The sequence below is a fragment of the Actinomycetospora corticicola genome, from assembly GCF_013409505.1.
GTDB classification, from domain to species: Bacteria; Actinomycetota; Actinomycetes; order Mycobacteriales; family Pseudonocardiaceae; genus Actinomycetospora; species Actinomycetospora corticicola.
Genome location: NZ_JACCBN010000001.1, coordinates 4,078,539 through 4,133,888 on the forward strand (window position 1 = coordinate 4,078,539; position 55,350 = coordinate 4,133,888).

Annotated in this window: 59 protein-coding genes (2 of these 59 running past the window's edge); 19 read left to right on the forward strand and 40 right to left on the reverse strand. The window is 72.4% G+C overall.

Annotated features, from left to right (window positions below):
* From BJ983_RS19840 to BJ983_RS19885, 10 genes are all read right to left on the reverse strand, one after another.
* On the reverse strand, window positions 1-584 hold the 5' portion of the coding sequence (locus tag BJ983_RS19840; protein ID WP_179795395.1) for an NAD-dependent epimerase/dehydratase family protein. Its footprint begins 529 nt before the window's first position; 584 of the gene's 1,113 nt are visible here — the first part of the coding sequence; the start codon lies at window positions 582-584; its stop codon lies beyond the left edge, outside the window.
* 66 nt (window positions 585-650) lie between these two features.
* Window positions 651-752: a 30S ribosomal protein bS22 gene (locus tag BJ983_RS19845; protein ID WP_010241351.1), complete on the reverse strand. Its 102-nt coding sequence runs from the start codon at window positions 750-752 to the stop codon at window positions 651-653.
* A gap of 118 nt (window positions 753-870) precedes the next feature.
* Window positions 871-1,095, reverse strand: a complete 225-nt coding sequence (locus BJ983_RS19850; protein ID WP_026204239.1) for a helix-turn-helix domain-containing protein — start codon at window positions 1,093-1,095, stop codon at window positions 871-873.
* A 227-nt stretch (window positions 1,096-1,322) separates the two neighbouring features.
* The gene (proC, locus tag BJ983_RS19855) at window positions 1,323-2,126 is read right to left on the reverse strand and encodes a pyrroline-5-carboxylate reductase (RefSeq protein WP_179795396.1); all 804 of its coding nucleotides are present in this window, start codon (window positions 2,124-2,126) and stop codon (window positions 1,323-1,325) included.
* A 122-nt stretch (window positions 2,127-2,248) separates the two neighbouring features.
* Window positions 2,249-3,067, reverse strand: coding sequence for a sugar phosphate isomerase/epimerase family protein (locus tag BJ983_RS19860; protein WP_179795397.1), 819 nt, complete (start codon window positions 3,065-3,067; stop codon window positions 2,249-2,251).
* Window positions 3,064-4,482 carry a hypothetical protein gene (locus BJ983_RS19865; RefSeq protein ID WP_179795398.1) on the reverse strand — a complete coding sequence of 473 codons (1,419 nt, stop codon included), beginning with the start codon at window positions 4,480-4,482 and terminating at the stop codon, window positions 3,064-3,066. Before BJ983_RS19865 ends, BJ983_RS19860 begins: the two co-directional genes overlap by 4 nt.
* Window positions 4,479-5,498: a Ppx/GppA phosphatase family protein gene (locus BJ983_RS19870; protein ID WP_179795399.1), complete on the reverse strand. Its 1,020-nt coding sequence runs from the start codon at window positions 5,496-5,498 to the stop codon at window positions 4,479-4,481. Before BJ983_RS19870 ends, BJ983_RS19865 begins: the two co-directional genes overlap by 4 nt.
* A 35-nt stretch (window positions 5,499-5,533) precedes the next feature.
* A complete protein-coding gene (locus tag BJ983_RS19875) occupies window positions 5,534-6,250 on the reverse strand; it encodes a response regulator transcription factor (RefSeq protein ID WP_179795400.1) in 717 nt (238 codons plus the stop codon).
* Window positions 6,247-7,470: an ATP-binding protein gene (locus BJ983_RS19880; RefSeq protein ID WP_179795401.1), complete on the reverse strand. Its 1,224-nt coding sequence runs from the start codon at window positions 7,468-7,470 to the stop codon at window positions 6,247-6,249. Before BJ983_RS19880 ends, BJ983_RS19875 begins: the two co-directional genes overlap by 4 nt.
* A gap of 135 nt (window positions 7,471-7,605) precedes the next feature.
* Window positions 7,606-8,361, reverse strand: coding sequence for a phosphoglyceromutase (locus BJ983_RS19885; RefSeq protein ID WP_179795402.1), 756 nt, complete (start codon window positions 8,359-8,361; stop codon window positions 7,606-7,608).
* 155 nt (window positions 8,362-8,516) lie between these two features.
* Here BJ983_RS19885 and BJ983_RS19890 point away from each other — a divergent pair, with 155 nt between their 5' ends.
* From BJ983_RS19890 to BJ983_RS32445, 3 genes are all read left to right on the forward strand, one after another.
* Window positions 8,517-8,888 carry a hypothetical protein gene (locus BJ983_RS19890; RefSeq protein WP_179795403.1) on the forward strand — a complete coding sequence of 124 codons (372 nt, stop codon included), beginning with the start codon at window positions 8,517-8,519 and terminating at the stop codon, window positions 8,886-8,888.
* 76 nt (window positions 8,889-8,964) lie between these two features.
* Window positions 8,965-10,257: a cupin domain-containing protein gene (locus tag BJ983_RS19895; protein ID WP_179795404.1), complete on the forward strand. Its 1,293-nt coding sequence runs from the start codon at window positions 8,965-8,967 to the stop codon at window positions 10,255-10,257.
* A complete protein-coding gene (locus BJ983_RS32445) occupies window positions 10,254-11,195 on the forward strand; it encodes a sucrase ferredoxin (protein ID WP_179795405.1) in 942 nt (313 codons plus the stop codon). Before BJ983_RS19895 ends, BJ983_RS32445 begins: the two co-directional genes overlap by 4 nt.
* On the opposite strand, the gene BJ983_RS19905 is transcribed toward BJ983_RS32445, so the two are convergent.
* Window positions 11,159-12,349, reverse strand: coding sequence for an acyltransferase family protein (locus BJ983_RS19905; RefSeq protein WP_343054262.1), 1,191 nt, complete (start codon window positions 12,347-12,349; stop codon window positions 11,159-11,161). The two genes, BJ983_RS32445 and BJ983_RS19905, sit on opposite strands and share 37 nt — an antisense overlap.
* 35 nt (window positions 12,350-12,384) lie before the next feature.
* Window positions 12,385-12,684, reverse strand: a complete 300-nt coding sequence (tatA, locus tag BJ983_RS19910; RefSeq protein WP_179795406.1) for a Sec-independent protein translocase subunit TatA — start codon at window positions 12,682-12,684, stop codon at window positions 12,385-12,387.
* A 175-nt stretch (window positions 12,685-12,859) separates the two neighbouring features.
* Here tatA and BJ983_RS19915 point away from each other — a divergent pair, with 175 nt between their 5' ends.
* Complete coding sequence (locus BJ983_RS19915; protein WP_179795407.1) at window positions 12,860-13,138, forward strand: GlsB/YeaQ/YmgE family stress response membrane protein; 279 nt, start codon at window positions 12,860-12,862, stop codon at window positions 13,136-13,138.
* Between the two features lie 97 nt (window positions 13,139-13,235).
* Window positions 13,236-13,673 (forward strand): OsmC family peroxiredoxin, encoded by a 438-nt coding sequence (locus BJ983_RS19920; RefSeq protein ID WP_179795408.1) that lies wholly within the window; start codon window positions 13,236-13,238, stop codon window positions 13,671-13,673.
* Between the two features lie 27 nt (window positions 13,674-13,700).
* Here the strand turns inward: BJ983_RS19920 and BJ983_RS19925 are convergent, their stop codons facing one another.
* The gene (locus BJ983_RS19925; protein WP_343054263.1) at window positions 13,701-14,783 is read right to left on the reverse strand and encodes a MerR family transcriptional regulator; all 1,083 of its coding nucleotides are present in this window, start codon (window positions 14,781-14,783) and stop codon (window positions 13,701-13,703) included.
* A gap of 90 nt (window positions 14,784-14,873) precedes the next feature.
* On the opposite strand from BJ983_RS19925, the gene BJ983_RS19930 reads away from it, so the two are divergent.
* Entirely contained in the window at window positions 14,874-15,704 is an 831-nt protein-coding gene (locus BJ983_RS19930; protein ID WP_218890366.1) for a hypothetical protein, read from the forward strand.
* Window positions 15,705-15,843: 139 nt separating this feature from the next.
* On the opposite strand, the gene BJ983_RS19935 is transcribed toward BJ983_RS19930, so the two are convergent.
* From BJ983_RS19935 to BJ983_RS19945, 3 genes are all read right to left on the reverse strand, one after another.
* Window positions 15,844-16,587, reverse strand: coding sequence for a pentapeptide repeat-containing protein (locus BJ983_RS19935; RefSeq protein WP_343054264.1), 744 nt, complete (start codon window positions 16,585-16,587; stop codon window positions 15,844-15,846).
* Window positions 16,588-16,673: 86 nt separating this feature from the next.
* The gene (locus BJ983_RS19940) at window positions 16,674-17,213 is read right to left on the reverse strand and encodes a 2'-5' RNA ligase family protein (protein WP_179795411.1); all 540 of its coding nucleotides are present in this window, start codon (window positions 17,211-17,213) and stop codon (window positions 16,674-16,676) included.
* 66 nt (window positions 17,214-17,279) lie between these two features.
* The gene (locus BJ983_RS19945) at window positions 17,280-18,146 is read right to left on the reverse strand and encodes a TIGR03564 family F420-dependent LLM class oxidoreductase (protein ID WP_179795412.1); all 867 of its coding nucleotides are present in this window, start codon (window positions 18,144-18,146) and stop codon (window positions 17,280-17,282) included.
* A gap of 89 nt (window positions 18,147-18,235) precedes the next feature.
* On the opposite strand from BJ983_RS19945, the gene BJ983_RS19950 reads away from it, so the two are divergent.
* Complete coding sequence (locus BJ983_RS19950) at window positions 18,236-19,102, forward strand: LysR family transcriptional regulator (RefSeq protein WP_179795413.1); 867 nt, start codon at window positions 18,236-18,238, stop codon at window positions 19,100-19,102.
* Here the strand turns inward: BJ983_RS19950 and aac(3) are convergent, their stop codons facing one another.
* Window positions 19,103-19,900, reverse strand: a complete 798-nt coding sequence (gene aac(3), locus BJ983_RS19955; RefSeq protein ID WP_179795414.1) for an aminoglycoside 3-N-acetyltransferase — start codon at window positions 19,898-19,900, stop codon at window positions 19,103-19,105. It abuts the gene before it with no gap.
* Between the two features lie 59 nt (window positions 19,901-19,959).
* Between aac(3) and BJ983_RS19960 the strand changes: the two genes are divergently transcribed.
* Together BJ983_RS19960 and BJ983_RS19965 are read left to right on the forward strand one after the other, a co-directional pair.
* Complete coding sequence (locus tag BJ983_RS19960) at window positions 19,960-20,232, forward strand: metalloregulator ArsR/SmtB family transcription factor (protein WP_179795415.1); 273 nt, start codon at window positions 19,960-19,962, stop codon at window positions 20,230-20,232.
* A gap of 3 nt (window positions 20,233-20,235) precedes the next feature.
* Complete coding sequence (locus tag BJ983_RS19965; RefSeq protein ID WP_343054265.1) at window positions 20,236-20,619, forward strand: VOC family protein; 384 nt, start codon at window positions 20,236-20,238, stop codon at window positions 20,617-20,619.
* 3 nt (window positions 20,620-20,622) lie between these two features.
* Here BJ983_RS19965 and BJ983_RS19970 read toward each other — a convergent pair whose 3' ends face one another.
* The 7 genes from BJ983_RS19970 to mshA form a co-directional block, all read right to left on the reverse strand.
* Entirely contained in the window at window positions 20,623-20,910 is a 288-nt protein-coding gene (locus BJ983_RS19970; RefSeq protein WP_179795416.1) for a DUF1330 domain-containing protein, read from the reverse strand.
* A gap of 4 nt (window positions 20,911-20,914) precedes the next feature.
* Entirely contained in the window at window positions 20,915-21,223 is a 309-nt protein-coding gene (locus BJ983_RS19975) for a hypothetical protein (protein WP_179795417.1), read from the reverse strand.
* Window positions 21,224-21,643: 420 nt separating this feature from the next.
* The gene (locus BJ983_RS19980; RefSeq protein ID WP_179795418.1) at window positions 21,644-21,934 is read right to left on the reverse strand and encodes a putative quinol monooxygenase; all 291 of its coding nucleotides are present in this window, start codon (window positions 21,932-21,934) and stop codon (window positions 21,644-21,646) included.
* A 70-nt stretch (window positions 21,935-22,004) separates the two neighbouring features.
* Window positions 22,005-22,541, reverse strand: a complete 537-nt coding sequence (locus tag BJ983_RS19985; RefSeq protein WP_179795419.1) for an ester cyclase — start codon at window positions 22,539-22,541, stop codon at window positions 22,005-22,007.
* A gap of 319 nt (window positions 22,542-22,860) precedes the next feature.
* Window positions 22,861-24,438: an AMP-binding protein gene (locus BJ983_RS19990; RefSeq protein ID WP_179795420.1), complete on the reverse strand. Its 1,578-nt coding sequence runs from the start codon at window positions 24,436-24,438 to the stop codon at window positions 22,861-22,863.
* 111 nt (window positions 24,439-24,549) lie between these two features.
* On the reverse strand, window positions 24,550-25,032 hold the full coding sequence (locus tag BJ983_RS19995) for a YbjN domain-containing protein (RefSeq protein ID WP_179795421.1): 483 nt from the start codon (window positions 25,030-25,032) through the stop codon (window positions 24,550-24,552).
* Window positions 25,029-26,330 carry a D-inositol-3-phosphate glycosyltransferase gene (gene mshA, locus BJ983_RS20000; protein ID WP_179795422.1) on the reverse strand — a complete coding sequence of 434 codons (1,302 nt, stop codon included), beginning with the start codon at window positions 26,328-26,330 and terminating at the stop codon, window positions 25,029-25,031. The genes BJ983_RS19995 and mshA overlap by 4 nt, the downstream gene beginning before the upstream one ends.
* Before the next feature lie 127 nt (window positions 26,331-26,457).
* Between mshA and BJ983_RS20005 the strand changes: the two genes are divergently transcribed.
* Together BJ983_RS20005 and BJ983_RS20010 are read left to right on the forward strand one after the other, a co-directional pair.
* Window positions 26,458-27,210, forward strand: coding sequence for an SDR family NAD(P)-dependent oxidoreductase (locus BJ983_RS20005; protein ID WP_343054266.1), 753 nt, complete (start codon window positions 26,458-26,460; stop codon window positions 27,208-27,210).
* A gap of 17 nt (window positions 27,211-27,227) precedes the next feature.
* Window positions 27,228-29,552 carry a CHAT domain-containing protein gene (locus BJ983_RS20010; protein WP_179795424.1) on the forward strand — a complete coding sequence of 775 codons (2,325 nt, stop codon included), beginning with the start codon at window positions 27,228-27,230 and terminating at the stop codon, window positions 29,550-29,552.
* A gap of 31 nt (window positions 29,553-29,583) precedes the next feature.
* On the opposite strand, the gene BJ983_RS20015 is transcribed toward BJ983_RS20010, so the two are convergent.
* From BJ983_RS20015 to BJ983_RS20025, 3 genes are all read right to left on the reverse strand, one after another.
* Window positions 29,584-30,933: a hypothetical protein gene (locus BJ983_RS20015; RefSeq protein ID WP_179795425.1), complete on the reverse strand. Its 1,350-nt coding sequence runs from the start codon at window positions 30,931-30,933 to the stop codon at window positions 29,584-29,586.
* Window positions 30,930-32,237, reverse strand: a complete 1,308-nt coding sequence (locus tag BJ983_RS20020; protein WP_246326397.1) for a lipase family alpha/beta hydrolase — start codon at window positions 32,235-32,237, stop codon at window positions 30,930-30,932. The genes BJ983_RS20015 and BJ983_RS20020 overlap by 4 nt, the downstream gene beginning before the upstream one ends.
* A 344-nt stretch (window positions 32,238-32,581) precedes the next feature.
* Window positions 32,582-33,613: a UDP-N-acetylmuramate dehydrogenase gene (locus BJ983_RS20025; protein WP_179795427.1), complete on the reverse strand. Its 1,032-nt coding sequence runs from the start codon at window positions 33,611-33,613 to the stop codon at window positions 32,582-32,584.
* Window positions 33,614-34,086: 473 nt separating this feature from the next.
* Here BJ983_RS20025 and BJ983_RS20030 point away from each other — a divergent pair, with 473 nt between their 5' ends.
* Window positions 34,087-36,291: a hypothetical protein gene (locus tag BJ983_RS20030; protein ID WP_179795428.1), complete on the forward strand. Its 2,205-nt coding sequence runs from the start codon at window positions 34,087-34,089 to the stop codon at window positions 36,289-36,291.
* A 38-nt stretch (window positions 36,292-36,329) separates the two neighbouring features.
* Window positions 36,330-37,016 (forward strand): NAD-dependent epimerase/dehydratase family protein, encoded by a 687-nt coding sequence (locus BJ983_RS20035; protein ID WP_179795429.1) that lies wholly within the window; start codon window positions 36,330-36,332, stop codon window positions 37,014-37,016.
* A 1-nt stretch (window position 37,017) separates the two neighbouring features.
* On the opposite strand, the gene BJ983_RS20040 is transcribed toward BJ983_RS20035, so the two are convergent.
* A complete protein-coding gene (locus BJ983_RS20040) occupies window positions 37,018-38,040 on the reverse strand; it encodes a hypothetical protein (protein ID WP_179795430.1) in 1,023 nt (340 codons plus the stop codon).
* A 106-nt stretch (window positions 38,041-38,146) separates the two neighbouring features.
* Between BJ983_RS20040 and BJ983_RS20045 the strand changes: the two genes are divergently transcribed.
* A complete protein-coding gene (locus BJ983_RS20045) occupies window positions 38,147-38,617 on the forward strand; it encodes a DUF2505 family protein (RefSeq protein ID WP_179795431.1) in 471 nt (156 codons plus the stop codon).
* On the opposite strand, the gene BJ983_RS20050 is transcribed toward BJ983_RS20045, so the two are convergent.
* From BJ983_RS20050 to BJ983_RS20070, 5 genes are all read right to left on the reverse strand, one after another.
* Window positions 38,614-39,588: a pirin family protein gene (locus BJ983_RS20050; protein WP_218890370.1), complete on the reverse strand. Its 975-nt coding sequence runs from the start codon at window positions 39,586-39,588 to the stop codon at window positions 38,614-38,616. The two genes, BJ983_RS20045 and BJ983_RS20050, sit on opposite strands and share 4 nt — an antisense overlap.
* 107 nt (window positions 39,589-39,695) lie before the next feature.
* Window positions 39,696-40,253, reverse strand: coding sequence for a YbaK/EbsC family protein (locus BJ983_RS20055; RefSeq protein WP_179795432.1), 558 nt, complete (start codon window positions 40,251-40,253; stop codon window positions 39,696-39,698).
* A complete protein-coding gene (locus BJ983_RS20060; RefSeq protein WP_425484777.1) occupies window positions 40,247-40,570 on the reverse strand; it encodes a DUF2516 family protein in 324 nt (107 codons plus the stop codon). Before BJ983_RS20060 ends, BJ983_RS20055 begins: the two co-directional genes overlap by 7 nt.
* Before the next feature lie 139 nt (window positions 40,571-40,709).
* Window positions 40,710-41,438: a hypothetical protein gene (locus BJ983_RS20065; protein WP_179795433.1), complete on the reverse strand. Its 729-nt coding sequence runs from the start codon at window positions 41,436-41,438 to the stop codon at window positions 40,710-40,712.
* Between the two features lie 5 nt (window positions 41,439-41,443).
* Window positions 41,444-41,926, reverse strand: coding sequence for a helix-turn-helix domain-containing protein (locus BJ983_RS20070; RefSeq protein WP_179798037.1), 483 nt, complete (start codon window positions 41,924-41,926; stop codon window positions 41,444-41,446).
* A gap of 244 nt (window positions 41,927-42,170) precedes the next feature.
* On the opposite strand from BJ983_RS20070, the gene crcB reads away from it, so the two are divergent.
* Complete coding sequence (gene crcB, locus BJ983_RS20075; protein WP_179795434.1) at window positions 42,171-42,629, forward strand: fluoride efflux transporter CrcB; 459 nt, start codon at window positions 42,171-42,173, stop codon at window positions 42,627-42,629.
* Complete coding sequence (locus BJ983_RS20080) at window positions 42,626-43,000, forward strand: fluoride efflux transporter FluC (protein ID WP_179795435.1); 375 nt, start codon at window positions 42,626-42,628, stop codon at window positions 42,998-43,000. Before crcB ends, BJ983_RS20080 begins: the two co-directional genes overlap by 4 nt.
* 51 nt (window positions 43,001-43,051) lie before the next feature.
* On the opposite strand, the gene BJ983_RS20085 is transcribed toward BJ983_RS20080, so the two are convergent.
* From BJ983_RS20085 to BJ983_RS20110, 6 genes are all read right to left on the reverse strand, one after another.
* Window positions 43,052-44,263: a DUF445 domain-containing protein gene (locus BJ983_RS20085; RefSeq protein WP_246326400.1), complete on the reverse strand. Its 1,212-nt coding sequence runs from the start codon at window positions 44,261-44,263 to the stop codon at window positions 43,052-43,054.
* 518 nt (window positions 44,264-44,781) lie between these two features.
* Window positions 44,782-46,653 (reverse strand): asparagine synthase (glutamine-hydrolyzing), encoded by a 1,872-nt coding sequence (gene asnB, locus BJ983_RS20090; protein WP_179795436.1) that lies wholly within the window; start codon window positions 46,651-46,653, stop codon window positions 44,782-44,784.
* A 91-nt stretch (window positions 46,654-46,744) separates the two neighbouring features.
* The gene (locus BJ983_RS20095) at window positions 46,745-48,157 is read right to left on the reverse strand and encodes an ATP-binding protein (protein WP_179795437.1); all 1,413 of its coding nucleotides are present in this window, start codon (window positions 48,155-48,157) and stop codon (window positions 46,745-46,747) included.
* Window positions 48,154-49,812, reverse strand: coding sequence for an FAD-dependent oxidoreductase (locus BJ983_RS20100; protein WP_179795438.1), 1,659 nt, complete (start codon window positions 49,810-49,812; stop codon window positions 48,154-48,156). The genes BJ983_RS20095 and BJ983_RS20100 overlap by 4 nt, the downstream gene beginning before the upstream one ends.
* Before the next feature lie 10 nt (window positions 49,813-49,822).
* On the reverse strand, window positions 49,823-50,671 hold the full coding sequence (locus tag BJ983_RS20105) for a hypothetical protein (protein ID WP_179795439.1): 849 nt from the start codon (window positions 50,669-50,671) through the stop codon (window positions 49,823-49,825).
* Between the two features lie 59 nt (window positions 50,672-50,730).
* A complete protein-coding gene (locus BJ983_RS20110; protein ID WP_179795440.1) occupies window positions 50,731-51,411 on the reverse strand; it encodes a GIDE domain-containing protein in 681 nt (226 codons plus the stop codon).
* 138 nt (window positions 51,412-51,549) lie between these two features.
* On the opposite strand from BJ983_RS20110, the gene BJ983_RS20115 reads away from it, so the two are divergent.
* On the forward strand, window positions 51,550-52,323 hold the full coding sequence (locus tag BJ983_RS20115; protein ID WP_179795441.1) for a coniferyl-alcohol dehydrogenase: 774 nt from the start codon (window positions 51,550-51,552) through the stop codon (window positions 52,321-52,323).
* A 75-nt stretch (window positions 52,324-52,398) separates the two neighbouring features.
* Complete coding sequence (locus BJ983_RS20120; RefSeq protein ID WP_343054267.1) at window positions 52,399-53,298, forward strand: serine protease; 900 nt, start codon at window positions 52,399-52,401, stop codon at window positions 53,296-53,298.
* Between the two features lie 90 nt (window positions 53,299-53,388).
* On the opposite strand, the gene BJ983_RS20125 is transcribed toward BJ983_RS20120, so the two are convergent.
* Complete coding sequence (locus BJ983_RS20125) at window positions 53,389-54,438, reverse strand: alcohol dehydrogenase catalytic domain-containing protein (protein ID WP_179795442.1); 1,050 nt, start codon at window positions 54,436-54,438, stop codon at window positions 53,389-53,391.
* Window positions 54,439-54,692: 254 nt separating this feature from the next.
* Between BJ983_RS20125 and BJ983_RS20130 the strand changes: the two genes are divergently transcribed.
* Window positions 54,693-55,350: the 5' end (the start) of a glycoside hydrolase family 88 protein gene (locus BJ983_RS20130; RefSeq protein WP_246326402.1), read on the forward strand. Its footprint extends 953 nt past the window's final position; 658 of the gene's 1,611 nt are visible here — the first part of the coding sequence; its start codon is at window positions 54,693-54,695; its stop codon lies off the right edge, out of view.

Here is a 55,350-nt window from a genome sequence, read left to right on the forward strand (position 1 = left end):
GAGAAGTAGTTCGCGAACGCCGTGTCGGCGCGCGGGCCGATGAAGTTGACGAACCGCAGCGTGGTGACGGGGATGTCGGGGCGGCGCCGCGAGAAGCTGCGCACGTAGCCCTCGATCTCGACCGCGTCCTTCGAGTACCCACCGGGCGGCAGGGCCTTCGGCTCGGTGGTCTCGGTGAAGGTCGCCGGATCCCGCGGGCTGGCGCCGTACACGCTCGTCGTGGAGCGCACGACCAGCCGGCCCACGGTGTCCGACTTCTGGCACGCCGCGAGGAGCTGCATCGTGCCGATGACGTTCATCTCCATCATCATCGAGCGCCCGCCGGAGGAGGCCGGGTGCCCGGACAACGAGGCGTGCACCACCGTGTCGACCTTCGCGGTGCTGATGACCTTGCCGATCAGCGGGTTGCGGATGTCGACGCGGACGAACTCCGCGCGACCCATCCGACGTCGCATGTCACGGCTGGGCGGGGTGGTGTCCACCCCGAGCACGCGGTCGATCGTCGGGTCCGCCGCCAGCCGTGCCGCCAGGTCGCCACCGAGCTGACGACTCACGCCGGTGACGAGGACGACGGACGGCGGCATGGCTCTCCCGGGCGGGGCTGGCGGGTGTCGGATGCGACCCCTCGGCTCAGCCCCGACCGGGACCGATCACTTGCCGAGCTTGCGACGCTGCACGCGGGTCTTACGGAGCAGCTTACGGTGCTTCTTCTTCGACATCCGCTTGCGACGCTTCTTGATGACCGAGCCCATACGGGTTCCCTTTCGCTACTACCTGTCGTGGAGAGCCGGAGCGCCGGGCTCCGGAGCACAAGGGTCCACCGTACCGGTGACCCGGGCGGCGACGATGCACCGCCCGGGTCCCGGGGTCCTAGCCGGCGTCGATGTACGAGCCCCGGAGGTACTCGTGGACGGCCTCCTCCGGCACACGGAAGCTGCGGCCGACGCGGACCGCCGGCAGCTCGCCGTTGTGCACCAGTCGGTACACCGTCATCTTCGACACCCGCATGGTGGCGGCGACCTCGGCCACGGTCAGGAACTGCACCCGTGAGAGATCGCCGTCTTCCCTCCGCCCTGCGGCGGCGTTCTGCGGCATGGTGAACCGCCTTCCGAGCACCCGTCGTGCCGCCGGTCTTCCCCTCCGGCGGTTCGACACGCACGTGCTGATCGGAGAGTAGCGAGACGCGTGTGACGGATGAATCGCTCGACGTGATGGTGCGGTGGCCGTGAGGCCCTGCGCGTCAAGCGCACACGCCGCACGCCGGGCGCAGCGTCCGCCCACGACGAGCGGTCGGTGACCGGGGCGAGCGGAACGCCCGGAGGTCAACCGCCGAACGTGGCACCCAGCGCCTGCGACCGGTCCCGGCAGGCCTCGACCGCGTCCGCGAACGCCGCCCGCAGCCCGTGCGCCTCGAGGACCCGCAGCGCCTGCGCCGTGGTGCCGCCGGGCGAGGTCACGGCCTCGCGGAGCAGCGACGGGTGGTTCCCGGGGGCGGTGAGCAGACCGCCGGCGCCGTCGACGGTGGCGGCGACGAGCTCGGTCGCCGTCGGTCGCGGCAGCCCGAGCGCGACGCCCGCCTCGATCATCGCCTCGGCCACCAGGAACAGGTAGGCCGGACCGGAGCCGGACAGCGCGGTCGCGACGTCCTGCTGGGCCTCGGGCACGCGCACGGTCCGCCCGACGCTGCGCAGCAGGTTCTCCGCCGCGTCCAGTGCCGCGTCGTCGGCGTGCGCGCCGGGCGAGAGCACACACATCGCGCGCCCCACGAGCATCGGCGTGTTCGGCATGACCCGCACCACCGGGGTGCCCGGCGGCAGCCAGCCCTCGAGCGCGGAGGTCGGGATGCCCGCGGCGAGCGACACGACGAGGCGGTCCCGCCCGCCGTCCACGGCCCCGAGCGCGCCCTGCACGTCCTGCGGCTTGACCGCGACGACGAGCACGTCGGCCCGCGCGGCGGCGTCCGCGGTGTCGGTCACGGTGACACCGAGACGCTGCGTCAGGTCGTCGGCCCGGGCGGTGTCGCGCTCCACGACCAGGAGCGACCCGGCGTCGTACCCCGCGGCCACCAGCCCGCCCAGCAGGGCCTCACCGATTCGTCCCCCACCCAGTACCGCCACGGTCGTCATGGCTGCGCAGTCTTCCCGACGACAGGTGTGGTCCCGTCGGGCGGCGTCGGCCGGGGCCGTCGTCGTGGCGATCTGCTGACGTCGGACGTCAGCGGTGTGCCACCGCTGACGTGCGGGAGCGTTCAGGCCTGCGAGCGGGAGCTGCGGGAGCCCAGGTGCAGCCGGGCGAACAGCAGCGACTCGGCGAGCGCGTCGAGGCGCTCGTTGCGGGTCCGGGCGCGGCGGGTGGAGATCTCGACCACCACCGTCCCGGCGAAACCGGTGAGGGCGAGCCGGCGGAGGACGTCCGCGCACGGCTGCGTGCCGCGACCGGGCACCAGGTGCTCGTCGTGGGTCTCGCCGGTGCCGTCGGCCAGGTGCAGGTGGACCAGCCGGTCGCCCATGCGTTCGAGCAGGGCGAAGGCGTCGTCGCCCGCGACCGCGGTGTGCGAGAGGTCGAGGGTGTAGTTCCGGGCGCCGGGCACCGTGGGGTCGTGCCCCGGGGTGTAGCTGGAGACCCGCACGCGGCCGCGGCGCAGCGGGAACATGTTCTCCATCGCCACGAGCACCCCGTGGGCGCGCTCCAGCTCGTCGATCTGTCGGGCCAGGCCCGCCGCGTAGCGCCGCTGCCAGCGGAAGGGCGGGTGCAGGACGACGACGGGGGCACCGAGCCCCGCCGCGAGCACCACGCTGCGGCGCAGCCGCTCCGCCGGGTCGGCGCCCCACACCCGCTGCGTGATGGCGAGGCACGGCGCGTGCACCGCGAGGACCGGCATGCCGGTGCGCTCGGCGTTCCGGGCGACGGTGCGCAGCTGCCGGGACTCCGGCTCGTTCCACACCATCAGCTCGACGCCGTCGTACCCCAGCTCCGCGGCCGCGTCGAACGCGGCCGACATCGGCTCGGGGTAGACCGACGCGGTCGAGAGCGCGACGGGGACCTGGGGAGCGGCCGGGAGGCTCAACGAGCGAGCAGGACGAATGCGGCCGGCGACACGGTGACCACGAGACCGACGACGATCGCGAGCGCCATCGTCTGCAGGTCGTCGGAGCGCCGCATCGCCCGGACCCCGAAGACCAGGCCACCGGTCGCCGCGGCCGCGAGGACCAGGGCGATCACGGGCTGGGTCTGCCACAGGTAGGAGAAGCCGATCCAGAGCAGCGCGCCGAGGACGGCGCCGACCACGAGCTGCGCCGCGATCACCGCCCACTCCTTGGCGTTCGGCCGCTCGGCGGGCTCGTCGTCGTACTCGTCGTCCCAGTCGTCGTCCACGTCGTCGTGGTCGTCGAGGTCGCGCTCGCGGCCGAGACCGGCGGGCGCGTCGGTGCGGGTGGCGTCCGGCCGGGCCGCGGGCGACGCGGCGGTGGGCGGGCCGCCGTCGGCGTCGGGCCGCGGGGTCGCCGTGGTGGGGGCGGAGGCCGCCCGCGCCGCGGCGGGCTGCACCTGCGTGGGGACGGCCGAGGTCGCCGCCGGCTGCGCCGTGGTGGGCGCCTCGGGCGGGGCTGGCCGCGCGGGCGGGGCGGCGGGGGTCACCGCGGTGGGCGCGGAGGGCGCCCAGGCCGGGGGCGCGCTCGTCGGCTGCGGGCCGGACCCGGACGGCGGGCCCGACTGCCGCGGCACCGCCGCCGGCGGCTGCCCGTAGGCGGGGGGCGCCGGGGAGGCCGGGGCGTAGCCGTACGACGACGGGCTGCCGTAGCCGCCGTAGGGGTCGGGCTCCGAGGCGTAGGACGGGGACCCGTAGGAGGACCCGGACGACGGGTAGGGCTCCGGCGCGGGGTCCGACCCGTAGCCGGACGCGTAGCCGTTCGACGGGTAACCGGTCGAGCCGTACCCCGCGGACCCGTAACCGGACGACCCGTACCCGGACGAGCCGTAGCCGGACGACCCGTACCCGGACGAGCCGTAGCCCGACGAGCCGTGGTCGTTCGGGCCGTACCCGGTGGTCCCGTAGCCCGACGACCCGGACCCCGACGAGCCGTAGCCGCCCGACGCGTAGCCCGAGGAGTACCCGTCGTCGTACGAGGAGCCGTAGGACGGGCCCTGGGACGAGCCGTAACCCCCCGAGGAGTAGCCGGAGGACGAGTACCCGGCCGAGCCGTACCCGCCGTCGTAGCCCGAGGGCCCGGCGGTGCCGTACCCGTCGTCGTAGGAGGAGCTGCGCCCGTACCCGGAGGAGCCGTAGGACGACCCGGGGTCCGGGTCGTAGCCGTAGGACCCGCCGCGGTCGGACGGGGCGTAGCCGGCGTCGCCGTAGGGGTCGCGGGGTTCGGGCTCGGGGGCCGGGGTGGGGGACGCCGAGCGCGACTCGGCGCCGTAGGCGGCGAGCAGCTCCGCCACACTGCGCTGAGCGCCCCGCGGGGGGGATCCGTCGGTCGTCATCCGTTCCACCGTGCCGTGGTCGGGGTCGGTCGTCCAGTCGCAGCAGGACGACCGGTGGTGTACGTCCCGTCAGCGGCGAAGGGACCGCCCTCGAGGGGCACCTGGTCCAGTCGGCCGAGGATCACGCCTTCACGCAGGGCCCACGGGCAGACCTCGACCTCCTCGAGGCCGAGGGCGTCCATCGCGCCGCGCGCCACGATCGCGCCGGCCACGAGCTGGTGCGCCCGGGAGGCGCTCACGCCCTCGAGCTCGGCGAGGTCCGCGGAGTCCATCCGGCTGATGAAGGCGACGACCTGACGCAACCCGGCCGCGGTGAGCCGGCGGTGCACCCGCGGCCCGGCCGAGCGCGGGGCGGCGCCGGTGAGCCGGGCCAGCGAGCGGAACGTCTTCGAGGTGACGACCGCGCGGTCGGGGGACCCGCCGTCGAGCAGGGCCGCCGCCGCGGGCGCCACGGTGTCGTGGACGTACTCGGCGAGGGCGCGGGTCTCCTTGCGGTCGGGCGGGTCCGCGGCGAACCAGTCGCGCGTGAGCCGTCCGGCGCCGAGCGGGAGGGAGAGGGCCACGTCGGGGCGCTCGTCGCGCCCGACCGCCATCTCCAGCGAGCCGCCGCCGATGTCGAGGGAGAGCAGCCGTCCGGCCGACCACCCGAACCAGCGGCGGACGGCGAGGAAGGTCAGCGCGGCCTCGTCGGGCCCGGTGAGGACCTGCAGGTCGACGCCGGTCTCCTCCCGCACCCGCGCGAGGACCGCGTCGGAGTTGTCGGCGTCGCGCACCGCGGAGGTGGCGAACGCCAGGAGGTCGTCGCACCCGAGCGCCCTCGCCTCGCGGCGCGCCTCGGCGACGGCGGACACGAGGGCGTCCGCGCCCTTGCGCGCGAGCTGCCCGCCGACGACGTGCTCGGCGAGGCGCAGCGCGGTCTTCGTGGAGGACTGCGGGGTCGGGTGCGCACCGCGATGCGCGTCGACCACGAGGAGGTGAACCGTGTTCGACCCCACGTCGAGAACCCCGAGACGCACGATGACCAGCCTAGACGGTGTTCCGGGTCACCCGATCAGGCGTCCAGCTTGTACCCGAGTCCGCGCACCGTGAGCAGGTGCCGCGGCTGCGAGGGCTCCGGCTCCAGCTTGGCTCGCAGGCGCTTGATGTGGACGTCGAGGGTCTTGGTGTCGCCGACGTAGTCCGCGCCCCACACCCGGTCGATGAGCTGGGCGCGGGTGAGCACCCGGCCGACGTTGCGCATCAGGTACTCGAGCAGGTCGAACTCCTTGAGCGGCAGCGCGACCTCGGTGGCCGTCCCGCCGGCGTCGACCGTCACCACGTGCCGGCCCACGTCCATCCGCACCGGCCCCGCCTCGAGGACCTGGCGGTCCGAGCCCGTCGACCCGCCGTCGGGAACGCCCTCGCCGCCCTCGCCGCGCCGCAGCACCGCGCGGACCCGGGCGATCAGCTCGCGGGCCGAGTAGGGCTTGGTGACGTAGTCGTCGGCGCCGAGCTCGAGGCCGACGACCTTGTCGATCTCCGCGTCCCGCGCGGTCACCATGATCACCGGCACCGAGGACCGCTGGCGCAGCGCCTTGCAGACGTCGGTGCCGCTCATGCCGGGCAGCATCAGGTCGAGCAGCACGATGTCGGCGCCGTGCCGCTCGAAGTCCTCGAGGGCGGCCGCGCCGGTCCCGGCGACGCTCGCCTCGAAGCCCTCCTTGCGCAGGAGGTAGGCCAGCGGGTCGGCGAAGGACTCCTCGTCCTCCACGATCAGCACCCTGGTCATCGGTCACCTCTGGTCGTCGGTTCCAGCACGGGGGTTCCGTTCCGGTGGTGGGTCTCGTTCCCGACGACCGGTGGGGTCGGGTCGGAGGGGTCGGCGGGCTCGGGCGGCGGCGCGGGCAGGCGCAGCGTGAAGGTGGAGCCGACGCCGGGTTCGCTCCACAGCGCGACCTCGCCGCCGTGGTTCGCCGCGACGTGCTTGACGATCGCCAGCCCGAGGCCGGTGCCGCCGGTGGCGCGGGAGCGGGCCGGGTCGACGCGGAAGAACCGCTCGAAGACCCGTTCCTGGTGCTCCGGGGGGATCCCGATCCCGCGGTCGGTCACCGAGATCTCCACCCGGTCGGCCACCGCGCGGCGCCGGACCGACACCGTCGAGCCGGGCGAGGAGTAGGCGATCGCGTTCTCCAGCAGGTTCGCCAGCGCCGTGACGAGCAGCGTCGAGCTTCCCGCGACCTCGAGGCCCTGCGGCGCGTCGAGGGTGAGGTCGGTCCCGGCGGCCTCCGCGGAGCTCCGGACGCGGGCGACGGCCTCGCGGACCACGTCGTCGACCTCGACCGGGTCCAGCTCGGGCAGCGGGTCGCCGCCCTGCAGCCGGGACAGCTCGATCAGCTCGGTCACCAGCGACCCCAGCCGGCGCGACTCGTGCAGGATCTTCGAGGTGAAGCGGGTGACCTCGGCCGGGTCGTCGGCGTCGAGCGCGGCCTCGGCCAGCACCGCCATCGCGCCGACCGGGGTCTTGAGCTCGTGGCCGACGTTCGCCACGAAGTCGCGCCGGACCGCCTCGAGGCGCACCGCCGCGGAGGTGTCGGAGGCCTCGACCACCACGAACCCGTCGCCGAGGGGCCCGAGCCGGGCGATCACCGACTGCGGGGCGCGCCGCGCGGCCACGGGCGGCGACAGGTCGATCTCGGCCGTGCCGCCCCGCTCCGCGATCCGGCCGGCGGCGGCCGCGATCCGGCTGTCCGGGCGGGCGTCGACGACCGCGCCGAGGAGTTCGGCGCGGTCGTTGGACAGCACGACGTCCCCGAACCGGTTGATCACCGCGAGGCCGGTGTGCGAGCGGCGGACGATCCGGGCCAGCAGCTCCGCGACGGTCGGGCCGGCCGCGACCACGGCCGCCCGCGCGCTCCGCGCCTTCCAGCGGACCCCGGCGACGCCGACGACGACGCCCAGGACCGCCGCGAGCACGACGGCCAGGACGGTCACGTACGCCGGGACGGCCACGACGCGATGGTAGGGCCGTCATCGGGATTTCCACCCCTGTCGGACCGCCGTTGGTGACCCGTCCAACCCCCGGCCGGGTGACTGTTGGCAGCCCGTTCAGGTGGTGTTCACCGCTGCGGGATCACCCCGCCCGGATCACCGGCCCTGGTTCGCCACCGCCGCGATCGCGTCCTTCGCCGCGTCCGGGTCCAGGTAGGTCCCGCCGGGGTTGGTGGGCCGCAGGTCGTCGCCGTCGGCCTCGAGGTCGTAGCGCAGCGGGATCCCCGTGGGGATGTTCAGCCCGGCGATGGTCTCGTCGTCGACGCCGTCCAGGTGCTTGACCACCGCCCGCAGCGAGTTCCCGTGCGCGGCGACGAGGACGGTGCGCCCGGCCCGCAGGTCGGGGACGACGGCCTCGGTCCAGTAGGGCAGCAGCCGCTCGAGCACGTCCTTCAGGCACTCGGTGCGCGGCAGCGCGTCGCCGAGGTCGGCGTAGCGGGGGTCACCGGTCTGGGCGTACTCGTCGTCGGGGTCGATCGGCGGCGGCGGCGTGTCGTAGGAGCGACGCCAGATCTGGAACTGCTCCTCCCCGTACTCCTCCATCGTCTGCTTCTTGTCCTTGCCCTGGAGCGCCCCGTAGTGGCGCTCGTTGAGCCGCCAGTCACGGCGCACCGGGATCCAGTGCCGGTCGCAGACGTCCAGCGCGATCTGGGCGGTGGCGATCGCCCGGCGCAGCAACGACGTGTGCAGCACGTCGGGGAGCAGCCCGGCCTCACCGAGGAGCTGGCCGCCCCGTCGGGCCTCCTGCTCACCGGTCGCGGAGAGCGGGACGTCGACCCACCCGGTGAAGAGGTTCTTCTCGTTCCACTCGCTCTGCCCGTGCCGCAGCAGTACCAGCGTCCCAACCGTCATGGGCCCGGACCCTAACGGGCGAGGCCGGGGGCGTAGGAGCGATCGGCCGGGGGTAGCCGTCCCGCGACCGGGCGGGATGTCCGAGGAACGGTGCACCACGCTGCCGTCGGTCCGAGGGCGGACCGCCCCCATCCCCCCATCGAGAAGGAGCAGCGATGAACGACGACGACATCACCACCTCCGGGTCGAACCCGGGCCACGGGCCCTCCGACGGCGGCGCCGCGGGTGGCGGCTCGGACGGCGGCGCCGACGGCGGTGCCGGTCACGGCCCGGCCGACGGCGGCGCGGCGGGCAACGGCTCCGACGGCGGTGCCGACGGCGGTGCGGGCCACGGCCCCGCTGACGGCGGTGCGTCCGGCGGCGGGTCCGACGGCGGCGCCGACGGCGGCGCGGGCCACGGCCCGGCCGACGGCGGCGCGTCCGGCAACGGGTCCGACGGTGGCGCCGACGGCGGAGCGGGCCACGGGCCGGCCGACGGTGGCGCCAAGGGCGGCGGCTCCGACGGCGGGGCCGACGGCGGCGCGTAGGTGCTTCGCAGGTGAGCACTAAGAGGGGCTATAGGCCCACTTAGTGCTCACCTGGCGCAGCCACATTGGAGGACACATGACCCACCGCCCCTTCCTGCGCCGCTGTGTCGCCGGCGACCTCGACGCCTTCGCCGACGAGGCGTGGGGCCGACAGGCGGTGCTCTCGCGCGCCGACGACCTCGCGAAGGACGGCGACCCCGACGCCGAGCGCGGCTTCGGCGACCTGTTCTCCCTCGACGCCGTCGACGAGCTGCTCTCCCGACGCGGCCTGCGCACGCCGTTCCTGCGCGTCGCGAAGCAGGGCACGGTCGTCGACTCGAAGCACTTCACCGGCGACGGCGGCGTCGGCGCCGAGGTCACCGACCAGGTCCGCGACGACCGGATCGCCGGGCTCTTCGCCGACGGCCACACCGTGGTGCTGCAGGGCGTGCACCGCACGTGGGACCCGGTGGCCCACCTCGCCACCGGCCTGAACGCCGACCTCGGCCACCCCGTGCAGGTCAACGCCTACATCACCCCGCCGTCGTCCACCGGCTTCTCCGCGCACTACGACGTGCACGACGTCTTCGTCCTGCAGATCGCGGGCACCAAGCGCTGGCACGTCCACGCGCCGGTACACCCCGACCCGTTGCGCAACCAGCCCTGGAACGACCACGCGGCCGCCGTGCGCGAGCAGGCTGCAGGCGAACCCCTGCTCGACGAGGTCCTCCACCCCGGCGACGCGCTCTACCTGCCCCGCGGCTTCCTGCACTCCGCGACCGCGCAGGGCGAGGTCTCCGCCCACCTCACGGTCGGCATCCACGTCCTCACCCGCCACGCCGTGCTCGAGACCCTCCTCGCCGGCCTCGCCGACGACCCCGAGCTGCGGGCCTCCCTGCCGCTCGGCGTGGACGTCGCCGACCCGGCCGCGCTCGCCCCGCACGTCGAGGCCGTCGCCCGGAAGGCCGCCGAGTACTTCGGCCGGCCCCTCGACGCCGGACGGACCTCGCGGCGTCTGCGCGGGCGCGTCTGGAACGGCAACCGGCCCGAGTCGCTGCTGCCGCTGCGCCAGGCCGCGGCGATCGCCGCCCTCGACGCGGAGTCCGTCGTCCGGCCGCGCCTCGGGCTCCGTCATCGGACTCTTCCCGACGCCGGGTCGGGGAAGGTCGTGCTCGACCTCCCCGACCGCTCGCTGGAGTTCCCCGCGGCGGCGGCGACCCCGCTCGCGACGCTGCTCGCGGGCGGTCCGGTGCGCCTCGGGGACGTGCCCGAGGACGAGGCCGGCGACGCGACGGTGGTCGCGCGACGGCTGTTGAAGGAAGGTGTCCTGGTGACGCCCGATGCGGTCACTGGCGCCGATCAGCGTGATGGAGGTACGACGGACACGTGACGGCGGAATCACTGACCCGGCAGGACCCGGCGGACGACCCGACGCAGTTCCGCTGTTCGGCCGCCGCCCGCGAACGGGACGACCCGCTGTTCGCCTCCGCCCCGCCCGCCCGGCGCTGGCTCCTCGTGGAGCACCCCGGGCCGTGGGGCTTCCAGGCGCTCGGCGGCGCGGGCTTCTCCGCCCCCGTCGTCGAGGCGATCGACGAGTTCTGCCGCACCCACGAGGCACGCTTCCAGCTGATCCGCCGCACCGCCGCGCGCGGTGCTCCCACGGAGGCCGGCGGCCGCTTCGCCGTCGTCGACTCCCGGATCGGCCACGAGTCGGTGCGCTGGGGCCGGGTGGACTCGCCCGAGGCGCTGCCGAACGCCCTCGCCGACCTCGAGGCGTCCACGACGCCGTCGGACGATCCCGTCTACCTGGTGTGCGCCCACGGCCGGCACGACGCGTGCTGCGCCATGCGCGGTCGCCCGGTGGCGGCGGTACTGGCGACCGAGTTCGCCGACCGCACCTGGGAGACCACGCACACCGGCGGGGACCGCTTCGCGGCCAACGTCGTACTGCTCCCCCACGGCCTCATCCTGGGACGGGTCCCCGCCACGGACGCGGTCCGCGTCGCCGAACGCTACGACGCCGGCGAGGTCGACCCGACGATGGTCCGCGGCCGCGCGGGGCTCGCGCCGGCCGTGCAGGGCGCCCAGCACCACGCCCGGCTCGCGCTCTCCGAGCACCGGGTGGCGGCACTCGCGCCGCTCGAGGTCACGCCCGACCCGACCGAGCCCGCCGTCGTGACCGTGCGGCTGGCCGGGCCCGAGGGACCGCTCGACGTCACCGTGCGGGAGCGGTGGATCCCTTCCGCGACCCCGCTGACCTGCAACGCGGGCCGTAACGCCTCGATGCGGACCTACGACCTGGTGTCGCTCGGCCCGACCCGCCCGTAGCGGCCGGGTCCGGCGTCCCACCAGGCCATCAGGCGGCGGTGGACCGGGCGTTCCACGGACTTCGTCAGGAGCCACCCGCACAGGACCCCGGTGACGATCATGAGGCCGGTCTGCAGCGTGGGGCCGACCCCGAGCTGCTGGGCCCGGCGCATCACCACGTAGCCGACGGTCTGGTGGGTGAGGAAGACGCCGTAGGAGATGCCCGCGAGCCAGGTGACGGCGCGGTTGACTCGGTCGGGCAGCCGGTCACCCCAGTCGGGGCCGACGGCGGCCAGGGTCATCGCGACGATCCCGCACCCGATGAGGACGACGGCGGTCCAGTCGGTGTCCCACCCGGTGGTGGGGTCCAGCGCCGACGTCTGCAGCGCGTGCTCACCGATCGCGGCGATCTCGAGCGCGAGGAAGTGCGGCAGGCGCAGGCGGCCGGTCGAGTACATCCAGACCGCCACGCCGGCGACGAAGAGGTGCCAGCGGAAGATGCCGAGGCCGTCGACGACGTACCCGTACATCGTCCCGACGGGGAGCGTGGCCCGGTAGTACCACTGTGCGGCGGGCACGAGGACCGCGAGCCACAGCACCACCCGGAGTCCGACGCCGCGGCCGAGCGGGCCGCGCCACATCACCGCGGCCAGGCAGAACGCCATCAGCTGCAGCGGGATCGTCCAGTACGAGCCGTCGACGAAGCCCCAGCTGGGGTCCCAGTGCCAGAGCATCACCAGGTTGGCCAGCAGGTCCCGCTTCCCCGGCAGGTACCAGCCGTCGGGAGCGAGGTAGCGCAGGAAGAGCCAGGCGTTCACCGTCGCGACGAAGAACGCGGGCAGCAGCCGGGCGAGCTTGCCCCACCACCAGCGGGCGGTCCCGCCGCGTCGGGCGCCGCCCCGCCGCACGGTCGCCGCCACGAAGTAGGCGGACAGGACCAGCAGCAGGCTCGCCCCGACCTGGTGCGGGAACGTGTAGTTCTTCGGCAGGATGTCGTGGTAGACGAGCGGGCCGATGAACGTCGAGTGGTAGAGCATCACCAGCAGGACGAACCCGCAGCGCAGGACGTCCCAGCTCACCCGTCGCGACGACCCGCCGGGGGTCTTCTTCGGCGCGCCCGCCGTGCTCGGGACGTGCGTCGCCGGCGAGGCCGGTTGCTGCACGATGTCGGTCACCGCGGGCACGCTAGCAACGCACCGCGATCGTCAGCTCACGAGGCGTGGCGCTCCGCGCTCGGCGGGTCGTCCTGCGCCGCGGCCGGTCGGGTCGAACCGTTCGTGCTCACGCCGCCTTCACCGGACGTGCGGGTGGGCTCGGAGGAGCGGACCGACTCGGGCGCACGGGTCGGCTCGGAGGGACGCCCGTCCTCGGACATCGCCCGGCTCTCGGCCTTGAGGATGCGCATCGACTGGCCGAGACCGCGGGCCATGTCCGGCAGCTTCCGCGAGCCGAAGAGCAGCAGCACCACGACGATCACGATCGCCCAGTGCACCGGGCTCAGTGATCCCATCGTTCCCACCTCGCATCGTCCTCGGCCGCGTGCGCGGCCGTTCGGCCGAAGGGTAGACCCGAGATGGTGAGCATGAGGCAAAGACCGGTGGAAACCCACGGACGGGAGGTTTGGTGACGGTCCGTCCGGGGCGACGTAGGGACTGCATCGTCACCTCGTCCGGAAAGGCGCCATCATGATTCTGACCATCCTCGGTTGGATCGTCTTCGGTCTCATCGTCGGCTTCATCGCCCGTGCCCTGGTCCCCGGCAAGGACAACATCGGCATCCTGCGCACGATTCTGCTCGGCATCCTGGGTTCGGTCGTCGGCGGCCTGATCGTCGCCCTGTTCACCGGTGGTCTGCGCAGCGGCGCCGCCTTCAGCCCCGTGAGCTGGATCGGCTCGATCGTCGTCGCGATCATCCTGCTGGTGATCTACAACAAGGTGACCGGTCGCAAGGGCGTCCGTCGCTGACCCCTCCGAACGGAGGGTTCCCCACCGGCCCCGGAATCGGACCATGGGGCCGTTCGGTTGTGTACGACCGAACGATCCCCGAGTACAGGAGGCAAGGATGCCGAGCCGCGACGCCACCACCCACTGGGAAGGTGGACTCCAGGACGGGAAGGGCAGCGTCACGCTGGACTCGTCCAACGCCGGACAGTTCAACGTCTCCTTCCCGACGCGCGCCGAGAGCCCCAACGGGCAGACCAGCCCCGAGGAGCTCATCGCCGCGGCGCACTCGTCGTGCCTCGCGATGAACCTCTCCGGCGTCCTGGGCAGCGAGAACCTGACCGCGAAGTCGATCGACGTCAGCGCCGAGGTGACGCTGTCGCCGGCGAAGGGCGGCGGGTTCGAGATCAGCGGCATCGCCATCACGCTCCGCGGCAAGGTCGACGGAGTCGACGACGCCAAGTTCAAGGAGCTGGCCAAGACCGCCGAGGAGACCTGCCCGGTCTCGAAGGCGCTCGCCGGCACCACGATCACCCTGGACGCGGCGCTCGAGAGCTGAGCAGCCCCTCCACGAACGGGCCGTCCGTCACCGTCTCCGGTGATGAACGGCCCGTTCGTCGTTTCCGGGCGCGACCAGATCCACGACGGCGCACGCCGCGTTGTCCGGCGCCCCGGCCTCCCGCACCTGCTCCAGGAGCTTCCCGACGACGGGTGCGGGCTCGGCGTCCGCGGTAAGCGTGCGGGCCAGCACCGCGTCGTCGAGCAGTGCCCAGACGCCGTCGGTGCAGAGCAGATAACGGTCGCCGACCCGGGCGGTACGCCGGTGCAGATCCGGCTCGTCCGTCCCCAGTGCCCGGGTCAACCGCGGCCGGTCGGGGTGGTCGATCGCCTCCTCCGGGGTCAGGCGTCCCTCGTCGATCAGGGACTGCACGTGGGTGTGATCGACCGTGAGCCGGGTGAGGACGCCGTCGCGCAGCAGGTAGGCCCGCGAGTCCCCCACGTGCGCGACGCCGACCCGGCTCCCGTCGCACCACAGCGCGGTGACGGTGGTGCCCCCGTCGCCCGTGGGCCCGATCCGCGCTGCAGCGGCCGCGAGGGCGTCGACCACGCGCGACCCGTCGGCCGCGATCACGGCCTCGACCGCGATCCGACTGGCGGTCGCCCCGCCGCCGTGGAACCCGTCGGCCACCACGGCCCGGTCACCCACCCAGGCCGCGCCGTCCTGCTGTTCCTCGCGACCGCCCCGCTCGAGGCCGCTCGCACCCACACACCGCACCGCACCCGTCGTCATGATCGTCTCCCTCCGCCACCGCGCGAGGAGGTCGGCGACGAGGTGCCGGCGTGCGGTCGTGTCGTGCTCGACCTGCCGCCACCAGGCCGCGAGGTCCGCGGCCGCCTCGTCGTCGGGCAGATCCACCAACACACCGATCCGGGCCAGTGGCATCCCGAGCCGCCGCAGCTCCGCGACCAGACGGGCTCGGCCCACCTGGTCGGCGTCGTAGCAGCGGTAGCCGGACGACGGGTCGACCGCTGCCGGCGTGACGAGACCGAGCTCGTCGTAGAGCCGCAGCGCCTTCGGCGTCAGCCCGGACGCGACCGCGAACGCCCCGATCGTCATCCGGTCCACGTCGCCACCCTCCTCGATCCGGGTCGATCCCGGACCGGTCACCACGCTCGACGTTGACCCGAGGGCAAGGTCAAGCCCGCCGCCCATCCCGTGCCCAGGGCACGCACATCTCCGGTGACGATCCTCGTGACCATGGGGATCACGTGGGTGCTGCTCGCCGCCGTCCTGTTCGGCGTCGGATCGGTGGCGCAGGCGGCGGTCCTGGCGGCGCCCGGTGTCACCTGGATGGCGATGCTGCGCCACCCCGCGTTCGTCGCGGGCACGCTCGCCGAGGCGCTGGGCGCGCTCGCGCACGTGATGGCGCTGCAGACGGTGTCGATGGCGGTCGCCCAGTGCGCCGTCAGCGGGAGCCTCGCCGTGACCGCCCTGGCCGCCCGGTGGTGGTTCGGCGCGCGCCTCGGCCTGCGCGGGATCGCCGCGGTCGGCGCCCTGTCCTCGTCGCTGGTGGTGCTGGCGTCGGTCGCCGGTCAGTCCGGGACCGCGACGGACACGGCCGTGCTCGAGGTCGGACTGTTCGTGACGGCGGCCGTGGTCGGGCTGGCAGGACTCGCCGGGGCCGTGGCGGGCCGGGCCTGGTCGGTCGCCGCCTGCTCCGGACTGGGGTTCGCGGCCTGCTCGACGGCGGTCAAGCTCGTCGACCTCACCCACCCGCTGTCCGCGCTCACCTCGGGCCCCGCGCTCGCCGCCGCCGTGACCGGTGTCCTGGGCTGCCTGTGGTGGACGGTCGCGCTGCGGCTCGGGACGGTCACCACGGTGACGGCCGTCGTGGTGGTCTCCGAGGTCGTCCCGCCGTCCCTGCTCGGTCCGCTGCTCGGGGACGAGGTGTCGTCGGCGTTCTACCTCGTCGCCCCGCTCGTGCTCGCGGTCGCCGCTCTCGCGTGCACGGTGCTCGCCCGGAGCGGGGCCGCGCAGGCCCCCGCACCCGTCGTCGGGAAGAGCGTGCCGGAGCCGGTCCCGGCGTAGCCCGGCTCCTGTGGCAGCGAAGCGTCGTTACTGTCATCCAGTGGCAGGTTCTCCACATCGTGAGCACCGGCTGATCTGACAGATGTCGCGGATCCGGACGCTCAGGCATCGGATCCGCTACATCTGCGCGCCGCCCTCGTCAGCGCCAGGCCGACGGCCGGTGCACCCGGGAGGGCAGCGTCGTCGCGGCGTCTCCCCGGGCGGAGGTGACTTGCGGGTTCGTCAGGAAGAGCACGCCGGACAGCGTCGCCCCGCGCAGATCGGCACCCCGCAGGTCCGCACCCAGCAGGTCGGCACGGCCGAGGTCCACGCCGCGGAGGTCGGCGCCCATGAGCAGCGCGCCGCGCAGCGACACGTCGACCATCCGCCGTCGCCGCAGGTCCTTTCCGACGAGGTCCGCCCGCGCCATCGACGCCGCGTCCGGTCCACGGACCGCCTCGCTCACCCGCCCCAGCAGCTCCCCCGCCTCACCGCGCACTGCCCCCACGTCCGCCTCCGGACCGAGGGCCGCCACCCGGTCGGCGAGCGCGGATCGCTCCGCGGCGAGCACGTCGAGCGGCTCCGCGAGGTACCAGAGCACCTCGTGCAGGGCGCGCATCGCGTCGAACGCCCCGAACGCCGCCTCCGGCGAGACCCGCCAGTCCGCCCGCGCCGTGACCCGCTGGCCGGCGCCGAAGCAGTCGAACGTCACGCACCCGGGGAAGCCACGCTCCGGCAGCTCGGCGTGGATCGTGCACGGCGCCGGCTCGCCGGAGACACCGACGGAGAGGTTCGGGCACGGGGTTCGGGCCGGCTTCGAGATCGCGAAGTCCGCCGAGCGTGTGAACGCGGGCGCCACGCAGCACAGCCCGGCACAGCGACCGCAGTCCGCCTCCAGCTCCACGGTCACCATCCTCCGCCCGGTCGACGATGTGGCTTTCCTGCCACTGGACGACAGCAACGACGCTTTCCTGCCACGACGGCTAGTACTCAGCGCTCCCCGGTGAGCGGCAGCTCCGCCAGCACCCGCCACGAGTCCGGCTCCCGCGAGCCGACCAGCAGGTGCAGCGACAGGATGCGCGCGTCGAACGGCAACTGCCCGACCACCCGGGCCTCGGCCGCCTGCAGGGTCGCCACCGAGGCCACGGACCCGTACCCGACCGTCAGGTGCGGGAGCGGTTCGTGCTCCCCGCGGTACGGCGGGCAGGAGGGGAACGCCTCCCACACGCAGGCCGTCAGGTCGGCGAACGGCGCCGACGGACGCGGAGCGAGCCAGAGGTAGTCCTCGCCGAACCACCCCGTCGTCGGGAAGGAGCAGTCGATCGCACCGGCGCCGGCGACGGCGTGGCGCAGCCGCGCGATCACGGCGTCGTCGATCTCGGCGGGCGGCAGGAACGGGTAGAGCACGGTGACGTGCGCGGGCACGCCGGTCGCCGTCGTCAGGTCGAGCTCCCGGCGCTCCTTCCCGACGACGGGTTCGGCCTCCGGGACCAGCGCGAGGACGGCGGACTCGGTCGGTGTGCTGCTCACCGGACCATCCTGCCGTGACGAGGACCCCGAAACGGCCACCGCGGTCGATCTCGTCAGGACCCGACCTCAGGCCGCCACGGCGCGCGCCACGTCGAGCACCCGCTGCGGTTCCTCGAGCGGCGCCACCAGGAGATCGGTGGTCCCCGCGTCCGCGAACCGGGCGAACTCGCGGGCGAGCTCCTCCTCGGTCCCGACGACGAGCGTGTCCGCCGGCCCCTGCAGGCCCGCCCGGTCGAGCACCGCGCGGTACGCCGGCATCGACTCCACCGCCGCGTAGTCCCGCGCGATGCGCTCCCGCAGCCCGTCCGGGTCGGTCGTCACGGCGGCGAGGACCTGCACCACGACCCGCTGGTCGTCGCGCAGCGCCGGGCGCAGGACCTCGCCCACGAGCTCCGGACGCACCCAGACCGCGACCGTGCCGTCGGTGAGGTCGCGGGCGACCTCGAGCATCCGCGGCCCGAGCGCGGAGAGCAGCAACGACACCGGGGCGGCGGGCACGGACAGCTCCGTGTCGACCGTGAAGAACCGCCCGCGGTGCTGCACGTGCTCGCCGCGCACCAGCCCGCCGACGATCTCCAGGTACTCGCGGCTGTGCGCCGCCGGGGAGGCGTAGGGCAGCCCGAGCTGGTCGGTGATCGACCACGCGTGGCTGGGCCCGAGCCCGAGGGTCAGGGGCGCGCCGGTCGCGGCCGCCACCGTGAGCGCCTCGGTCGCCGCGACGACCGGGTGCCGCGGGTAGGTGGGGACGATGGCGGTGCCCAGCTCGACGGTCGGGCCCACCCGCCCCGCGGCGGCGAGCAGCACGAGCGGGTCCCACAGGCCGGGCATCTGGTTCGTCCAGACGGAGTCGAGGCCGTCCCGGATCGCCGCCGCGACCTCGTCGGCGACGCGATCCGGGGTGGTGGCAAGGGTGATGTTCCGGCCGATGCGCATGCCTCCACCTCACGCGAGCCGTCGTCCCCGAACCAGATCGGCCTACGCTGTGCAGCGATCACGGGAACTGATCGACGGAGGTCGCAGGCGTGGAGCTACGGGCGCTGCGGTACTTCGTCGCCGTCGCCGAGGAGCTGCACTTCGGGCGGGCGGCGGAGCGCCTGCACATCGTGCAGCCCGCCGTGAGTCAGCAGGTCGCGCGCCTGGAGCGGGAGCTCGGGGTCGCCCTGCTCGACCGGTCGTCGCGGCACGTGCGGCTCACCGGCCCCGGGGAACGCGTGCTCGCCGCGGCCCGTGAGGCGCTCCTCGCGGCGGACCGGGTGCAGGCGGCGGCGGGCGATCCGGGGACGACGCTGCGGATCGGCACCGCGCCGGCGCTGACCGACCGGTTGGAGCGGGCCGTCGAGGTCCTGCGGCGGGACCGCCCGGGCATGGAGACCGTCCTGCTCGACCTCCCGGCCGCCGACCGTCTCGAGGCCGTGCGCGACGGGCGGCTCGACGTGGCGCTGATGCGCGGGACGCAGTCGGTCGCCGGGCTCACCGTGGTGCCGGTCTGGCACGAGCCGCTGCACGCCGTCCTCGCCGTCGAGCACGCCCTCGCCGACCGGGACGCCGTGTCGCTCGCCGAGGTCGCCGCCGGTCCGTTGTTCGATCTCGACGGCGGGTCGGACCCGGCGTTGCGCGACGCGGCGGTGCGGGCCCTCGGCGACGCCGGGGTCTGCCAGCCGCGGCGCCGTTCGGTCGGCTCCGTGCAGGACCTCGTGGTGGGCGTGGGCGCCGATCCACGGGCGTGGTCGTTGCTGCCCGCGGCCGTGCTCGTCGGCGCCGGATCCCGCCGCGTGCGCGGGGTGCCGCTCGATCCCCCCGTGGACCTGGTCGGCAGCATCGTGGCACCGCCGACGACGCCGGCGGGGTGCGTCCGGGCCCTCGCCGCGGCCTTCGGCGACGCGGCCTGATCAGCGACCGGCCCGCTCCTCCATCCACGCCACGGCGAACGCGCACAGCGGCGCGGCGTCCACGACGAGGCTCGGGGCGTTCCCGACCCGCCCCTCCCGCCCGCCCCCGGCCGCGACGAAGTCGCCCACGACCGTCGCGAAGTAGTCCTCGGCGAACGCGTCGACGACGGGGTGAGCCGTGTCGAACTCCTCGATCCAGCGCCAGGTGACCCCACCCGCCGTCCGGAAGGGGACCTCGTGGCGGACGACGCGCTTGTCGGGCAGGTCGGCGAGGTGCTCCGCGTGGTGGAGCAGCGTGACCGAGTCCCACGGCGCGCCGATCAGCACCACCTTGCCCTCCCGCGCGACGAGCTTCGCCAACGGCGAGCCGGGGCCGTAGCCGTAGTCGAGGGGCTGGTCGGCGGTGAACCACGCGGCCTCGGCCCCGAGTGCGGCGAAGGACGCGCCGGCCGCGGCGCTGCGACAGGCACCCGGCGTCGTCCGGAGGAACTCGGGCAGCACGCCGTTCTCGCGCAGCGCGCGGGAGGACCCGGGGTCGAACGGCGGGACGTGCGGCCGCAGCGCCTCGGGCACCCGCCCGGCGCCGTCGAGCTGGTCGACGTAGGGCGCGTTCCAGTCGGTGTAGGCCAGCACCGTGCCGCCCGGGGAGACGGCGTCGAGGAGGCCGCCGATCACGGTGTCCGGGCCGTCGATCGTCGGGTCGAGTGCGCCCAGAGCCCCGTGGGCGAGCACCGCGTCGCCGGGCGCGAGACCGAGTCCGCGCAGGTCGGCGGCCAGGTCGGCCCGGGTGATCAGCACTCTCGCGACGATAACGACATCCTGGACAGGCAAGTGACTACTTGCCTATCGTGGGCAGCGTGGGGGACGTCTACCGCGCGCTCGCCGACCCCACACGGCGGGCGCTGCTCGACGCGCTCACCGCGACCGACGGCCAGACGTTGTTCGCGCTGTGCGCCGCGCTGCTCGAGCGCGGCCTGTCACCGACCCGGCAGGCCGTGTCCCAGCACCTCACGGTCCTCGAGGAGGCCGGGCTCGTCCGGGTCCGCCGCGAGGGCCGCTACAAGTTCCACGACCTCGACACCCGTCCGCTGCGCGAGATCGCACGACGGTGGCCCGTCCCGGAGGAGTGACCCGTGCCGAAGGTGTCCTACTGCAGCGTGTTCGTCGACGACCAGGATCGCGCGCTGCAGTTCTACCGCGACCTGCTCGGCTTCGAGCTCAAGCACGACGTACCGCTCGGCGAGCACCGCTGGCTCACGCTCACCGCGCCCGGCGACCCCGAGGGCACGCAGCTCCTCCTCGAGCCTGCCGAGCACCCGGCGGTCAAGCCCTTCCGGGCCGCCCTGGTCGAGGACGGCATCCCGGCGACGGCGTTCGGGGTCGACGACGTGACCGCCGAGGTGGAGCGCCTGGCCGGACGCGGCGTGACCGTCGTGATGCCGCCGACGCCCACCGGTCCGGTCACCATGGCCGTCGTCGACGACTCCTGCGGGAACCTGATCCAGCTGTTCTCCTAGGGCTCACACCCCCTCGACGATGCGGATGTCGCGGACCGCGCCGTCTCCGAGGGCCGCGAGGGCCTCCTGGTAGGCCGGGCTCTCGTAGGCGGCGACGGCCTGCTCCACGCTGTCGAACAGGATCAGCGTCGTCCGCTCCCGGGTGCCCTGCTCGAACGCGGCCGCCGCGACGCCGCGCGCCAGGAAGGTCCCGCCGCCGGCGCGCATCGCCGGCCCGGCGAGCGCGACGTACGCGTCGAGCTTCTCCTGGTCACGGATCTCGCGGAAGGTGTTCACCCAGTAGGCACTCATGCGGTCAGCCTGCCCGGTGCGTCCAGCTCCGCGTCCCGACGACGGGTGCGGGCACCCGGGCGAGCGCGACGTTGCGGTGTGCGTTGATCGTGGTCGCGAGAATGTGGGCGTTGCGGGCCACCACCGGGTTGTGCCGCCCGGAGAGGCGCTCCACGGCGCCGTCGAGCAGTTCGACGGCGTGCGCGAGCTCGGCGAGGACGTCCCGGGACCACTGCGTGCGGTCGACGCCCGCCGGACAGAGCCCCGCGCCCTGCTCCGTGAGCTCCAGCAGGTACTCCACGACCTCGTCGACCGACCCGACCTCGTTGCGCATGCCCCTGTCGTACGCCCCGCTCCGCGACGGGCGGACGACGTTGACGAGGTCGAGACGATCGGCCGTGACGCGTTGCTGCGCCCTGCACGCTCGGCAAGATCCGAACGAGCCGCGCGAAGTGATCGATGAGCGAGCACTTCGCGCAGCGGAACAGGATCTTGCACGCGGGCTGGGGGAGTCGGACCCGCTCCACGTCCGCTCCCCAGCGACGTGGAGCGGGTCCGACCATTCGACCAGGGTCCGTGACGTTCCCCGAACATCGCCGGGCCCTGTGCGGTGGGTATGACCCGATCGATGTCGTCGCAATCGTGCGCGATCGGTGTTCTCGATCAAGATCGGCCGGTCGCCGCACGATCGGGGCGAACGAACCGTTCGCGACCCCGCCAGATGTACGAACGACCCGCTCGTCCCCCGAGGCTCTCAGCCGGTCAGCGACCGGACGCCGGCGACCTCGTACTCCGCCACGGACGCCCCGAGGATCTGCGCCGCCTGCTCGTCCCCGGTCCCGTCCCCGCGGAACGACTCGACGTCGGCCTGCGACGCCCACCGCTCGAGGATGTTGATCCGCCCGGCGTCGAGCAGGTCGGCCGACAGGGAGAAGTCGAGGCACCCCGGAGCCGCCCGCGCCTGCTCGACGACCATCACGCACCCGGCGAGGTACTCGTCCCGCTGTTCCGGAGCGACCAGCAGGTGTCCCGCCACGATGACCATGTAGCGATCCTACGGTCGATACGTCCGGTATCGAAAGAGGACTTCCGGACGACGGGGTCGCGCGGCGCCGTCAGTGCGCCGACGCCGGGCGCCGGGCCCGACGTCGGGCCAGCAGCATCCGGGCGAGGTAGACCGGCGTCGGTGGGGTCCAGCCGAGCTGCTGTCCCAGGGACAGGTCGTCGCGGTTGGCCCAGTGCTCGACGATCCGGCCGTCCTGCATCCGGAACCAGTGGGTCTGGGTGACCGCGAACGCCCGCCCTCCGCGCGGCGGGAACACCATCTCCACCGAGGCGTCGTCGGCGTAGGCGGTGAAGGGGCCGGTCTGCCGCCCGCTCATGGTGGTGTGCAGGACCACGAGGTCGCCGTCCCGGACCGCGTCGTGGACCTCCCAGTGCAGGTCGGAGTAGGCCTCGCGCAGCCACCGAGCCGTGGCGTGGAGGGCCTCGGGCCCCCGCCCACGGGCGGCCGACGGCTCGTCCTTCGCCTCCCGATTCGTCGCCTCCGGCCCGTAGACCTCGGCGAGCTCCTCGACGCTCCCGGTGGCCATCAGCTCCAGGGATCGGATGCACGTGGCCTTGTCCGGGTCGGTATTCGTCGTGGTGTCCATCGTCGCCCCCTCCCGGGCCGAGCGTGCACCCGACGTCACGACCGGGGAAGCCTCCGGCCGGACGTACTCCCGACCGTCCCGCTCCGGTCACGCTGCGGAACCGGGGCAGGCCGCCCGGAGCTGCTCTCGGTGGACGATCTACCCCCACCGGGAGCACGACGACGGGCGGCGACCCCGTGAGAGCGTCACTCGAGACCTCCGGGGCCGGCGCGCCACCGCCCGTCCATGATCACCGGGACGTCGCGGATCTGCGTACCAAGCCTCCGGATCCGCGACATCTCGGTGATCTTGTGCCCGCCGCCCGTCGTCGGGCAGGCCCCTACGCGTTCTCGCGGGCGCGGAGGTCCTTGCGCAGGATCTTGCCGGAGCCCGACTTCGGGATCTGGTCGATGAACTCCACGACGCGCACCTTCTTGTGCGGGGCGATGCGGTCGGCGACGAAGGACATGACGTCGTCCTCGGAGATCTCGGCGCCCTGCTGCTTCACGACGAAGGCCTTGGGGATCTCCTCGCCCTCGGCGTCCTTGACCCCGATCACCGCGGCGTCGGCGATCGAGTCGTTGGTCAGGAGCAGCGCCTCGAGCTCGGCCGGCGGGACCTGGTAGCCCTTGTACTTGATGAGCTCCTTGACCCGGTCGACGATGTAGAAGACGCCCTCGTCGGTCACGGTCGCGACGTCACCGGTGTGCAGGTAGCCGTCGGCGTCGAGCGTGTCGGCGGTGGCCTCGGGGTTGTTGAGGTACTCGCGCATGACGTTCGGGCCCTTGACCCAGAGCTCGCCGCGCTCGCTCTCCTCGCCGGTCTCCGGGTCGACGATCTTGCACTCGATGTTGGGCAGCGCGACGCCGATCGAGGAGAGGTCCATGTCGGGCCGGTCCTCGGGCATGGCGTGGCTGACCGGCGACAGCTCGGTCATCCCGTAGCCCTGGAACACCTTGCAGTTCAACCGCTTCGCCACCTTGTGGCCGAGGTCGGCGTCCAGCGCGGCCGCCCCGGAGAAGACGATGTCGACGCAGTCGATGTCGTACTGCTCCACCATCGGGTGCTTGGCGAGCGCGACGGCGATCGGCGGCGCGATGTAGATCCGGTCGACGCGGTGCTCGGAGACGATCCGCAGGAACTCCGCGAGGTCGAACTTCGGCATCGTCACGACGGCGGCGCGCTGGTAGATGCCGTTGTTCATCATCACGGTCATGCCGTAGATGTGGAAGAACGGCAGGACCGCGAGGATCTTCGACTCGGGGGTCGTCCGCTGCATCTCCGCGAACTGCACGAGGTTGGCCACGAGGTTGCGGTGCGTCAGCACCACACCCTTGGCGCGCCCCGTGGTCCCCGACGAGTACGGCAGCGCCGCCACGTCGTCGCCGCTCAGCGCGACGCTGGGCCGCTCGGCGGTGGTGGTGAGCAGGTCGGCCAGGGCGTTCTCCGGCAGCGGGGTCGACGCCTCGTCGCGCGACGCGTCGAGGAGCACGACCTCGGTGACGGCGAGGCCCTCCTCGCGCAGCGCCGCCCGCGCCCGGTCGAGGAACGCCGAGACGGTGACGAGCACCTTCGCGCCCGAGTCGCGCAGCTGGAAGGCCAGCTCGTCGGGGGTGTAGAGCGCGTTCACCGTCGACACCGCGACCCCCGCGGCGAGCGCGCCGTGGAAGACGACGGGGTAGTACGGGGTGTTCGGCGCGAAGACGGCGATGACGTCGCCCCGCCCGAGACCGCGCTCGCCGAGCGCCGCCGCGAACCGGTCGACGCCCTGGGCGAGCTCGCCGAAGGTCATGGTGCGGCCCGACGGCCCGTCGATGAGGGCGATCCGGTCGGTGTGCTCGCCCAGGTCGGAGAAGAGGAACTCCGGCAGCCCGACGTCGGGAATGTCGATGTCGGCGAAGGGACTACGCACGGTCATGCAGCGGCTCCTCGGAGTGCGTCAGCTGGGTCACACCAACCTACCGAGCAGTACCGCCGAGGGCACGCGAAGTCACCGACGAATCGGACAATCTGGCCGGGCCCCGCTCCGCTACGTCTCCGTCACCAGGTGCTGGAACGCCCTCAGGTTCGCCAACGACTCGCCGCGCGACTCCCGCCAGGCCCACTCCCGCCGGATCGACGTCGCGAAGCCGAGCTCGATCAGCGTGTTGAAGTCGCCGTCGCCCGCCTCGAGCACCTGCCCCAGGACGCGGTCGAGCTCGTCGTCGGTCACGGCGTGCCGCGCGACGCGCCCCACGAGGTGGATGTCGCCGACGTCGTCGACGCAGTAGTGCACGCCGTAGAGACGCGTGTTCCGCCGCAGCAGCCAGCGGTAGACGCCCTCGAAGTTCTCGTCGGGCCGCCGGCACACGAAGGCCTCGACGAGCAGCGCGTGCGGGGTGAGCACGAGCCAGCAGTTGGTCTGCAGCTTCTTCGTGCCGGGCAGGGTGACGAAGAAGCTGTTCTCGTCGCGCCGCTGGTAGCCGAGCTCGCGCTCGTCCAGGGCGGCCGCGATGACGTCGGGCAGGCTCACACCGCCACCTCCCGCGGGGCGAGCCGTGCAGCGGCCGCCTCGGCGTAGGTGGCGAGCAGGGCGTCGGTGGTGCGGTCCCACGAGAACGCCTGCGCGTGCTCGATCGCGCCGGCCGCGAGACGGCCGCGGGTGGCCCGGTCGACCGCGGCGCGCTCGAGGGCCGAGGCCCAGGACCCGGCGCTGTGGTCGTCGACCAGCAGCCCCGACCGACCGTCGGACACGGCCACCGGCAGCCCGCCCACTGCGGCGGCCACGACGGGGGTGCCGCAGGCCTGGGCCTCGAGCGCCACCAGCCCGAACGACTCGGAGTGGCTCGGGACCGCGACGACGTCGGCCGCGCGGTACACCTCGGCGAGCGCGGCGCCCGCGCGAGGACGGAGGAATCTCACGACGTCGGTGATACCCAGTTCCTCGGCGAGATCGACGAGCACCCGCGGCTGGGCGAGGCCGGACCCCGACGGCCCGCCGACCACCAGCACGGTCAGGCGGGACCGAAGGTCCGGACGACGGGCGATCATCTCGGCCGCCGCGCGCAGCAGGACGTCCGGCGCCTTGAGCGGCTGGATGCGCCCGACGAAGGCGAGCACGACGTCGTCCTCCCCCATCCGCGCCCCGGCCTCCCGGGACAGCGCGGCCCGCGCCGCGGCGCGGTCGCGGGACGGGGTGAAGGTCGCCAGGTCGACGCCCGGGGCCACGGTGCGGACCGCCTCCGGGTCGGCGTCGTACAGCTCGATGAGGGCCTCGGCCTCGGCCGGGGTCGAGGCGACGAGCCGGTCGGCCTCGGCGACGACCTGCTCCTCGCCGACCACCCGACCGAGCGGCTCCGGGGTGTCGCCGACGGCCAGCGAAGCGTTCTTCACCTTCGCGAGGGTGTGCGCGGTGTGCACCAGCGGCACGCCCCACCGGTCGCGCAGCAGCCAGCCGACCTGCCCGGAGAGCCAGTAGTGGGAGTGCACGACGTCGAACCAGCCGGGCTCCTGGCGGGCCTCGTCGCGCAGCACGCCGGCGGTGAACGCGCACAGCTGGCCCGGCAGGTCCTCCTTGCCCAGCCCGCCGAACGGCCCGGCCACGACGTGGCGCACCAGCACGCCGGGCGCGAGCTCGGCGACGGGGGGCAGGTCGGACGCCGTCTGCCGGGTGAAGATCTCCACCTCGACACCGCGGCGGGCCATCTCCTTGGCCGTCTGCACGACGTAGACGTTCATGCCGCCCGCGTCGCCGGTCCCGGGCTGGGCCAGCGGGGACGTGTGCACCGAGATCACCGCGACCCGCCGTGGTCTGCGCCGTACCGATGCCAAGACCCTCGGCCTCGGCCGCGATGGGGCCGTGCCGTCCGTCGCCGCCCTCGCCGCCGGAATCACGGCCCACAGCTTAGGCAACGACCAGATCGCCGTCCGTCCGAAAAGCGTCCTAGGGTGGCCGGTCGTGACCACTCCCACGGAGAAGCCGCTCGTCGTCGTGACCGGAGCCAGCTCCGGGATCGGGGCGGCCACCGCCCGCGCCCTCGCGGCCGACGGCTGGCACCCGGTCCTCGGCGCCCGTCGTCAGGACCGCCTCGCCGAGATCGCCGAGGAGATCGGCGGCACCGCCCTCGCCCTCGACGTGACCGACGCGGCGTCGGTCGAGACGTTCGCCGCGCAGGTCCGCGAGCTCGGCACGGTGCGCGGGCTGGTCAACAACGCCGGGGGCGCCAAGGGCACCGAGAAGGTGATCGAGGGCGACGAGGAGCACTGGCGCTGGATGTGGGAGTCCAACGTGCTCGGCACCATGCGCGTGACGAAGGCCCTGCTCGGAGACCTCATCGCCTCCGGCGACGGGCACGTCGTCACCATCACCTCGATCGCCGCCCTCGAGGTCTACGACGGCGGATCCGGCTACACCGCGGCCAAGCACGCCGAGGGCGCGCTGCACCGCACCCTGCGCGGGGAGCTGCTCGGGGAGCCGGTGCGGGTCACCGAGATCGCCCCGGGCGCGGTGGAGACGGAGTTCGCGCTGGTCCGCTTCGACGGCGACCAGGAGCGGGCCGACAAGGTCTACCAGGGCATCACGCCGCTGGTCGCCGAGGACGTGGCCGCCACGGTCGCCTTCGTCATGAGCCGCCCGTCGCACGTCAACATCGACACGATCGTGCTCAAGCCGCGCGACCAGGCGACCGGGATGCGGTTCAACCGGAGGTAGGTGCGAGGGGGCGCGTGATGACGAGGGGCGAGGTCGTGGACAGTGGCGCAGATGCGTGTCATGACTTGGCAAGGCGTCTCGTTTCCCGCGACGACCTGCTCCAGCTCGCCCTCGAGTCGGAGGACGCGGTCGGGATCGTCGGGAGCCGGGGGGACGCGTGCCGGAGCACTTCGGGGACGGAGGTGTTTGAAGCCGCGGTGAGCCTCCACCGACAAGGAGCGATGGGTGGAGCCGATGTCGAGCGCGCGTCGACGGATACTTCGCGAGGGCAGTTCCTCGCTAACGCGGCCTCGATCGGGCGCTTCGGTCTCCTGCTCGGGCTCTCGGTTCGAGGCGCCGACGATCCGACAGCCCTTTACGCCCGGGCACTGGCGGAGATGCGACCTCTCCGCGACGGGCCTCGTCGGGGCAGCGCGGACCGCGAGGACCTTCCGATCGGTGTCCGCACGACTCGCATGTACATCCGGTCCCTCCGCCTCGACGGGCGCGAGACAGAGGCTGCGGCGCTCGCGGCCCAGGACGACGCGTACTTCCACGGGAGCGGGGCCGAACAGTACCGAGGCGCCTTCGCGTTCGAGGCTGCCGCGTGCGCGCTCGCGCTCGCCAGCGGGCCATCCCCGATTGCTCGGAACGATGCCGAGTTCTGGTGCTCGGAGCGATCCGCTCGCTGGCCGTCGCGCGCCCGCTACCACCTCACACTCGCTCTGACGGCTCTCGCCTCGTCCAATGCCCGACGCGCCGAGCAGCACCTCACGCACGCGGCGGGTCACCTGCGTGAGCACGGCACCTCGTCGACCTGGTGCACGGTGCTCTGGCTCTCCGTCCTGCTGGCGTATGCCGACGTCCTCGTCCTGCGTGACGCACCCGAGGCTGCGGGCGCTGCCACCTCCGAAGCGTTGGAGCGAGTGGAGAGCCTCCGCAGCCGATGGAACGTCGTTTCGCGCTCAAAAAGCCCACTCTCGGTCGCGATCCGGTCGCTGTACGGCGACATCGCGAGGATCGCGGCGCAGCTGGGGCCGTACGGGGCTTCGCTGGGGTTGCGGGTGACTGCGTCGGCCAAGCAGACCGGGTTCGCCGCGCTCCTGCGAGCTGAGCGCGTCGACCTTGATGATCGCGTGGCAGGCATTCTGGATGACATCCTCGTTGCTGAGCAGCGCCTCGAGGACGACGAGCTGTGGGAAGAGGACCGAACGCGATTGCGCGTCGAGCTACGGGAACTTCGCGACGAGCTACAGAAGACCATCTCGCCGTTGCTCGCCGACCTGGTGCTCCCCGCGCAGGTCTCCGTCGCCCAGATCATCGAGGCGCTCGACGGCCGCTGTTACCTCGACGTCGTGCGACTGCCGCTGATAGCGCAGCCTGGCCATCGGGGACATCGCGCATGGTTCCGTACATTCGTCGGGATCGATGGAAGCGTCGAGTTCGAGCAGGTCGACACCGGCGAGGTCCCCGAACTTGATGCGGAGGGAACGGACGGGATGCGGGCCCTGCGGTTTGCGCACCGTGACGACCGACGGTGGAGGCGCCTCGGCGCAGCTCTGCTCCCACCAACGCTTTGCGGTCTCCTGGCCAGCGCGACCCGGCAGAGGCCGCTCCCGCTCGTCGTCTCCTCCCACGACCTCCTCCTCTTCCTCCCCTGGGCTGCTCTCGTGGTAGACGACGTGAGCACGGCTCTCGTCGAACGCGCAATGCTCGCCCAGGTTCCCGCGGCAAGTTGCATCGTGGCCGAAGACGTCCTGTCGGTCACCGGGCCGGCGCTCGTGTGTCTGGTGGCCCCCCTGCAAGCGACGCCGCAACGACCAGGTCGATCTGGGGTGCAGATCGACCGCGAGCGTGAGGCGTGGGGCATCGACGGGCCCATTGCAGAGCATCCACTGCGACGCTGCGAGCTGGACGGGCGGACGCCCCCGACGGCCTTAGGGAGTGGGTTTGCAGAAGCACTCGGCCGCGAAGAGTACGGCGTGGTCCACATCGCAGCGCACGGCAGCGGCTCAGGCCTCCAACAGGAAATGTTCCTCCCGGAGAGCCTAAGCGCCGCACGGGCCATGACGATGCGGTGGCCGGCCGCGGTACTGCTCGCCGTCTGTCATGCGGGGCGGCTGGCCCACGCGACCGACGTCGAGCCTCTCGGGCTGGCTCTCGCCGTCCTCGTCACTGGAGCGCGCTGTGTCGTGGGCGGTATCCAGGACGTCGATGACGCAGCGACCGGCACGCTCGCAGCGGCCGTGGTGTTCCGGCTGCGCGCCGGATACCCCCTCGACCGCGCGTTGCGCGAAGCCCAGCTGCAACTGGTCGACCGCCGACCTCTCGACTGGGCGTTTCTCGCCGCACTCGTGCGATGAGGCTGTCGACCACGTCGCGAACGCCGCGTGGTTACAGGCCGTCCACGGCGTCGAGTGCCCGCTCGACGCGCGCTCGGCGACCCCCGTCGGCCGCAGACCGGTCGAGCATGTGCCATCGCCGTCGCCACGAAGCGTAGCCGCCGTCCACCCCGAACGTCCGGCGCATCTCGCCGATCTCTCGCAGATACGCCGGCATGGTTGCGCTACCGATGACATTGGCGTCGCCCCGCTGTCGCCCGTCGCTGCCTGGCTCGGCGAGCCAGGACGACAAGGCCTCCACCGCCTCGTCGCCGAGGTGGTCGATCTCTAGGCACTGCGCGAACGAGAGCCGTGACGGCAACGTCGATCCGGGAGCGAGCAGTGCGGCGGTGAGACGGAGCTGGACCACCGACCTGGCATGGTCCGGCAGCAGTTCCCACGTAGTGCCGTCGCCCCGCCGAACGTCCGATTCGACGGCTCGGTAGGACGCCCTGAACCGCTCGAACAGTGCGTTACGTGCCTCGGCCCAGGTTGCGTGGCCCCCGCTCGGGACCCGCTTCTGTCGCTCGAGCATGAAGCTGACGGGCAGGAGCAGAAGCAGGGCACGCGCGGTCATGATCCCGGGGTTGCGGTATGCGGTCGCCAGCGCCATTCGATCGGCACCGACGGACTCGACGAGCCCTCCCATGGCCTCGATGCGTGCCACGAGGTCGAGGGCCTCGCCGCCGCGGGCTGCCCCCGTCGTGAGATCGCGGAAGATGTCCTGCAACCACCGCGTCTCCTCGCGCGGGCTCCGCAGACCGGACTCGACGTCCTCCGCCCATCCTGTCAGGAGGCGCTCAGCGACGCGGCACGCCGTCCCGGTCTCGGCGAGCAACAGCTGTAGCTGGGTCTCGCGTAGCGCAGTCAGGTAAGCAGCGTCCTCTGCCACAAGGTTTTCCTCGAAGAGGACGTACTTGATACGACTCTCCCGGTGCAGCTGCCACGCGTCCGCATAACCACGCGCCGTGTCACGCTTCGACGCCACCAGTGCTGCCGCACGCACCGCTCCGAGCGCCCGTGGCGCGAGTTCGGGCCACCCGAGTGGCACCGAGGCCTGATAGAGGCGGGAGACGAGATCAGCGGCCCCCATGCTGCGGGCCCGCTCGTCGATCTCGGACAGAGTTTCGAAACCGGGCCGGACCTGGTTGGTGAGCAGCCAGGAGGTCTCGTAGATCAACCATCCGAACAGCCAGAGCCGGGCACGGACATCGTCGGGAGGTAAAGGGGTCTCCAACTCGTCGCGCAGCCGCCGGTACTCCTCGGCGTCGGCCTCGATGCGGGCGACGAGGTCCTTGTCGACGACGATGGTCCTCGCCCGCACGCCGAGACAGAGTACCTCCAGTTCTTCGGTGTCCATCATGTCGTCGATCCCGTCGTCCGCATCGACTCGGTCGCTCCCGCTCCACCGAGCGCGACGAGCCAGTCCGAGACCGGCGGAGCCGTCTCGGCTCCCGTTTCCGCGACGGTGAGCCAGTACCCACCCTCGTCGAGGGGTGGCAGGCGAGCCGCCCACCGCGAGCCGTCGTCGGTGTCCATCGGCCCGCAGTGCACGACAGGCCCCTCGTCCCCGTCGCGGCGTAACACGCAGGTCAGTCGGACGTCGGGCGATGCGCCGTACTTCTCCGGCCGAATCTCGGCACTCACGTCGACCGGCTCATGCGCCGGATACGCGTCGGCGACGTCGAGGCCGATCGCTGGGTCCGTTGAGCGCACCCCCGTCGTCACCGGCCCCGAACCCTGCAGGAGGACCTCGATGTCCTCGATGCACCGGGCCGCCGCGACCATCGGGCCGTGCCGCTCGTTGACGTAGGGCGTGGTCAGAAAGCGTTGCTGCTCCCACGGGATCGCCGCGAGTGCGGGGACGGTCCCGTCCCCGGCCTCCACTGCGTCCTTGCCTTGGATCCACGGCGGCCGTCGCTTGCTGGAACGTAGTCTCTTGCCGTCCCAGGTCGCGTGCATCAGAGTCGGGTGCCACCGACTTCGATAGGCGTGGCAGGCGGTCTCGGCCATCCGCGCAGTCCACTCCTCGTTCATCCGGGTGTGGACTGCGGCAGCGTCGTTCAGGCGTTGCGCGATGTGCGGCAGCCCGAGATCGGATGGGCACGTCCCGACCGGGTCGTCGGCTTGGGCAGTGAGATCGTGAACCGCTCGATACTGTGGCGCCAGCTCGTGGGCCCCTGGCCATTCTCGGAGTAGCTCAAGCGCCCCACCATGGCCGAGCCACCACGGCAACAGTCCGTTGACCAGCCGATCCAGCGCCTTCGGGGCTCCGGCAAAGGGAGTCCCGAGCGTCACGACCGCGCGACAGCGTTCCCAGTTCCCCTGTGCCACCCACTGCCGCGCCACCAGACCACCCATCGAGTGGCCGACCACGACGACCTTGTCGGGCTCTCCACTCCAGCCCAATGCCTCGAGGCGCCGATCCACTTCCCAGTTCAGGCGCTGTGCCGTGTCCACGATACTCGCGCGGAAATCATAAGGAAACGCCACGACTCTCGATCCGAGACGAACCTTCGCGGGGTCTCCGTCATCAGCCGGTCGCCCCGCGGAGAAACGGCTCTCGAGTGCCGAGAGAAGGCCCTCATAACCAGGCACACTGCCAAAGGCGGGAAAAAGGGTCCGACTAGCGATGAGTCGTGTCGGTCGAAGGTCCGCGCGAGCCATCCGCTCGGGGCGCAGGAATAGATCGGCCAGCGCACGTCGACTGGGACGCCACACCGATTCGCCCTGCGAAGTCGTCAGTTCACTTCCTCCAATGCCCGGAACGAGAACGATGAGAACGTCGTGCGGCTCGCTGGACGTCACGAAGGAATCTCCCGGAACGCGATCCACGCAGCCGCGACACGGCGTCGCGATGCGGCAGGATCAGAAGGAAACCGAGAATTCGCAATACGAACAAGCGACCGTACGGGTGACGTTCCGAACGCCGACCGCGCGGACGTCCCGCTGCGGCTTCCCGGGCACGGTTGCGCAGAACCACAGGCCGTCCGCAGTCCCGCAGTCCTGGTTCAGGCGAGCGCCCCGGTCTCGTCGAACGCGCAGTTCACGAGGTCGCACTCTGGGCCGAGGCGGATGTCAAAGGCCTTCTCGACACCGTCGCGAACATGCGCCGCGAAGGTCATGATGTCCGCCGTCGTCGCCCCGCCCCGGTTGGTCACTGCCAAGGCGTGCTTCGAGGACAGGGCGACCGTCCCACGACCGAACCGGCGGCCGTAGCCGGGTGGGAACCCCGCGTGGTCGATCAGCCAGCCGGCGGGCAGCTTGATACCCGCCGGGTCCGGATAGCGGGGACACGCCGCCGCCTTCTCCGGAACCTCCGTGAGCACTGGGTTGATGAAAAACGAACCCACGCTCCACGTGTCGTGATCGTCAGGGTCCAGGACCATTCTTCGTTCGGATCGCAACCCAAGTACGGCCGTGCGGACCGCAGTCGTCGGCGCCGTCTGCCGCGTGGGGATGTCGAGCCGCGCAGCGAGGTCGGCGAAGTGGATCGGCGCGGACTTCGTCGTACGCCGGAGCCCGAAGGTGAGGTCGAGGACCACCCACCGGTCGGAGTGCTTGAACGCCGACTGACGATGACTCACGAAGCCGCAGTGCTCGGGGCCCCAGGTCTCGACCTCACCGCTCGCGCGGTCGTACACGGTCAGTGAGTGGAGCAGTTCGGACGTGAGGGTCCCGTAGGCTCCGACGTTCTGGACTGGCGTACCACCGGCCGTCCCCGGGATGCCGGACAGTGGTTCGAGACCGCCGAGTCCCGCGGCGAGCGAGGCGACCACCACGTCGTCCCATGCGGCGCCCGCGCCCACGGTGAGGAACTCTCCCCGGACGTCGATGTCGGCAGCCGCCGTCTGGACGACCAGCCCGTCGAAACCCTGGTCGCCGACGACGAGGTTCGACCCGCCTCCCATCACCAGAACCGGCCGCCCTTCGGCGTCGGCATCACGTACTAGGTCCACCAACTCCTGCGCAGAGCGCGCTCGGGCGAGTTCGCCGATCGGTCCGCCGACACGCATGGTCGTGAGCTCGCTGAACGTCGTCATCGACCTGGAGGATACCTACGCCGCGCCGATAGCAGACCGGGCCCGTACCTACTCCGACCCGGGCGGGCACCGGCATCGCGCGGAAGCGCGCGGAGCAGGAAGCGCCACGTACCCGCGACAGCGGGAGCCGCCGTGAGCAGGGCCTCTGCCGCGTTCTCCCCCGCGGCTATCGTCAGGACCCCGACCAGCAGTCCCCCGGCCACGGCTAGCACCATCGCCAGCACGTCGCGTCCGGCGGGCCTCCTCGTCCGACTCGACATCATCGCCCTCCTTCATGTGGAGGGACCAGCAAAGCCCGAGAGCTCATCCTCCGCCCGAAGGTGCGGCGAGCCCGGCCAATGTCGGAGCGACGCCGCCTCGGAGGAGCGCTCGTCCAGACAATGTCGGGTTCTGTCACGGCTCGCGGGAACCGGGCGCTCGTGTAGGACGTTCAGGATCGAAGGAGACCTCGATCACAGGCGGCGCGGAGGGGCATGATGGCAAGCAGCGGTCCGCACGAAGAGTTCGAGGCCTTGGTCGACATGCAGGTCGATCTCCTCCGAGGACGGGTGTCGTCGGCTGAGACGGTCGCACAGCGGCTGGGGCTCCTGGCCGGCTTCCACCTCGATCAACGCGGGAACTGGCGTCCCGACGGGCTCTGTCTGGTGCGCCGGCTCCTCGACGAGCTCGTCGGGAGGTGGCAGCGCGACCCATCGGGTCAGCGGTTCTACAACGGCGTCCGTCCGGATGAGGTCGCCAACGTGGTCCGGGCGATGTGGGGCATCACCCGCTACCCGATGAGTGCCTCCGGGGCGCTCGATCACGTGGGCGTCGACGTCGCCGATCGCACGGCGGACAGGTGGTCCCGTCTCGTGCTCCGCCAGTGTGCGAGCAAGCTTGGTGAGCTGACGGCGGTGAGCAGCCCTCAACGCATCGCACACCCGGGTGCACTCCGTCCCTGCTGGGGCGCACAGCCGGCGGAAACATGGCCGCCGGCGGGTCACGACGGAAGGGCGGCGAACGAGCGCGGACGGCTGCTGTGGCGCGCCCGCACACACCTCGAGGGCTTCGACGCGCTCAGTGACCATGAACTGGTCGCCCTACTTCGGGAGACCGTGGGCGAGCGCCTTCTCACCTACCTGAGTGCCGACGCCGTGGCCGCACCGTTCCGACACGCACGACACCACGTGATCGCGCAATGGAATCGGGTCGATCCGCACGCCTGGCACGCGCCTGTCCCCGGCCCCCGGGTCGCGAAGGTCACCCGCGACTACGTACGTGCCATTCCAGCGATCAGCCAGATGCTGTTCTACGAGGCTGTCGAGGACGGTGCGTCGCTGCGACGAACCGCGTCCGGTCGCCTGGGTGTCGAACGTTTCACCGCTTCCCTCCCCGCAATCACCAAGGGGTCCCTCGTCGCGGTGCGGGATCTGGTGGTCGACGGGATCGATGTCCGCGAGCACCCGATCGTGACCTGCACGCCCCCGCCCGACTCGGCCCGCCGTTCGTGGGATGGAACCGATCCAGAATCTGCCGACGGCGCCGAAGGATACGCAGCCTTCATCGGCACGCTCGCCGTCGCCGACAAGCGCCGGTACGCGCACAACTACATCGCGACTCGCCCTGCCCGGGTCGCCGACATCTGCGACGAGCGGAGCGCCGAGAGGATCGCACTTGCGGACCACCGCGTGCAGCTCAACCTCGTCACCACGGAGGACGTCCCGCTCATCCGGGCCCTGTCGCGCTCAATGAGCGAGCACCCCGTACACCGCCGGCCCGAACTGCTCGCTCATCGCGCCCGCGCCATGATCATCATGCACAACAAGGCCAACGTTCCCGAGCGAGCCTATCGGTTCGGCCTGCACGCCCTGGCCTCCCTTCGCGAGGCCGTCGCGGCGGCGGCGGTCGATCCGATCGCCGAAATCGAGGCTGCCCATCAGATAGACCTCGCCTTGGCCGGAGTGCACGTCCGCGCGCTCGAACGACTCTTTCTTGAACGAGGTCCGGACCGCGACGGAGTCGCACGATACGCGCGCGCCGCGCTCTGGTGGTCATCCTCGGCCCTCGAGCGACTTCACTTCCTCGCCCGGCCGGACATCCGAGGCGGTCTCCCTGAGAGGCACTACACCGACGGTCGAATCGCATCGCGCGCGTGGAACGTCCAGACGCGCCTCATCTGGCTGCGAACTCTCGTCGCTGTCCGGACCGCGCTCGAGGCCGGGCTCCTCGTCGACGACGACCTCCGACGTGGCCGCTCCGGCACTCTCGACGTTCCCGGTCCGAGCACCGACAGCCTCGCTCAGTGCGAACTCAGCTGCCTCCGCGTGCTCTACCGGGAGTTCGTGACCCGCCCCGAGATCGGGCCAGCCAAACAACTGGAGTTCACGCGCACAGCCCTGTGGCTCGCGCTGCTCGACCGTGGCACCCTTCCGTTGGAGCAGGAACTCGCCGCGGGATTGAAGGACCTCGACTTCCTCGACGCGGACCCGGCGGGCATCGGGCCGGGTGCGTCTGGCCTCGTCGACATCACGAGACTCGTCGAGTGGCTCGCCGCGCCGGGCAGGACGGCGGACGCCGGCGTGCTCAGCTGGCTACCCGAGTCCGGGAAGGTCTATCGCACTCTGGATCGCACCAGCGAGGGACGGCTGAGGTACTTCCGCAGTATCGAGCGCCGACCGACCGTGGCGTCCCACGACTGACGAGCACGCTGTCCCAAACCGCGGGGGAGGATGGAGGCGTGAGCAGAATCGTTATCACGGGAGCGTCGGGGGTCATTGGCTCGGTACTCGTCCGGGGGCTGCGAGGTCACACGGTGCGAGGTGTCGACCTCCCCGAACAGGACCTCACGTCGGAGGGCGAAGCCACGCGGGCAGCACTCGACGCAGACCAGATCGTCCACCTGGCGTGGAACACGAGGGTGGAGAACTTTCTCTCGGATCGGATCGACCCAGCCAATGCGGGTATGACGAGATCCGTTCTCGCTGCTGCTGTGCATGCAGGAGTCGGACGAGTCGTCGTCGCCAGCTCCGTGCACGCCGACGAGTATCCCGCCCCGGCGGACGTCCATCTCCTCTCGAGCGATCGCGTCTCCCGTCCGACGAGCCTCTACGGCGCCGACAAGGTCTTCTGTGAGGCCCTCGGTCGCGTCTACGCCTCGCGGGGGCCCGAGGTGGTGGCCGTGCGGTTCGGAGGGGTGAACCGGGCGGACCAGGTGCCCACCGGTTGCACGACCGAGCGCGCTGTATGGCTTAGCCACCGCGACTGCGTCGGGCTGCTCCAAGCGATCCTCGATGCCCCGGTACGAGCACGTACCTACTCGTGTCTCTACGCCGTGTCGGCGAACGCCGGGCGATGGCACGACCTGGACAACCCTTTTGGATGGTCACCATCGGATTCAGACGAGGCCCGCGCCGCCACCACCTGACTCACGCCCCGGCCTGATCGCGACCGAAGGCGATCACCTCGTCGTCCATCCGTCGCAGGGAGCGGATCGCCGACAGGATCTCCTGGAGCCATTCGCCGGTACTCCAAGTCTCACGGACGTCAGCGAGGGCGCTGGTAGTTATGTGCGCTCCGACCGACGTCACCCGCGCACCCGTCGGCAGCGCCAGGTGCCCGAGTGCGAGGGCGTGCTGGAAGGGCGCGTGGATGGCCGAGGTCACGATCAGGAGGTGATCCAGCGACGAGAGGTCGGTCGACGCGGCGAAGAAGCGATAGGTACCCGCGGTGGTCACACGCCCTGCGTCGGGTTCGGCCGGAGCCGCGAGACCAATGACGGACGCCGGGCCACCACGCAGCTCCCGGACCTCTGCTGGGAGGCGCTCCTCCAGGGGTCGCTCCTGTGCCCGTACCTGGGGTATGTCGAGAGCCCACCCGAGCGCGACCGACATCGCGTCGAGCTCGTCCTGCACGGACCCGCGAGCGAACTCCTGACCGAGTCGCACCTCGGAGTCGGTCGCGGGTCGCCGGCTGGCGAGCCCCCAGATCGGCGCGGGCGGTAATCCCGCCGACAGGAGATCCCGGACGAGTTCCGCCCGGAGGAGACAGCTCCGCAGCCTCCCGCCCGGGACCAGGACGTGGGTCGGTGCACCAAGATCGCCGCGAGGCGGGCCGGCGGGGTCGCGGTACACCGCGGCGACGACCGCCCGGGTCGCGTCCACGACCTCGCGCGGGTGATCTCGATAGTCCGCTTCCCAGCGCTCGCGGCCGCGTCGCGCATCGAACAGCTCGGCAGCAACTGCCTCAAGCTCCACCAACCGTCCACGGAACGTGGACTCTCGGAGCTCTTTCCCAAATGCGGCGAGGAGTCTGGTCATAGCGTCGGAGCCGAGCCAACGCTCGGCACCTCGACGGAGCTCGTCCAGATCCCGCGCATACTCCGGGAGTGTGATGACCGAGTAGCCGACGGACGACGGCGGCTCGGACGGCCGTTCCAGAAGGGAGTTCATGAGCGCCGCCCCCGCGTCCTGGACGATACGGCGAGCCCTCGTCCTGCACGCGGCAGCGGGCCGTGGATAGCCGGGATGAGCACGGCGGAACGGTAACCTGCCGCCCGTGGCCCGCCCCATCGAGCACGACGCCTCGTTCCCGCACCCGCCCGACGTCGTCGTCGGCGCCCTCACCGACGACGCGTTCCTGAACGCGCGCCTCGCCGAGCTCGGGGGGAAGGACGCAGCGCTGGTCAGCCACGACGGCGACCGCATCGTGCTCCGTCAGGGCGTCCCGGTGGAGTTCCTGCCGTCGGTGGTCCGTCGCTTCACCGGCGACGACCTCGTCCTCGACCGCACCGAGAACTGGCACGGGACCACCGCCGACGTGCAGGTCGACGTCCGTGGCCTGCCGGGATCGATCACCGGGACCCAGGAGGTCGTTCCCGACGGCGAGGGCTCCCGGCTCACCGTGCGCGCGCGGACCGAGGTCCCGGTGCCGATGGTCGGCGGGAAGATCGAGGGCGTCGTCGCCGAGCAGGTGTCCGAGCTGTTGCGCTGGGAGGCCGACTTCCTGCGCCGCTGGCTGGACGGCTAGACCCGGTCGGCCGGGATCGCGCCGAGGCGACCCTTCGAGTGGTCCTGGAACGCATCCAGGACCTCCTCGCGGGTGTTCATCACGAACGGTCCGCCCCAGGCGATCGGCTCCCGGATCGGCCGGCCGCCGAGCAGCACGACCTCGAGCCGCGGGTGGCGCGAATCCTGTGTCTCCGCGGCCGCCACGCGCAGCGACTCACCCGGCCCGAAGAGGACGAGCTGTCCGGTGGTGACGGGGCGCTGCTCGGCGCCGGCGTACCCGGATCCCGCGAGGACGTAGGCCAGCGCGTTCTGCTCGCGGTCCCACGGCACGTGCAGCCGCGCGCCCGGCTCCAGCGAGGCGTGGGCCATCGTCATCGGCGTGTAGGTCGAGCCCGGCCCGGCGTGCCCGGCCAGCGAGCCCGCGATCACCCGGACCAGCGCCCCGGCGTCCGGGGACGTGACCAGCGCGGCCTGCCCGGCCCGCAGGTCCTGGTAGCGCGGGTGCACCCACTTCTGCGCGCGCGGCAGGTTCACCCACAGCTGCAGGCCGTGGAACAGCCCGCCCGACGCGACGAGGGCCTCCGGCGGCCGCTCGATGTGCAGGACGCCGCCACCCGCCGTCATCCACTGCGTGTCGCCGTTGGTGATCATGCCGCCGCCGCCGTGGTTGTCGGCGTGCTCGAAGGTCCCGTCGATGATGTAGGTGACCGTCTCGAACCCGCGGTGCGGGTGCCACGAGGTGCCCTTGGGCTCGCCCGGCGCGTACTCGACCTCGCCCATCTGGTCCATGTGGATGAAGGGGTCGAGGTCGGCGAGGTCGACGCCCTGGAACGCGCGGCGGACCGGGAAGCCCTCGCCCTCGAAGCCGCGCGGGGCGGTGGTCACGCGGCGCACCGAGCGCTCGGTGACCCCGGTCCCGACGCCGGGCTCGGGCAGGCGCGGCAGGACGGTCAGGTCCGGGACGGTGAGAGCGGGCACGTCGACCTCCATCTACTTGAAGGTTGAACCATACCGCGGCTCCCGTATGGCAGGAAAGCGTCGTTGCTGCCACTGGCCGACAGCAACGACGCTTTCCTGCCGACCGGCGGGGAGGGCGACTACCGCCCCAGGCCCTCCGTCGGCTCCGCCCCCGGCAGCTGCCCGAGGACCGACCCGGGCACGACGAGCTTCGAGGCCCGCAACCCGCTCCCGACGACGACGGCGGGTGCGGCCAGGACCGCGGGGTCCACCAGTACCGGCCAGCCGGCCGGCAGCCCGAAGGGCGTGATCCCGCCGCACTCCATGCCGGTGAGCTCGACGGCGAGGTCCATCGCCGCGAAGGAGGCCTTGCGGACGTCGATCCGCCGCCGGACGACGCCGTTCACGTCGGCCCGCGTGGTCGCGAGGACGACGCACCCCGCGAAGCGCTGCTCGCCCGAGCGCGCCCCGGTGACGACGACGCAGTTCGCCGAGAGCTCGAGTGGGGACGAGTACGCCTCGCAGAACGCGGCGGTGTCGGCGAGCCCGGGGTCGATGACCGCGACGCCGCAGGACCGGGCGACGTCGACGGGGAGAGCGTCCAGTGCGGCGGCGACCGGCGCCGCGAGCAGGTCGGGACGGTCGGGGGCCGGGACGAGTTCGAGGGTCCCTGCGGCGGCCTGCAGGTCCGTCACCATCGCCCGCCCTGCTGGACCTCCGTGACCTTGGGGCGCACGTCGACGAGGTAGACCAGCACGGCGCAGAGGGCGACCAGCCAGAGGATCGCGAAGCCGGACACGGGGCCGCCGAAGGAGATGACCAGCAACAGGGCACCCACGCCGGTGATCGCACACCAGGCGGGCTTCGTCAGCTTGTCGACCGCGGTGAAGGCGTCCGCGCGCTGCAGGAGGGCGTGGATGAACGCGTAGAGGCCGACCGGGATCGCGACGACCCAGATCAGCAGCGACAGGTAGTAGTCGAGGTTCAACCAGACGGACGGCACGGACAGACCCACGCCGCGAGGATACGTGCTGGTGACAGCGGCTCCGATCCGCCCGTCGGCGATCGAGTCGGACACCACGGACACACGACCGGACACATGACGACGGCCCCGCCACCGCAGTGCGGTGACGGGGCCGTCGAGTGGGGGAGCGTCAGGCCTTGCCGTTCGGCGCCTTCGAGGCGGCCGGCTTCGTGGCGGCCGTCTTGGGGGCGTTCTTCGGGCCCTGCTTCTTCGGGGCGGTGCGGGCCGCGGTCTTGCGCGTGACCGAGCGGGTCTCGTGCGCGACCTCCTCGCCGGTCTCCTTCACCTCGGCGGCGAGCTCGTCGCCCGCCTCGGAGATGACCTCGGCGGCCTGGCCGGTGACCTTCTGGGTGTAGCGGGCGGCGCGCTCGCCGACCGACCGGGTCTGCTTGGTGACCTCGGCCAGGGCGGCCTCACCGCGGACCCGGACCTCCTCGGTGGCGTCCTCGAGGCGGTTCTCCAGCTCGCTGGACACCGAGTCGACGGTGTCGAGCGCCTGCTTGACCTGCGGCTGCGCCTTGATCTGCACGTAGGCGGTCTCGCCTCGCTTCACGAGGTCGGCGTAGACGCTGCGCACGGCGGCGGCGTAGCTGTCGGCCAGCCGGCGGAAGTCCTCGGCGGTCAGCTTGCCGCGCAGCTCCTGCAGCTCCGAGGGCAGGTCCTCGACGCGGGCCTGGACCTCGGTGGCGCCGGCCTGAACGCGGGCGAAGGCCTCCTGAGCGCTCGCGACGGCGTAGTCGCCGAGGCCGAGCAGGGCCAGGGCCGGGGCGCGGAACGGGTCGACGACCTCGGTGACGACCTTGTTGGCCTGGTCGCGGGCCTCGCGGACGTCGAACTTGGTGGGGAAGGTGACGGGCATGTCGCTCACTCCTCTTCGGAAGGTTGACGGATGGGGTGGGGGGCGACGGCGAGAGCCGCCGTCCCCGCAACGGCGCCGGAGGCCTCATCGCGCTCGGCGGACATCGGGGTCGTGATCCCGGCCGCGCGGTTCTCGCGGCGGAACGACTCGTAGATGTCGTGCAGCACCTGCTTCTGGCGCTCGGTGAGCTCCGGATCGCAGGAGAGTGAATCGAGGACCGCGGAGCCGACTCGCTCCTCGAGGATCCCCGCCTTCACGTACAACGCCTCGGCCGAGATACGCAGTCCGGTCGCGATCTGGGCCAGGATCTCGGCGGACGGCTTGCGCAGTCCGCGCTCGACCTGGCTCAGGTAGGGATTCGAGATCCCGGCGACCTTGGCGAGCTGCCGCAGGGAAACCTGCGCCGTCTCGCGCTGCCGACGGATGTAGGCACCGATGTCCTCGACGGCCTGACCGAGTGCCTTGTCGACACCGTCCACACCGGACATCGTGCTCACCTCCTCGCCGTGACTGACACCCACGCTAACACGAGTGCTAGCTCGTGCAAGCACTGTGCTTGCGCAGGTGGGGTGGGCTGCGCCACAGGTTCCGCGGGGCAATTCGGGCACCGCTGTGCGCTGGGGAAACGCCTCCGATAGCGTTCCGCGCGATGGCGGTGGGGCCCGCCGAGAACCGCGCCGGATCGGCGCCAACGGTCCCTGGAGCCCGATTCCGCGTGCCCAGGGAGTCCCCGTGCCGAACCGCCCCGAAGTCTCCGACGACGTCGTCTCCGGACGTGAGCCCGGCGCCCCGGTCCTCCGCGGCCAAGGAGCGGCCGTCGCCGCCGTCGCGCTCGGGGGCGCCCTCGGCGCCCTCGCCCGCTGGGGTCTCGGCCTCGCGTTCCCGGCCCCGCACGGCGCCTTCCCGACGACGACGCTGCTGATCAACGTCGTCGGGTGCCTGCTGATGGGGGTGCTGGTGGTCCACGTCGCCGAGGTCCGGACCGCGCACCCGATCGTGCGCCCGTTCCTCGGCGTCGGCGTCCTCGGCGGCTTCACCACGTTCTCGACCTTCGCGGTCGACGCGCAGACGCTCCTCGCCACCGGGCACCTCGGCACCGCGCTCGGCTACCTCGCCGCGACGGTGCTCGGGTCGGTCGGCGGCGCGTGGCTCGGCCTCGTGCTCGCGCGCACGACGGCGGGTGCGCGATGACCGCGGTGGCCGGGCTCTGGGTGGCCCTCGGGGCGGCGATCGGGGCGCCCACGCGCTACCTCGTCGACCGCGCCCTGCAGCGCACCCACGGCACCTCGTTCCCCTGGGGCACGTTCACCGTGAACGTCGCGGCGTCGCTCGTGCTGGGCGTGGTGCTGGGTGGCGCGGCCCCCTCGGCGGTGGTGTCGGCGGTGGGCACCGGGTTCTGCGGCGGCCTGTCCACCTGGTCGACCCTCGGCTACGAGACGGTGCGCCTCGCCGAGGCCGGTGAGCGGACGCACTCGGTGCTGAACGTGCTCATGTCGACGTTCGCCGGCCTCGGCGCCGCGTCGCTGGGTCTGCTGATCGGCGCAGGTGCCTTCGGCCCGTGAGCAGAAATCCGTGCCGGGGCACGGATCACTGCTCACGGGCGCGCAGCGCACCTAGCCGACGACGAGCTCGCCCACGGTGTAGATGATCAGCCCCGCCAGGGCCCCGACCACCGTGCCGTTGATGCGGATGAACTGGAGGTCCCGGCCGACCTGCAGCTCGATCTTCCGCGAGGTCTCCGGGCCGTCCCAGCGCTTCACCGTGTCGGAGATCAGCGCCGTGATCTCCGGCGCGTAGCGGGTGACCACGTAGGCGGCGGCGTCGACCACCCAGCTGTCGACCTTCTCGCGCAGGCCCTCGTCGAGCACCATCCGCTGCCCGAAGCGCGTGACGCCGTCGGTCACCCGCAGCCGCAGCTCGCTGGACGGGTCCTCCGCCGCGTCGAGGATCATCGCCTTGCCGGTGGCCCAGGCGCGGCTGATCAGACCCTGGACGTCGGGGTGGGCGAGCAGCTGGGCCTTGATCGCCTCGACGCGCGCGATCGTCTCGGGCTCGTGCTGGAGGTCCCCCGCGAAGCTGGTGAGGAAGCGGTCGATCGCCTTGCGCAGCGGATGGTCCTGGTCGGACTTGACCGCCCACGCGAACGAGAGCGCCTCGGCGTAGAGCCGGTCGCCGATGAGGCCGTCGACGAAGCGCGGCGACCAGCTCGGCGCCTGCTTGCTCACCAGCGCCATCACCGTGTCGTGGTTGGTGCGCACCCAGTCGTAGGCGCGGTCGCAGATCAGGTCCACGACCTTGCGGTGCGACCCGTCGTCGAGAACGCCCTCGAGGAGCCTGCCCATGGGCGGGCCCCACTGCTGGGCGACCACGCGCCGGGTGACGGTCTGCTCGATGACGGCCTGGACCTCGTCGTCCCGCAGCACCGCGACCGCGCCGCGGACCACGGTCGCGGCCTCGGCGGTGACGCGTTCGGCGTTCTCCTGACGGGAGAGCCAGGCGCCGACGCGGTTCGCGATCCGGGCCGAGCGCAGCTTGTCGCTCACCACCGGTACGGATAGGAAGTTCTCGCCGACGAAGTCCGACAGGCTCTCGCCGAGCTGGTCCTTCTTGCGCGGGATGATCGCGGTGTGCGGGATCTTCAGGCCGAGCGGGTGCCGGAAGAGCGCCGTGACCGCGAACCAGTCGGCGAACGCACCGACCATGCCCGCCTCGGCGGCCGCGCGGACGAAGCCGGTGAAGGCCGGCCCGCCGTTGCGCTCCCAGACCAGGAACACGATCCACACGATCGCGGCGCCGACGAGGAAGCCGGTGGCCACGATCTTCATCCGCACCAGACGGCGGCGCTTGCCCTCCTCGTCGGCCAGCCCGGTCAGGCCCGGCACGGAGCCACGAGGGGCACCGTCCGTGGCCGGGATCTCATCCGTCGTCTCCGACGCTCGCGCCACACTGCTCACACCCGTCGATTGTGCCCCGACACGCCCCGCTGAACCGCCGGGGCCCGGGGTGCGAACCCATCGGACGGGGGCCGAATCACCCGCATCGTCCGCGGAATGCTCGGCGTTGTAGGTACAGCGTCGAGGGCGCCCGGCGTCATGATGCGTGCGAACGGTCCGACCACGCGCCCTCGAACGCCCCGTGCGACCGACCGCGCCCGGCCGCACGGGGTACTGCGCCCTCCGGCCGCCGTGCTGCCCCACGGCGGTCGGGGGGCGTCCCACTCGTCGGACGCTGCTGATCGGCGTACTCGTGGCACCCGGTTGCGCGACCCCCGGAATGCACGAACGGCACTTTCGCGCACGTAGATGCTGCGAAAGTGCCGTTCGCTCGGGGAGGGGCGGGCGTCTTAGCTGGTCTCGACCGTCGGCCGGTAGCTGCGCATCCACGCGTCGAGCTGGAGCACGTTCTCCATCTGCGCGCGGTCGACCTCGAGGCTCGTCGTGGAGTTCGCCGACGGCGCGTCGACCGCCGCCCGCACCCGGTCGACGTCGATCAGCGAGCGCACCGGTGCGTTCGCGTCGTTGACCAGGTCGGCGAGGTCACCGCGCACGGCCTTCTCGTACGCCGGGTCCTGGGTCGACGGGTACGGGCTCTTCACCCGCTCCACGATCGAGGCGGGCAGCACGTCCTTCGACGCCGCGCGCAGCAGCGACTTCTCGCGGCCGTCGAAGGTCTTGAGCGCCCACGGCGTGTTGAAGACGTACTGGACGAGCCGGTGGTCGCAGAACGGCACCCGGACCTCGAGGCCGCTGGCCATCGACATGCGGTCCTTGCGGTCGAGCAGGATCTGCACGAAGCGCGTGAGGTGCAGGTAGCAGACCTCGCGCATCCGGCGCTCGGTCGCGCTGACCCCGTCGACGTGCGGCACCTCGGCCAGGGCGTCGCGGTAGGCCTGGTCGATGTAGCCGGGGAGGTCGAGCTCGGCGAGCAGGCCGTCGTCGAAGAAGCTGCGGGAGTGGTCCATCGGGCCGACCCGTCCCGCCATCCACGGGAAGGTGTCGGCGTTGACGGCCTCGGCGTCGTGGAACCAGCGGTAGCCGCCGAACACCTCGTCGGCCGACTCGCCGGACAACGCGACGGTCGAGCGGCCGCGGATCGCCTTGAACAGCAGGTAGAGCGAGGTGTCCATGTCGCCGAGCGAGAGCGGCAGGTCGCGGGCGCGGAGCACGGCCGCGCGGGCGTCCGGGTTCATCAGGTCGTCGTTGGAGAGCGTGATGGCCTCGTGGTCGGCCTGCACGTACTCGGCGAGCTCGCGGACGAAGGGACCGTCCGGGGTGTCGCGCATCGGATCGGCGGCGAAGGAGTCCTCGTAGCCGACGAAGTCGACCGAGAACGACCGGACCGGGCCGCCGCCCTGCGCCTTCAGCTGCTGCGCGGCGAGCGCGGTGATCGCCGAGGAGTCGAGGCCACCGGAGAGCAGCGAGCACAGCGGGACGTCGGAGATCAGCTGGCGGTGCACGATGTCGTCGAGGAGCTCCCGCACGCGCGCGACCGAGGTCTCCTGGTCGTCGGTGTGCTCGAGGGCCTCGAGCTGCCAGTAGCGGCGGATCGAGAGGCCCTCGCGACGGACGCGCACCAGCGAGCCCGGGCGGACCTCGTGCATGCCCCGGTAGCCGCCGTGCCCCGGCGTCTTGACGTGGGAGAGGACCTCACGCAGGCCGTCGAGGTCCATCACGGCCTCGGCGCGCGGGTGGGCGAGGATCGCCTTCGGCTCGGAGCCGAACAGCACCCCGTCGGGCGTCGGGTAGTAGTACAGGGGCTTGATGCCCATGCGGTCGCGGACGAGGAACAGCTCGTCGGCGCGGGTGTCCCACAGCGCGAACGCGAACATGCCGTTGAGCCGCTCGACGACGTCCTCGCCCCACTCCAGCCAGCCGTGGAGCACGACCTCGGTGTCGGAGTCGGTGCGGAAGCGATGGCCGCGCTGCTCCAGCTCGGCCCGCAGCTCGGTGAAGTTGTAGACCTCGCCCGAGTAGACGATCGCGAGGCGGGTCTCCCCGCTCGCGGGGTCCTCCAGGGTCATCGGCTGCCGGCCGCCCGGCACGTCGATGATCGCTAGCCGGCGGTGCCCGAGGGCGGCGTGGCGGGCCGTCCACAGGCCCTCGTCGTCCGGTCCGCGGCAGGCCATCGTGTCCGTCATCGCCTGCGCGTCGGCCGCGGCCGCGCGGTCCTCGGCGAAGTCCCGGGTGAAGTCCACACATCCAGCGATGCCACACATGGGGTCTGCCTCCTGTCGTCGTCGACAGGTCAGGCATACCCCGATTGTTTAGGGCATGTAACAAGATGTGACGCGCCGGTGAACCGGACGATCACCCCAGAGGGAGCCGGATCTCGAACGTCGTCCCCGCCGGGGAGGTGTGGACCCGGATGTCCCCGTGGTGCTTGGCCACGACGATCCGGTAGGAGATGTCCAGCCCGAGGCCGGTCCCCTCCCCCACGTCCTTGGTGGTGAAGAACGGCTCGAAGATGCGGGGGCGGACGTCGTCGGGGATGCCCGGGCCGGTGTCGCCGATCTCGACGACCGCCGTCCCGCCCTCGCGGCGCGTCCGGACCGTCAGCGTGCCCGAGCCGGCCATGGCACTCACGGCGTTGTCGACGATGTTCGTCCAGACCTGGTTCAGCTCGGCCGGGTAGCACGGCACCTGGGGCAGCTCGGGGTCGAAGTCCTTCTCCAGCGTGATCCCCTCGAGCTTGCGCGAGAGCATCGTGAGGGTGGACTTCAGCAGCACGCGGAGGTCGGCGGGCTGGAAGGGCGCGCGGTCGAGCTGGGAGTACTGCCGCGCCGCGTTGACCAGCGTGCCGATCCGCACCGTGGCGTCGGTGATCTCGCCCATCAGCGTCTCGGTCTCGACGGCGTAGGCGATCCAGCGCACGGCCGCGCCGAGCGTGCCGTCGGGGACGGTGCGCTCGACCTTGCCGAGCCACTCGGCGTCCAGCCCGCCGGCCACGAGCACCGCGGCGAGGTCCCACGCCCCGCCGACCTCGCGCTCGTCGAGCCAGTCCCCGAGCTCGTCCTCGGCGTCCGAGGTCTGCATCGCGGTGAGCTCGGGGGCCGTGGCCACGCCGAGCACCGCCTCCTCCTGCAGCTCCACGAGCTGGGCGACGACGGCGCCGTCGAGCTTGCCCGAGGCGAGCATCGCGAGCTTGTGGCGCATCCCCGCGACGCGGTCGCGCAACGACTCGGTGGCCCGGATCGCGGCGGCGGCGGGGTTGTTGAGCTCGTGGGTCAGGCCCGCGGACAGCGAGCCGAGCGCCAGCAGCCGCTCCCGCTCACCGATCGCGGTCGACGAGCGCTGCATCCCGACGAACAGCCCCGCCACGAGGTGCATCGCCATCGGGAACCACTCGCGCAGCTTCTCCGACCAGTCCGCGGCCGGGAGGGCGAGCAGCGTGACGTCGGTGCAGGCGTGCAGCGTGTGCTTGTAGGTCTGCTCCGCGCCGGGGACGAACGCCTCGGTGGACCCGCCGTAGGTCCCGGGCGTGGTGGAGCGGCTGATCTCCACCTGGTCGCCGCGGGACAGGCGCAACAGCGAGATCTCGCCCCGGCAGAGGACCCAGAAGCAGCGCGCCGGGTCGCCCTCGCGGCAGACGTCCTCGCCGGCGGGGAAGTCGACGACGTCGGCGTGCTCGCCGATCCAGGCGAGCTGGTCCTCGTCGAGGGACTCCAAGAGGAAGAGCCCGCGCAGGTTCGCGGGGGTGAGTTCGTCACGGGTCTCGGTCATCGGTTCTCCAACCAGCGGTGCACCAAGCTCACCGCCATCGCGCCCTCGCCGACGGCGGAGGCCACGCGCTTCACCGACCCGCCCCGGACGTCGCCGACGGCGAACACCCCGGGCAGGGAGGTCTCCAGGTGCAACGGCTCCCGGCCCTCGCTGCTTCCCGCTCCGGACGACGGGACGGGCAGGTCGGGCCCGGTGAGCACGAACCCGCGGTCGTCGCGCTCGACGGTGCCGTCGAGCCAGTCGGTCCGCGGCCGGGCGCCGATGAAGACGAACAGCCACTGGGCGTCGACGCGCTCCTCCTCGCCGGTGGCGCGGTCGCGCAGGGTCAGCTTCTCCAGGTGGCCCTCGCCCTCGGCGGCGACCACCTCGGTGCACGTCCGGACCTCGATGTGCCCGACGGCCTCGATCTGCTCGATCAGGTAGTGCGACATCGACGACGTGAGCGACTCGCCGCGCACCAGCATCACGACCCGACTCGCGTACCGGGAGAAGTTCATCGCGGCCTGCCCGGCCGAGTTCGCGCCCCCGACGACGTAGACGGTCTCGTCGGCGCACGACGGCGCCTCGGTGGTCGCCGCGCCGTAGAAGACGCCCTCGCCGGCGTAGGCGGTGAGCCCCGGGACGTCGTCGAGCGTCCGGTAGGAGACCCCGGTGGCCAGCACCACCGCGTGCGCCGCGATCTCGGACCCGTCGTCGAAGGTGAGGATGCGGACGCCGCCGCGGACGCCGAGGCCGGTGACCGTCCTCGTCGTCAGGACCTCGACCCCGAACTTGACCGCCTGCCGCCGGGCGCGGTCGGTGAGCTGGGAGCCGGAGACCCCGTCGGGGAAGCCGAGGTAGTTCTCGATGCGGCTCGAGGTGCCCGCCTGGCCGCCGGTGGCGAGCGACTCCACGAGCACGGTCCGCAGTCCCTCGGACCCGCCGTAGACCGCGGCGCCGAGCCCGCCGGGGCCGCCCCCGACGACGGCGAGGTCGTACAGCTCCGCGGTGGCGTGGGTGGAGAGCCCGACCTGCTCGGCGACCTCGGCGTCGCTCGGCTCCACCAGCGCGCGACCCTCCCCGGTGATGACCACCGGGAGCCGCTCCGTGCCGCAGCCGGCGGCCTCGAGCAGCCGGGCACCCTCGGGATCGTCGGCGAGGTGGAAGCGGAAGGGCACCTGGTTGCGGGCCAGCAGGTCACGCAGCTCGTAGGAGCGGGCCGACCAGCGGTGGCCGACGATCCGCGTGTCGGTGCTGGGCCGGTCCGGCGACCGCCGCCAGGCCTCGAGCAGCTGGTCGACGACGGGGTAGAGCTTCTCCTCGGGCGGGTCCCAGGGCTTGAGCAGGTAGTGGTCGAGGTCGACGACGTTGATCGCGGTGATGGCGGCCTCGGTGTCGGCGTAGGCCGTGAGCAGCACCCGGCGGGCCCGCGGGAAGAGGTCCATGGCGCGCTCGAGGAACTCCACGCCGCTCATCCGCGGCATCCGCTGGTCGGCGAGGATGACCGCGACCTGCTCCCCGCGCAGTGCGATCTCGCGCAGCGCCTCGAGGGCCGCGTCGCCCGAGTCGGCGCGCACGATGCGGTGGTGCTCGCCGTACTCGCGGCGCAGGTCGCGGGCCACGGCACGGGAGACGCCCGGGTCGTCGTCCACGGTGAGGATCACGGGGCGGGGCACGGGAACCAGCCTAATCTCGCTCGAGCCATCCCCAGCCGTCGTCGGCGAGGTACACCCCGCCACCCGACCCCGCTCCGGGCACCGGCTCGACGGTGTCGCGGATCGCGGCGAGGACGGCCAGCACGAAGGCCGCGCCCACCGGCGTGAGCTCCTCGGGCAGCCGGGCGGTGATCCGTCGCCGGCCGACGTCGGCCCGCCAGGCCCGGCCCCGGTCGTCGAGCAGGGTGCGCCGCGGGGGGTGCCGCTGCGCGCGGGTACGCAGGCGCAGCAGACGGCCGTCGACCTCGATCTCCCAGTCCCGCCACGGGCCGTGCGCCGCGGGCCGCGCCGTCGCCACCGTCTCCCGGCCGTCGAGGAGCTGGAACGTGGTCCCGCGCTGCTCCAGCCACCGCTCCTCGGTCCCGACGACGACGGAACGCCCCTCGCGGCGGTCCTTGCGCGAGCGACCGGCCCGCTTCCCGGGCCGCGACACCGTGCCGGCCGGGCGGCCGTCGAACTCGAACGGACGCTCGGCGTCGCCGTCGGCGTGCAGGGCCGAGCGGATGCCCACCCCGTAGGTGCGCATGTCGTCGTCGACGCGGGTGTCGTTCGCCGCGCCCACCGCCACCCCGATCCCCGCGAGCAGCAGGGGGAGCGTGATCGTGAGCGCGACGAAGAGCCCGATACCGGTGTCGGTGATGCCGTGGCGCACCCAGGCGGCGATGACCGCCGCGAGCACGCCGAGGGCGACCGCGAGCAGGAGCAGCCAGCCCCGGAACACCCGGCTCGGGACCCGCGACGCCCGCCACCGGGAGGCCGGACCACCTCCGGGTACGGAGGGTGACGCCTCCAGGCCGAGATCGTCGTCCACGCGGCTCATGACACCGAGCGTCCCGTATTGCGGTGACTCAGGGCAACACAGTTGCGCCGTTCGGGGTGTCAGGTGAGAAAGGCTGCCACGACCAGGGCCAGACCCGCCACTCCGGACAGCGCTCCTCCCCAGGCCCACCGACGCTGGAGCAGCAGCGAGTCGTCGCGCAGGGCCGTCGGCGCCCGCGTCGAGATGACGAAGGCCTCGGCGGCGGGCGGGCCGACGGTCAACCCGCCGTCGCGGTCGTGGACCTCGCCGTGCACGTACACCTCGACCCCCGGGCGCAGGACCCACTCCTCGTGCACGACGACCCCGTCGGGCGCGTAGTGGGGCACCTCCGCCACCTTCTCCGGCTGCACGGCCACGGTGCCCCGCGGGTCGACCGTGATGTTCCCGGTCTCCTCGACCAGGACGAACGGGCGGTCCGAGGACTCCTCGAGCAGCAGCTGCGATCCGCCCTCGTGGCCGTACGGGGTGCGGACCACGCGGCGCCACCAGACGCACTCGGTCCCGGTCTGCGGGGAGCGGAGCGGGCCGTCCTCCGACGGGTGCGCGTACCCGACGACGGCGGCGTCGCGCGAGAAGCCGCCGACGGTGCCGAGCTCGACGAGCGCCTCCTGCTCGAGGGCGAGGTCGGCGACCGCGGAGGTGGAGGCGCCGATCATGGAGTGTCGTTGGGCGACCCGGCGGTTCGCCGCGACGATGGCCGCGGCCGCGAGGGCGATGAGGACGATGCCGAACAGCAGCATGGGGGACTCCCGTCGTCGTCCCTCCAGGGTCCACGATGACCGCTCGTGCCCGCGTGAAGCGCGGACCGTCACCCGGATCGACGCCGCGCAATCACCCTTCGGAGACCTCGGACCCGGCCGTCTACTCTGACCGGTGCCATGAGCACCGTCTTCGTCGTCACCGGGACCTCCTCCGGGGTGGGCCGCGCCCTCGCGCAGTTCCTCTCCCGCCACGGGGTCACCGTGATCGGCCTCGACCGGCGCGAGCCGCCGGACCGCGAGATCGCCCACGTGCGCTGCGACCTCACCGACCCGCGGTCGATCGACGCGGCCGTCGAGCGCCTCGACGACCGGGTCGACGCGCTCGCGAACGTCGCCGGTGTCCCGGGCACCTCCCCCGCCGAGACCGTGCTCGCCGTGAACTTCCTCGGGATGCGCCACCTCACCGAGCGGCTCCTGCCCCGCATCCAACGCGGTGGCTCGGTGGTCAACGTGTCCTCGGCGGAGGGGCGCCACTGGGTCGCCCACCTCGCCGAACTGCGCCCGCTGCTCGCGACCACGTCGTTCGAGGAGGGGCTGCGCTGGTGCCGCGAGCGCCGGCCCGACCGTCCGGTGTACGAGTTGTCGAAGGAGGCCGTGCTCGCGTACACGACCGCCTCCTCCACGCTGACCTGGCCTGACGGCATCCGGATGAACGGCGTCGCGCCCGGCCCGGTGCGCACGCCGCAGCTGGCCGAGGTCGAGCGCTCGATGGATCCCCGTCGCCTGGCCCGCCAGCGCAACGCCGCCGGGCGGGACGCCGAGGCCGACGAGATCGCCGCCGTCGTCGCGTTCCTCATGTCCAACGAGAGCCGCTGGATCAACGGGCAGACGCTCGCCGCCGACGGCGGGGTCGCCGCGGCCACCACCTGGGCCGCCCTCCAGACCCGCTGAGCGCCCGCCGTCACTTTCTCGTGAACCCGCCGTTGTGTCGGTCAAAGGGTTCCACTGAACGGGTGAGGTGGCCGCGTGCGCCAGGGACGACGACTGACGACGGTGCTCGCGGGCGCGGCGATGCTGCTCGGGGCCGTGACCGGCACCGCGTGGGCCGACCCCGCCCCGCCGCCCGTCCCGCCCACGGCGATGAACGTGCCCGGTCCTGCGGTGCCGCTTCCCGCGCCGGTCGCCCTCCCCGAGATGGCCGCCGCGCTCGGCGGGTCGATCCACCCCGGCGTGCAGGTGCGCACCGACGGCGCGCAGTGCACCGCGAACTTCGTCTTCACCGGCGGCGGGAAGGTCTACCTCGGCCAGGCCGCGCACTGCTCCGGGACGGGCGCGGCCACCGAGACCGACGGGTGCACGTCGCAGTCCCTGCCCCTGGGCACGCCGGTCGCGATCAGCGGCGCGTCGAAGCCCGGGAAGCTCGCCTACAACTCGTGGCTGGCCATGCAGGGCGCGAAGGAGACCGACCCCGACGCCTGCGCCTACAACGACCTGGCGCTCGTCGAGATCGACCCCGCCGACGTCGCGTCGGTGTCGCCGACGGTGCCCTTCTTCGGCGGACCGACCGGGCTCGACACCGACGGCCTGGCCACGGGTGAGCGGGTCGCGAGCTACGGCAACTCCGAGCTGCGCGGTGTGGCCGCCCTGTCGCCGAAGGTCGGCGCCGCCCTGGGCGACACCGGCAACGGGTGGAGCCACCCGGTGCTCACGCTCTCGCCCGGTGTCCCCGGGGACTCGGGCAGCGGATTCCTCGACGCGGGTGGTCGCGCGGTCGGCGTGCTCTCGACGTTGAACTTCCTCCCCGCGCCCGGCTCCAACGGCGTCGGCGACCTCGCGCGGATGCTGGCCTACGCGAGGAGCCACGGGGCTCCCGGCGACCTCGCGCTCGCCCTCGGCGGGCCCTTCCGGAGCCTCGGGCTCGTCTGATCCGGACACACGGACGCCCCCGCTGCCGGTCGGCGGCGGGGGCGTTCGTCGTCGTGCACGCGCCGGGGCACCACCCGGCGTCGGGAAGAACTACCGGTCGAAGGACGCGATGTCGATGACGAACCGGTAGCGGACGTCGGAGTCGACGACGCGGTCGTAGGCCTTGTTGACGTCGTCCACCGTGATCTTCTCGATCTCGGCGCCGATGTGGTGCTCCGCGCAGAAGTCGAGCATCTTCTGGGTGTCGCGGATGCCGCCGATCTTGGAGCCGGCGAGGCTGCGCCGGCCGTTGGCCAGCGAGAACGCGTGGATCGAGCCCGGGTTCGACGGGATGCCCACGTTGACCATCGAGCCGTCGAGCGCGAGCAGCGCGACGTACTTCTCGAGGTCGAGGTCCGCCGACACGGTGTTGACGATCAGGTCGAACGTGCTGTCGAGATCGGTGAAGGTCTGCTCGTCCGAGGTCGCGTAGTAGTGGTCGGCCCCGAGCCGCTTGCCGTCCTCCTGCTTGGACAGGGACTGCGAGAGGACCGTGACCTCGGCGCCCAGCGCGTGCGCGATCTTGACGCCGACGTGCCCGAGCCCGCCCATGCCGATGATGGCGACCTTCTTGCCGGGGCCGGCGCCCCAGTGGGTCAGCGGCGTGTAGAGGGTGATCCCGGCGCAGAGCAGCGGCGCCGCGACGTCGAGCTCGACGCCCTCGGGGATGTTCAGCACGTAGTTCTCGTCGACGACGACCGACTGCGAGTAGCCGCCGAAGGTCTGCTCGCCCGAGTACTCGCGGGCGTTGTAGGTCTGCACCTCACCCTTGGTGCAGAACTGCTCCTCGCCGGCCCGGCAGTTGTCGCACTCGCGGCAGGAGTCGACGAAGCAGCCGACGCCGACGCGGTCGCCGACGGAGAACTTCGAGACCTGGTCGCCGACGGCGGCGACGGTCCCGGCGATCTCGTGGCCGGGGACCATCGGGAACTCGGCGCCACCCCACTCGTCGCGGGCCTGGTGGATGTCGGAGTGGCAGATCCCGGCGTAGGCGATGTCGATGAGGACGTCGTGCGGCTTCGGGTCCCGGCGCTCGATGGTCGAGCGCTCGAGCGGCTTCGAGGCGCCTTCGGTGACCAGGGCGGAGACGGTGGTCGGCACGGTCGTGGATCTCCTTCGGTGTGCGGGGCCCGACCCATGCGGGTCCGGCCATCGATCTCCGATCGGTTGTCCGCGATTCAACGATCTGAACCACCCGCGTTCGGCAGCTCACATCCCGCAACTCTTCGTCCTGCTCGGCCGCTCGGCGTAACGCGGACGGCTGATCGACACGACTGTGGTGGTTGACAGTGTGTGATCACCGGGGGGACGAGATGACGGGGACGGTTCGGCGACGGTGGGCGGCGGTGGCCGCGATGGCGGTCGCGGCGATGCTCATGGCGGGGACGCAGGTGCTCACCGCACCGCCGGCGCGGGCGGCCGAGCTCTCCGCCGACACCGTGCGCCGCGACCTGGCGTTCGCGGAGGCCCGGCTCGCGGCGACCGCCGCCCGGACCGCGACGAACGCCTACCCGGTGCGGACCGGGACCAACGGCGCGTGGGTGAACGTCGGCGCCGGGGACTGGACCAGCGGGTTCTTCCCCGGTGCGCTCTGGCAGGCCTACGCCCACACCAAGGACCCGGTCTGGCAGCAGCGGGCCGAGGCCTGGCAGGCCGGCGTCGAGTCCAACAAGACCGACGACACCAGCCACGACGTCGGATTCCAGATCTTCAACTCGTTCGGCCAGGACGCCGCGCTCACCGGCGACCCGAACGCGAAGGCCGTCGTCCTGACCGCCGCGAAGACCCTGGCGACGCGCTACAACGCCAAGGTCGGCGCCATCCGCTCCTGGGACGCCCGGACCGACACCTCGAAGTACCAGGTGATCATGGACAACATGATGAACCTGGAGCTGCTCTGGTGGGCGGCCCAGAACGGCGGCGACGCCTCGTGGGCCACCATCGCCACGAACCACGCGAAGACCACGGCCCGCGACTTCTTCCGCGCCGACGGCGGCAGCTGGCACGTCGTGA

Coding starts and splice junctions, on each gene's coding strand:
- BJ983_RS19845 (WP_010241351.1), bottom strand. CDS start 752: ATGGGCTCGGTCATCAAGAAGCGTCGCAAGCGGATGTCGAAGAAGAAG.
- BJ983_RS20030 (WP_179795428.1), top strand. CDS start 34,087: ATGATGGCAAGCAGCGGTCCGCACGAAGAGTTCGAGGCCTTGGTCGAC.
- BJ983_RS19895 (WP_179795404.1), top strand. CDS start 8,965: ATGACCCACCGCCCCTTCCTGCGCCGCTGTGTCGCCGGCGACCTCGAC.
- tatA (WP_179795406.1), bottom strand. CDS start 12,684: ATGGGATCACTGAGCCCGGTGCACTGGGCGATCGTGATCGTCGTGGTG.
- BJ983_RS20105 (WP_179795439.1), bottom strand. CDS start 50,671: ATGAGCCGCGTGGACGACGATCTCGGCCTGGAGGCGTCACCCTCCGTA.
- BJ983_RS19985 (WP_179795419.1), bottom strand. CDS start 22,541: ATGGACACCACGACGAATACCGACCCGGACAAGGCCACGTGCATCCGA.
- BJ983_RS20055 (WP_179795432.1), bottom strand. CDS start 40,253: ATGGTGACGGACCTGCAGGCCGCCGCAGGGACCCTCGAACTCGTCCCG.
- BJ983_RS20025 (WP_179795427.1), bottom strand. CDS start 33,613: ATGACGACGTTCAGCGAGCTCACGACCATGCGTGTCGGCGGACCGATC.
- BJ983_RS20050 (WP_218890370.1), bottom strand. CDS start 39,588: ATGGAGGTCGACGTGCCCGCTCTCACCGTCCCGGACCTGACCGTCCTG.
- BJ983_RS20015 (WP_179795425.1), bottom strand. CDS start 30,933: ATGATGGACACCGAAGAACTGGAGGTACTCTGTCTCGGCGTGCGGGCG.
- BJ983_RS20070 (WP_179798037.1), bottom strand. CDS start 41,926: ATGTCCGGTGTGGACGGTGTCGACAAGGCACTCGGTCAGGCCGTCGAG.
- BJ983_RS19890 (WP_179795403.1), top strand. CDS start 8,517: ATGAACGACGACGACATCACCACCTCCGGGTCGAACCCGGGCCACGGG.
- BJ983_RS20020 (WP_246326397.1), bottom strand. CDS start 32,237: ATGGCTCGCGCGGACCTTCGACCGACACGACTCATCGCTAGTCGGACC.
- asnB (WP_179795436.1), bottom strand. CDS start 46,653: ATGTGTGGCATCGCTGGATGTGTGGACTTCACCCGGGACTTCGCCGAG.
- BJ983_RS20095 (WP_179795437.1), bottom strand. CDS start 48,157: ATGACCGAGACCCGTGACGAACTCACCCCCGCGAACCTGCGCGGGCTC.
- BJ983_RS19915 (WP_179795407.1), top strand. CDS start 12,860: ATGATTCTGACCATCCTCGGTTGGATCGTCTTCGGTCTCATCGTCGGC.
- BJ983_RS19970 (WP_179795416.1), bottom strand. CDS start 20,910: ATGAGTGCCTACTGGGTGAACACCTTCCGCGAGATCCGTGACCAGGAG.
- BJ983_RS19920 (WP_179795408.1), top strand. CDS start 13,236: ATGCCGAGCCGCGACGCCACCACCCACTGGGAAGGTGGACTCCAGGAC.
- BJ983_RS19865 (WP_179795398.1), bottom strand. CDS start 4,482: ATGACGACCGACGGATCCCCCCCGCGGGGCGCTCAGCGCAGTGTGGCG.
- BJ983_RS20065 (WP_179795433.1), bottom strand. CDS start 41,438: ATGCCCGTCACCTTCCCCACCAAGTTCGACGTCCGCGAGGCCCGCGAC.
- BJ983_RS20010 (WP_179795424.1), top strand. CDS start 27,228: ATGACGAGGGGCGAGGTCGTGGACAGTGGCGCAGATGCGTGTCATGAC.
- BJ983_RS19980 (WP_179795418.1), bottom strand. CDS start 21,934: ATGGTCATCGTGGCGGGACACCTGCTGGTCGCTCCGGAACAGCGGGAC.
- BJ983_RS19945 (WP_179795412.1), bottom strand. CDS start 18,146: ATGCGCATCGGCCGGAACATCACCCTTGCCACCACCCCGGATCGCGTC.
- proC (WP_179795396.1), bottom strand. CDS start 2,126: ATGACGACCGTGGCGGTACTGGGTGGGGGACGAATCGGTGAGGCCCTG.
- BJ983_RS20115 (WP_179795441.1), top strand. CDS start 51,550: ATGAGCACCGTCTTCGTCGTCACCGGGACCTCCTCCGGGGTGGGCCGC.
- BJ983_RS20110 (WP_179795440.1), bottom strand. CDS start 51,411: ATGCTGCTGTTCGGCATCGTCCTCATCGCCCTCGCGGCCGCGGCCATC.
- BJ983_RS19975 (WP_179795417.1), bottom strand. CDS start 21,223: ATGCGCAACGAGGTCGGGTCGGTCGACGAGGTCGTGGAGTACCTGCTG.
- BJ983_RS19990 (WP_179795420.1), bottom strand. CDS start 24,438: ATGACCGTGCGTAGTCCCTTCGCCGACATCGACATTCCCGACGTCGGG.
- BJ983_RS19930 (WP_218890366.1), top strand. CDS start 14,874: ATGGGGATCACGTGGGTGCTGCTCGCCGCCGTCCTGTTCGGCGTCGGA.
- BJ983_RS20040 (WP_179795430.1), bottom strand. CDS start 38,040: ATGAACTCCCTTCTGGAACGGCCGTCCGAGCCGCCGTCGTCCGTCGGC.
- BJ983_RS19850 (WP_026204239.1), bottom strand. CDS start 1,095: ATGCCGCAGAACGCCGCCGCAGGGCGGAGGGAAGACGGCGATCTCTCA.
- BJ983_RS19885 (WP_179795402.1), bottom strand. CDS start 8,361: ATGACGGTTGGGACGCTGGTACTGCTGCGGCACGGGCAGAGCGAGTGG.
- BJ983_RS19875 (WP_179795400.1), bottom strand. CDS start 6,250: ATGACCAGGGTGCTGATCGTGGAGGACGAGGAGTCCTTCGCCGACCCG.
- BJ983_RS20085 (WP_246326400.1), bottom strand. CDS start 44,263: ATGAAGATCGTGGCCACCGGCTTCCTCGTCGGCGCCGCGATCGTGTGG.
- BJ983_RS20080 (WP_179795435.1), top strand. CDS start 42,626: ATGACCGCGGTGGCCGGGCTCTGGGTGGCCCTCGGGGCGGCGATCGGG.